Source organism: Maribacter sp. (assembly GCF_016744255.1).
Lineage (GTDB): Bacteria > Bacteroidota > Bacteroidia > Flavobacteriales > Flavobacteriaceae > Maribacter_B.
In genome coordinates, this window is the sequence record NZ_JADGES010000011.1 from 1 (window position 1) to 49,026 (window position 49,026).

Here is a 49,026-nt window from a genome sequence, read left to right on the forward strand (position 1 = left end):
AAATAGTAGTATGTCCATCACTATATTTTTTAACTTAAAGCTTTGGTAACTAATGCTAAAGAGGAATCTGAAAAAGGGAGTTTTAAAGCACTTTCGTGTCCTTTTTTAGACATTTTTCGCCATGTTTTTTGCAATATATCTATTAATTTTTCTTCGGGATATTTTTGAGCAAATACTTCAAAATAATACTCTAAAAAAACCAAGCAAATCACATCTTCTAGAATCTGGGTTTCTTTATTCTTTTTAAGTTGTTTTTTTTCTAACAGAAAAGCAACTTGTTCAATAACTTTAGGCTCGTAGTCGATAGAATTTAAAATAGAACTCGCTTTCTTGGCGTGGTGTTTTTTTAAATCTTGTCGCCATTTTAAATAACCAGTTCGGTTCATGTCATACGAGTCCCTAGCAATTTCCCATCTGCATATATGTTGGCAACGAGCAGTAAGTTGTAACGCTTCTGAAGCATTAGGTATAAATGTATTTAATTTATTGGTCATCCTAGTGGCATAAAGAACTTCTTTAGCGTAGGTTTTTCCTTGATATAATTCTTTATTCGGGTCTTTTTCGTTTGCTGTATCAAAAAGAGAAAAAGCCTTTTGTAATTTATCTAAAGTTGCCATATGGGTATGGAATTAGTGTCAAAACTATTCAGAAAAACCAATATACACAAAAGCATCTTCTATTTTTACAAGATATGTCACAATATGATTTTCTGTATCGTTTATATTTTCATCAGTTTTTAATTTCTATAGCAAAACTTACGCTTTATCTATAGAGTCTAATGTTGTAAGAAAGTACAAATAAAAAAAGTATTCCAATGCGAAGGTTTTGGATTGCTTCTTTAGTCTTTCCCTGTGTTTCTTTGCGGTTGCAGTTTCTGGAGACTATTTTATAATTGATGATTTGTTATATTGTTAGGAATTCTAGCCCTAGAAATAAAATTTGTAACCAAAGAGAGAGTAGAATTGAATATGATGCCTGTCATAAAAGTAAGGAGGTAAATAAAATATTTTTGCGCTTAAATTTATATCAAACAATCGATTATGAAAAAGCAATTTGTACTATTAGGATTAGCCTTATTTAGTATTCACTTGGGATACTCTCAATTTACCTTAGATGGTGAATTTCGGCCAAGAACGGAGTATAGAAACGGATATGGTTCTATAATACCAGATGCAGCCGACGCAAGTTTTGCAGTATCTACAAGAATACGCTTAAATGCAGGTTATAAAACGGAAGGGTACACTTTTTATTTAAGCTTACAAGATGTGCTTGTTTGGGGAGAAAATAGACAATTAAAACCAGAAGATAGTAATAACTCTTTTTCTTTATTTGAAGCTTGGGCAGATCTTAAGTTAGGAGAAGGTTTCTCTACAAAATTAGATAGACAAGCTATTGTTTATGATAATCAGCGTATTATGGGAGCTGTAGGTTGGGCGCAACAAGCACGTAGTCATGATGCTGCTCTTTTAAAATATGGTAAAGGAAAATTTAAAGCAGATATAGGGTTGGCTTATAATCAAGATTTTTCTACAACAACTGGTAACCCTGCTGGTTTTCAGTCGGTTGGTACAGCATATAACACTACGGGCTTTTTTAGCTATAAAACAATGCAGTATGCTTACTTAAAACAAAGTGGAGATACTTTTTCAGGGAGTTTTTTGATACTGAATAATGGTTTTCAAAATTTTGAAACGGATGGTACTACGCCAGATGGTTTAAGCAACCTACTTACCGTTGGTACGCATTTAGGATATGAGCAAGGTGAATTTGGTGTAGATTTTAATGCATACTTACAATCATGAGAAAGACAAGGTTCTGTGGATGTCAGTAGTGCTTATTTATTAGGATTAGATTTAAGCTTAAAAGCTTCACAGAAAATAGGATTAGGAGCTGGTGTCGAGGTAATAAGTGGAAATGATGCTAGTACAACAAATAAAACGGAAGCCTTTTTTCCATTGTATGGAACTAATCATAAATTCAATGGATTTATGGATTATTTTTATGTAGGTAACCATGCTAATTCTGTTGGTTTAGTAGATATTCATGTAAGCGTAAAGTTTAAATTAGGAAAAAAATCTAGCTTATTAGTTAAGGCATTAAACTTTAGCGGAGAACAAGAATTACCAAGTGGAGAAAAATTTTTAGGAACAGAAATAGATTTAGTTTTTTCGCAGCAATTTAATGGGTATGGTTTAAGTATTGGGTATTCTCAATTATTTGCTAGCGATGGTATGTATGAGCTTAAAGGAGTTACAGAGGCTAATGCCGCTGATAGTCAGAATTGGGTTTGGGTTATGTTAACGATTAAACCTAAGTTTTTAAATACAACTAAATAAAAGTGTTTACACGTTATTCCTTGGGTGTAGGACCGCCACAACTTATTTTATTCTGTTGTATCGGCTTTTTTATTTTTAAATATAACTTAGTCGTAATAGGGGAGCCTCCAATGGGAAAGAGGCTATTGCTATGGTTAAATATTTAGTGCCAAATTTACGTATGCCAGTAATGAATGGAATGGCCATTATACTTTCTATGCACGATTGTGAAGAGTGTGTTTTTAAAATCAGGAAGTACTTTAGCGGAGAAATTACTTACTTGTAAATCCTTCTAAAAACTCTTTAGAAGAGCTAGTAAAAAGGATGAAAAGGATTTTTTTTAATCTTATCAGTAAAGAATTTTAGGGTTGGTTTTGTCTGGATTAACGAATAAAAAAATTAGAGGATAGCAAGCGTAGGGTAGGAACACATCGTTTTAATTTGATGTGTAAAAAGGAAATTAAAAAGGTGCTGTAGCTTTCTAAAAACAAAGGAGCATAATTTAGTTTTTTTAATCAAAATCATCATCGCCCATACGATCAATAAGAGCATCTATTTCTTGAATAGCCTCTTTTCTGCGAAGTTTAGCTTTGGTTATTATTTCTGGAGGGTTATTTGGGTAGGAAATCTGAATATTATAATAATCGATTAATGTTTTTAAAGCATTTAATCGGGCAGCTATTTTCATTTGCTGTACTTGTTCTTCTAAAGCTTTTTCGGAATTTTTCTGAGCGATAGCAGATTTTTTTAATTCTGTTCTATTCAGAGCTATTTCATTCCTCTGCATTTTTAAATCTTCTTTTTGTAAAACAATAGTGTAGATTAATCCAGCAAAAGCAAATCCAGAAAATAACGCATTTACGGCTCCAAAAGAATCGCCAAACGTTCCTCTGTCTGACCAGTTATCAAGCCCAAATAGAATAAAAATAACGGATAATACCCATATGACTAAAACCAAAATAATCATTTTTGGTAGGAGGCTTTTTTTAGAATTTTCTTTTTCCATCACGTAAAAATATTTTAATTCTCTTTTAGTTTGCTAATAATTTTGCCCACATTTTTTTCCTCAAAAAAGCGAATAAATTTTAACCCTGTTCGTATAAGAAAAGATTTTGGGGCTTTTATAATAGTACTAAGTGCCAAAACTACATCATCGATACCTTTTATAGCCTCTTTCTTTTCTGTTACTGGTATAACATGCAAGAAGGTAGCACTATTCCATGATTGTTCTCTAGCCTTACGCATACTAAAATCTATTATTTTTTCATCGGATTTTAAACCAACAACATCTAATAGAAAAAGTAAAGGAGAGACTCTTCCTAAACGTTTTTGCATTTCATTGGTAATTTGAAAGAGAACGGTGTTTACAGCGTTAAAATCGTTCTCAATATCTTTTATTGCTTTGCCTTCCATGGTTTCGCTAGTAGCAATACCTAAATCTAGATTTATATGTGCATTAATACCTAGCATTATGTGTTGAAGAATAGTAAGTGGTTCTTCTTTACAACGAAAAGAAAATTCCCAACATTGACTTACTGGCTTACCTTTTCTAAAATCATGGTAGGCTTCTAAATATAAATTAGCAAAAGCTACATCCATTTGCTCTAATTGGGCATTGTTTTGAACATTACCTAGTTGTACTTCTTTTAAAATTTCGGCTGTGGTTCTTCTATAAATATAAGCGAATAAACCCAAGCGGTCATTGGTTGCTATGGCATCTTCTATTATAAGATCTAGTTCCGCTAGTACCTCAGAAATAGTGGTAGGTTTTGGTGTCATACTTTTTAAACTATATATGTTGGCTATAATAAGATAGGGTTTTCGTCGGGGTTGGTTATCATAAAACTTGCAGAGCCAGTACTTGTAGTGTTTGTTTTCTTATGAATAATAATTCCTTTTTCTTTTGATTATCTCTTATATCGTTAAATGCTCCTAGTTTCATAACCATAGGTTTTGGTAATACGTTGCATTTTTCTTTATAGGGGAACTTTAATATACTGTAAGTTAAACAATTTATTCTGTTATTATAATGCCATTTTGCATTTCGGTATCGGTAGGTTTTTCGAACCAGGTCTCCATAAAATTAAAATTTTCTTTGCTGACTTTAAATTCAAAAGAGGTTCCTTTTCTATACATATTCAGGGTATGTGTCTTTTCTTGATTAAAGTTAGTCAATTTTTTAACAAACCTGCTTAATGGAATAGATTACAGGTTATTAATGAATGTAGTACAGGGCAAATATTTTCTTTAATCTGGAAGATGGGTTGTGTTTCTGTACGGGATTTATTCTAATAAAGGCTATACAGTTGCACATCTGTTCTTATGTGGAAGTATTAAAGATTAACAATGTTGGTAATTACATTTTTAGATGTGTAACTAATAGTAAAATTTAGGTTCTTTAAGTTTGCTTTTAGATGAGCTGTATCGCTTTTCTATCCATCCATTTTGTAGAGCTTTCAGCAGAGTATATCTGCTCTGGTTTGTGAAGCATCTAAAACATTTTTTAAAAAGATAGATATGGTTCTAGGAACTAAGTAATAGTCTTTTATTAAGAGGGGTAATTTCTTTGGTGATAAAATCTATTTCGGCAAGTGCTTTCTCAGCAAAATTAAATAGACTCAAGGCACGGTCTAAATTCTGGTTTTCATAAGTAACTTGGTAATAGATATTTCCATTTAGATAATCTGTCAATGCTCTTAATCCATGAATAAAAGGCATAAAAACGACTCCTAGTGGTAAGGTTTTTAATTCGGCTGCGGATAAAAAGCCAGAGTTAGACTCTAGGCCATGTATAAAAGCAGTGAATAAATCTTTGTTGAAGGTTATTTTTGTATGGTCTTTTTCGTCTTCGGGAGCTGTGTTTACAATAGTACGAACGGCATCCCCAAAATCATAAAAGAAATATCCTTTCATAACGGTGTCTAAATCTATTAGGCAAAGCGCTTTGTTGCTAGATGTAGAAAATAAGATATTATTTAATTTGGTGTCGTTATGGCAAACCCGAGCGGGTAGTTTCGGATTTTGCAAAGGGGCTAAAACTTGGAAAAAAGTAGGCGTATAATTCAATGCTTTTTTGGCTATCTCTTTTCTTTTTTCGGTCGTAGACTCTAGTGCTTGTACAAACTGTTTTCTCCGTATATCTAAATTATGAAAATCGGGAATAGTATCTGTATAATCTTTGGCGTATTCTTTTTGTAGCTGGTAATGAAAAATACTTATGATTTTACCTGCTTCTAATGCAATTTGTGGGTTGGTAGTAGTATTGTAAACAACGTTATCTTTTATATAGGTCATTATCCGCCAAGCTCCTTGTTTTGTAGTAACGTATGCTTGTTTGTCCTTTGTTTTAAGAAATTCAATTTTAGCATATTCCTTATGTTCTAAAAGATGTAAAACATTTGTTATGTTTTGCATTAACCCATCTACATTCGGAAAAACATCAGTATTTATACGTTGCAATATGTATTTGGGCGCAGTATTGGTAACCACTAAAAAGGAAGTGTTAATTAATCCATTAATTAAAGGTGAAAAACTATAGTTTTTGCTTCCTTCTATAAAATGAGATATTATCGCTTGTAAAGTGGTGTCCGTATACTTTTGCATAGTCTAGTCTTGCCAGAGTGGGGCAGGGTATTCCTTCTTCTCAGTTCTTTCTTTTAAAGCTTGTACCACTTCTTCTCGATCTTCGGCATAAGTAACACCAAACCACTGTCCTTTAGAATGTAACGCTTTAATAGGGCTTTCTCCAGATTCCATTATTTTCTTTAGGATTAATGGTAGGTAAAGTTCACTATTTTTAATTAAGCGCTCATCTTCTAGAAAAGTAATAAAATTTTCTTCTATAGCTTCAAATATTTCGGGTTGGCAAATCCAAAAATTCATACTGCATAACTCATCTCCAGAGAAAACATTCCCGGTTACAGTATCGGTTATAGTACTGCCGTTCTTTTGAATCTTTATATGTTCATCAATGGCTATTAAATTTGCGTCTTCGTCTATTTTACAGATTCCTCTAGAGACAGAGCCATTGTTAGATAAGGTATCTTTTAAGGTGTAGCCTACAAGCCCGTAGCTATTTTCATTTTCCGGGTTATTTAAAAAATTAGCGGCATTTATAAACGCATCTTTACCATAATAGTCATCCGCATTTAATACTACAAAAGGATTTTCTATAACATGGCGAGCAGACCATACTGCATGTGCGGTTCCCCAAGGCTTTTCTCTTTCACCCGAAAAACCAACGCCATAAGGTAAGTCTAAGGTTTCTTGAGAAATTACATCTAAATCTATATTCTCAGGAATACGTTCATCCAAGTGGTTATGTGTAAAATCCACTTTGTCTTTTTGGGTAATAACAACGATTTGGGTAAACCCAGCTTCTATAGCATCAAAAATGCTGTATTCCATTAAAAGCTCTCCATTAGGACCCAAGTCATCAAACTGTTTTAACTTCCCATATCGGCTTCCGCGTCCGGCTGCCATCAATAATAATGTCATAATTTAAAAATGTTAAAAAGTAATTTTTTACTAGTATAAAGATATTTTAAAATTCGGTTAGCATGGAAATTTAACGTTAAATTTTATATTTTGTTTTGTAATTTTAGAAGAATTTTAGAACAAATAGATTATTGTATAATAAAACACCGCTTTAATGGGTACAAGAAGGAAATTTATAAAGAATACAGCTGCTTTAGGAACAGGGCTATTATTGGCTCCAAATCTATCTTTTAGTAGGGTTAGTGCTGCGGATAAGTTAAATGTAGCATTAATTGGGGTTGGGTTAAGAGGAACCAATCATCTTACCAATTTACTAGCCCGTAAAGATGTAAATGTTACCGCAATTTGCGATGTAGATGCCGCTAGAATAACCCTGGCCAAAGACCTTATAAAAAAGGCAGGAGGTAAGGCTCCAAAAGTATTTGGAAATTCAGATTACGACTATAGAAATTTATTAGAATTAAAAGAGGTAGATGCTGTAGTTATTGCCACACCTTGGTTATGGCATACCAGAATGACGGTAGATGCTATGAAGGCAGGAAAATATGCAGGTGTTGAGGTTTCCGCATCGAACACTATAGAAGAATGTTGGGATTTGGTAAATACGCATGAAGCCACAGGTACCAATATGATGATTTTAGAGAATGTAAATTATCGTAGAGATGTTCTTGCCGTTTTAAATATGGTAAAGCAGAATGTTTTTGGGGAGCTGGTTCATTTTAGATGTGGCTATCAGCACGATTTAAGACATGTGAAATTTAATAACGGAAAGCAACCTTATGGTGGAGGTGTAGAATTTGGAGACAAAGCAATTTCTGAGGCTAAATGGAGAACCCAACATTCGGTAAAACGCAATGCAGATGTGTACCCTACCCATGGCTTAGGGCCCATTGCCGCTATGGCCAATATAAATAGAGGAAACCGATTTGTATCTATGACTTCTAGTGCGACTAAATCTATTGGTCTACATAATTATATTGTTAAGAATGGAGGAGAAGATCACCCCAATGCTACCGTAAAATTTAAGCAAGGAGATGTTATAACGTCTACCATAGAAACGGCAAATGGGGAGACGATTATAATAACCCACGATTGCAATTTACCAAGACCTTATTCCTTAGGGTTTAGAGTGCAAGGTGCTAATGGACTTTGGGAAGTAGATGGTAATAGAATGTATATAGAAGGAGAATCTAAACCCCATAAATGGGATATTGCAGATTCTTGGTTAGAAAAATATGACCACCCGTTGTGGAAAAAGTATGGAGAATATGCTTTGAATGCAGGTCATGGAGGAATGGACTTTTTTGTGCTTAATGCCTTTGTAGAATCTGCCAAAGAAAAAATAGCACCACCTTTAGACGCATATGATGCTGCAGCATGGAGCGCTGTAACACCACTTTCCGAACTATCTATAGAGAATAATGGAGCGCCACAAGATTTTCCAGATTTTACTCGCGGTATGTGGATAAAACGACAACCGTACAATTGGGTGAAAGACACTTTTTAGGATAAACACACTAGTAATGCAATGATGTAGTTTTAGACGTACAACATTCATTTATGATATTTATCATGTTTTTTACTTTGATATGCGCCTAGTTTTGCAGTGTAAATAACAGGTATGTGCAGTTTAGTTCAAAAATATAATATTCCAGGGCCTAGGTATACTAGCTATCCGACAGTTCCATATTGGAACATGGATACGTTTTCTGGTAAAAAATGGGAGACTACCCTTGCGCAGAGTTTTACTGAAAGTAATGCAGAAGAAGGTATAAGTTTATATATACATTTGCCTTTTTGTGAGAGTCTCTGTACGTTTTGTGGCTGTCATAAACGTATAACAAAACGTCATGAAGTAGAATCTCCGTACATAAAAACACTCCTAAAAGAATGGGAGTTGTATACCAATTTGTTTTCGGAAAGGCCAAGAATAAAAGAATTACACCTTGGTGGAGGTACGCCAACTTTTTTTTCTCCAGAAAATTTAAAAACGCTTATAAATGGCATTTTTAAGCTAGCAGAGAAAGCAGAAGGATACGAATTTAGTTTTGAAGGCCACCCAAACAATACTACAAGAGAACATTTACAAGCATTGTATGATGTTGGTTTTAGAAGAGTTAGTTATGGTGTTCAAGATTATAACGAAACAGTACAAAAAGCAATACATAGAATACAGCCCTTTGAAAATGTAAAGAGAGCCACAGAAGTAGCCAGAGAAATAGGATATACTTCCGTTGGGCACGATATAATTTTTGGATTACCTTTTCAATCTTTAGAACATGTTAAAGAGACAATCTTAAAGACAAAAGAGCTTAGGCCCGATCGCTTAGCTTTTTATAGTTATGCCCATGTGCCTTGGTTAAAAGGCAATGGTCAGAGAGGATATAAAGATGTCGATTTGCCATCTGCAGAGGAGAAGAGAGAGCAGTATGAAAAAGGGAAGAAGTTATTAATAGAAGTAGGTTATAATGAAATAGGTATGGATCATTTTGCCTTGCCTTCAGATAGTCTTCATAAATCTATGGATATAGGTGAATTACACCGTAATTTTATGGGATATACGGCATCTAAAACCCAACTTATGGTAGGTTTAGGAGCTTCTAGTATTAGCGATAGCTGGTATAGCTTTGCGCAAAATGTAAAAAGCTTAGAAGAATATAACCACTTAGTAGAAAATAAAATAATACCAATATATAGAGGACATATATTAACTAGGGAAGATGAAATAATTAGGAAGCACATTTTAAACCTTATGTGTACATACCAGACCTCATGGTCTAGTGAAAGCTCGTATTTTAAAGATATAGAGACTGTACTGGGGAAATTGCAAGAAATGCAGTTGGATCAATTGGTGATTATATCGAAAAATACACTGCAAGTAACACAAGAAGGGAAGCCATTTATACGCAATATATGTATGGCTTTTGACGTTCTTTTACACAGAAAAGCACCAGAAACGCGCTTATTTTCAATGACAATTTAAATTTTAGTATGATGAAAAAAATAATAGTACCTATAGATTTTTCCGAACAATCCGAAAATGCTTTAAAAGTAGCTGTTTCATTAGCTAAAAAACACGATTCAGAAGTATTAGCATTACATATGCTAGAATTGAACCAAGCTATGATTTCTTCAGAAGGAGGAATGCATCCGGAACAAACTGTATTTTTTCTAAAACTTGCAGAAAAAAGATTTAACGCCTTTTTGAGTAAAGACTATTTAAAAGACGTTAAGCTAACTCCAATTATAAAGCATTTTAAAGTTTTTAGTGAAGTAAATGAAGTGGCTAGCGAGAATAAAGCCGATTTAATTATAATGGGTTCTCATGGTACCGACGGATTAAAAGAGATATTTGTTGGCTCTAATGCAGAAAAAGTAGTTAGGAATGCAGATATACCAGTATTGGTAATTAAAAAAGAACATGTAGATTTTAAAATAGACAATTTTGTTTTTGCATGCGATTTTAAGGAGGAAAGTCTAGTAGCATATAAAAAAGCAAAAGATTTTGCAGATATGTTAAAAGCAAAATTAGAATTAGTTTTTATAAATACTCCAGGAGACGATTTTTTAAGTACTTCGGATGCCTATAAACGCATAAATACATTCTTAAGAAAAGGAGGTATAGGAGCAGAAGTAAAGATTTATAATGATTATAGTGTAGAGAAAGGAATATTAAATTATAGTGATAATAGCGGTGCTGATATTATCGGAATTCCTACACATGGACGTAAAGGGCTATCACACTTTTTTATGGGTAGTATAGGAGAGGATATTGCAAACCACTCTAATGTGCCCGTAGTTACCTTTAGGATTTAGTGATTTATTTATATAATTTTAGTTGATGTAAAGGGGAGGTTGTAGTTGGCTTCCCTTTTTTTTTGTAAAAAAATGAAAGCGTAGAACAATACTTAATAACAAGAAAAAGAGTATAAATTTATACTGGTAAGAAAGATTTCTGTTGTTCTAAATCTATTGCTAAGTCATTGATAGTAGTCTTTTCTAAGTTTTTTATAAAATTTGATTTTGCATTTCCAACCAACCCATGTAAAGGACAAGGGTGATCTTCATTACACTCTTTTAAACTTAGCATACAAGATCTTAATCGATGATCTCCATCAATTACATCTACAATTTTTATTAAGGTGGCAGCTCTATTCTCTACATTTAAAAAGAACCCTCCTTTAGGACCACGAGTAGAAGATACTAGGTTGTGACGAGATAGTTCTTGTAATAATTTAGCAATATAAGCTCTAGGAACATTAATGGGTTCGCTAATGTTTTTTGCTAATATTTTACGGCTCTCATCCGAGTTTAATGCAAGGTATAAAACGGCTTTAAGAGCATATTTTGAAGAGTTCGAAAGCATAATATAATTAATGGAATGTGAAAATACTAAACATCTAATAAAAAGGAATAAATATAAAAAGACGTTTTAGTCTTAAATATGACATTTGTCATAGTTTAAGCTTGCTGACACAATTATTTTTGAGGTATAATTTAATAACAACCGTAACAAATGAAAATTGTATTTAAGAGTATAGTACTTGTATTTTCACTACTAATTATTAGTTGTGGAGGAAAGGAAGAAAAGAAAAAAGAAGGTTTTAGTGTAGACAGGCAAAAAACCACAACGGTAAAGAAAGAAACTAAAGCCGCAACTACTGTAAAGGCGTCTGAAAAAATTGATCTTACAACGAAAGGAGTTGGGCCTGTAAAATCGGTAACCTTAGGTGCGGAAGTAGATAAGGCTTTAGCAGCCAAAGGGGAAGATATTTACAATAAAATGTGCTTGGCTTGCCATAGAATTGGCAAAAAATTTATTGGCCCACCGCCAAATGGAATTTTAGAAAGAAGATCTCCGGAATGGGTAATGAATATGATTCTTAATCCAGAAGGAATGGTAAAAGAGGATGCATTAGCAAAAGAATTGTTAATGGAATTTAATGGAGCTCCAATGGCAAATCAAGGTCTTACCGAGGAGCAAGCTAGAGAAGTTTTAGAATACTTTAGAACATTATAACAACCAAATATTATGAAAATAACAACCAATTTAAAATTATTTGTAGGCTCTCTTTTTTTGTTAACTAGTATGGTTAGCTGTAAAAATGAAGCTAAAACAGGAGCAAGTGGAGAAGCACAAAGCACAACGGTAAAAACAGAGACTAAAAAAACAGGGCAAGCCTTTATTACAGATGATGAATCTACGCCTAACGTGCTTAATATAGCTATTGGTTCCAAAGACCACACAACTTTAGTTGCGGCAGTACAAGCTGCGGGTTTAGAAAATGCATTAGTGAATGCAGGGCCATTAATGGTTTTTGCTCCAGTAAATGCTGCTTTTGATGCCCTTCCAGAGGGTACCGTAGCTACTTTGTTAAAGCCAGAGAATAAAAATGATTTAGCAAATATTTTAAAATACCATGTAACTCCAGGAAATTATAGCAAAGAGTTTTTAAAGAAATTTAAAAAGTTGGGACAAGCAAATAACCAAAGCGTAGTTGTAGAAGTTAAAGATGGCGACGTTTATGTTGGTGGAGCTAAAATTATTGCAAGTATACCTGCAGGTAATGGAATTGTACATGTAGTAGACAAGGTTATGTTACCCCCAACAGAGTAAAAACTAAAACAACAAATACAAAATAAAAATAAAAATGAAAAAATTAAGCTATTCTATTATTGCCTTATTGGGCTTTGCAATGGTATTAACAAGTTGCAATCCCAAGGGAGATAATTCTGCCAATGGGGCTTTGTCTTCTAGTGCGGCAGAAAAGGTTTATGTGGCTCCTGGGGAACACGACTCCCATTACGCATTTATATCTGGAGGATATAGTGGTAACCTTACGGTTTATGGCCTACCCTCAGGAAGAATGTTTAAAGAAATTCCTGTTTTCTCTCAATTCCCAACAAATGGTTATGGGTATTCGGAAGAAACCAAGCCTATGTTAGAAACATCTTATGGCTTCATTCCTTGGGATGATTCGCATCATCCAGACATTTCTCAAACTAAAGGAGAATTAGATGGTCGTTGGATATTTATTAATGGAAACAACACACCACGTATAGCGAGAGTTAGTTTAACAACTTTTGAAACGGAAGAAATTATTGAAGTTCCAAATAGTGCGGGTAACCATAGTTCTTCTTTTATTACAGAAAATACGGAGTATGTTGTTGCAGGAACACGTTTTTCTGTGCCAATTCCACAAAAAGATATGTCTATTAAAGATTATAAAGGAAACTTTAAAGGGGCTTTATCTTTTATCTCTGTAGATCCAGAACATGGACATATGGATATTAAATTCCAAGTTCTAATGCCAGGTTTTAATTATGATTTATCACACCCTGGACGAGGAAAATCTCATGGTTGGTTCTTCTTTACAACATATAATACAGAAGAAGCTAACTCACTTTTAGAGGTTAATGCGTCTCAAAACGATAAAGATTTTATTGCAGCTATTAACTGGAAAAAAATTGAAGAATACGTAAATAATGGTGGTGGTACAATGATGCCAGCAGATTATGCACATAACGTATATGATGAAGGAACGCATACTGCAACTTCTACCATGAAAAAAGAAGTACGTGTAGTTAACCCTTCAGAGGTTCCTGGAGCTGTATACTTATTACCAACACCAAAATCACCTCATGGTTGTGATGTAGATCCTTCTGGAGAGTATATTGTGGGTAATGGTAAATTATCAGCGAACTTAACGGTACATTCATTTACAAAAATGATAGATGCAATTGAGAATAAAAAGTTTGATGGCGATGCTTATGGTATTCCTATCTTAAACTTTGAAGATGTTTTAGCAGGTTCTGTAGAGCAACCAGGTTTAGGGCCTTTACATACAGAGTTTGATGGTAAAGGAAATGCATATACTACTTTCTTTATTTCTTCTGAAGTTGTAAAATGGAAATTAGGTACATGGGAAGTTATTGATAGAAAACCAACGTATTACTCTGTTGGTCACTTAACAATTCCTGGAGGAAACTCGGCAAAACCTTTTGGTAAATACATGTTCGCAATGAACAAAATAACAAAAGATAGATATTTGCCAACTGGCCCAGAAATGGAACACTCTGCGCAATTATATGATATTTCTGGAGATAAAATGGAATTACTTTTAGATTTCCCTACTCATGGGGAGCCTCACTATGCAGCAGCAATCCCAGCAGAAATTATTAAAAAGAACTCTAAAAAAATCTACAAGTTAGCAGAAAATGAGCACCCTAAAAAGGCGTTAAGCGATGCAGACACTAAAGTAGTTAGAGACGGTAAAAATGTTCATATTTATATGTCCATGATACGAAGTCACTTCTCACCAGATAATATTGAAGGTGTTAAAGTTGGAGACAAAGTATTTTTCCATATCACGAACTTAGAACAAGATTTTGATGTGCCTCACGGATTTGCTATGATTGGTGCTAATAATGCAGAGTTATTAATTACACCTGGACAAACTAGAACGTTAACTTGGGAACCAAAAAAGGTAGGTGTATGGCCATTCTATTGTACAGATTTCTGTTCAGCACTACACCAAGAAATGCAAGGGTATATTAGAGTTTCTCCTGCAAGTTCTAATCTAGAATTATCCTGGTCTCTAGGAGAATAAAAATATTAAAAAAGCAGTATATATGTTTTCTATAATAAAGGCAGGTTTGGTTTAATTAACCATCCTGCTTTTATTTAATCAATTAAATAATAATACAATGAAGAAAGCTGGAGTGTTAATGATGCTTGGGTCCCTTTTATTACTAGGGCTGTACTCTTTTCCTTTATGGAACATTATGTTGGGGGCGCCTCAATACCCTGAACCATTAGGTATGAACATCCATATAACAGGGATACAAGGAGTTTCAGAATTCGATATTCAGAATATTGATGGATTAAATCATTATATTGGTATGAAAACAATTCCTAAACCAGAAGAAATGTGGGAATTTCAGACTTTTCCTAAAGTAATAGGAGGAATGGTAGCCCTAGGATTTATAATTGGTTTTTTAGGATTTATAGGTAGAATAAGTTACAAGTGGTTTCTGTTTTGGTTTATTTTTATGTCTGTTTTAGGACTTTTGGGAATGTATGATTTTAATGAATGGCTTTTAGATTATGGTAGTAATCTTGATCCTCATGCCATTATTAAGGTAACCAATCCTGATGGCACGCCAATGTCTTACAAACCACCATTAATTGGTTTTAAAAAACTATTAAATTTTGATGTTACTTCATTGCCACATACAGGAGGGTATATGATGTTTGTTGGTATGTCTATGACCATTATAGCCTTTTTTGTAGGCAAAAAAGAATGGAAAGCTATCCATTAGTTATTTGCAATTATCGAAAGATAAAATCCTATTAGGAGTTAGCACAGATGTTACTTTGTATATTGCATTGGATAAAAAATAAGTAAAAAATAACAGATGAAAGCAAAATTTAGTTTTGTTATTCTTATTACTGTATGGTTGAGTGCATGTAATAGTAGTCCTGAACCGATTGAGTATGGTACCGATGGTTGTCATTTTTGTAAAATGACAATTGTAGATAGGCAGCATGCTTCAGAGATAGTAACTAAAAAAGGAAAAGCGTTTAAGTTCGATGCTATAGAGTGTATGATGAACCATGTAAACACTATAGATCGTAATAAAGTAAAACTTTTTTTAGCGAATGACTATAATAGACCCGGAGAATTAATGGATGCAGCTACGGCAGTTTATTTAATTAGTAAAGAAGTCCCTAGCCCTATGGGCGAATATTTAACTGCTTTTAAAACAAAGGAAGAAGCAGAAAAAGTAAGGGAAGAGCATGGAGGAAAGCTATATTCTTGGGAAGAATTACAAAATAAGTTTAAAAAGTAAGACATGTATCAAATCAATAATACCATTAAATTACAAAATTATAACGGCTTACAAGTTAGTAAAGTGGTTAAAACAGAAGTTTTAGAAATTATTTCTATTTCCTTAGAAAAAGAGGCTATATTTCCTGAGCACACATCACCAACAGATGCTCAATTAGTTGTTTTAGAAGGGGATATTTCTTTTCATATAAATAATGAAACACACCAGTTAGTAGCCCAACAACATTTTAATTTTCCTAAAGAGATGAAGCATTCTGTTGTGGCTAATGCTAATTCTAAATTCTTGATAATAAGGTAATGAGGCTAGTAAAACAACTAGTCTTAACGTACGTACTTTTTTTTGCAGTTGCTATTAGAGCTAATACCATAACGGTTTGCCCTACATGTCCTATTTCCTCTGTACAAGAAGGGGTTAAGGCTGCTGCGGATTTTGATACTTTACGTATTAAAAAAGGCACCTATAAAGAGTTTAATATTGTTGTAGACAAGCCCTTGGTAATTATAGGAGAAAATTACCCTGTGATTGATGGGGAAGATCAAGGAGAAATAATAACCATTGTTTCGGATAATGTTACAATAGATGGGCTTTTTATTATAAACGTAGGTACAAGTTATACCGCCGATTATGCAGCAATAAGAGTAGTGAAAAGTCAACATTTTTTAATACAAAATGTAGTATTAGAAAAACTATTTTTTGGTATTTATCTGGAGAAATCTAAAAATGGAAAAGTATACCATAACAAGATAATAGGAGATGCTGTAGAAGAGTTTAACTCTGGTAATGGGATTCAATTGTGGTACTGCCAGAACATTGAGGTAACTCAGAATATTGTGCAACATGTAAGAGATGGTATTTATTTAGAATTTTCGGATAATATTACTATAGAAAACAATACTAGTACCAACAATGTAAGGTATGGTCTGCATTTTATGTTTTCTAATGATGATGTGTACACTAATAATGTTTTTGAAAATAATGGTGCTGGAGTGGCAGTTATGTTTTCAAAAAAGATAAAAATGCATAACAATATTTTTAAAAAAAACTGGGGAACTGCTTCTTTTGGTCTCTTGTTAAAAGAGATAAATGATGCCGAAATATTTGGAAATACTTTTGAGGAAAATACCATTGGTATAAATATAGAGGGCTCTAATAGAGTTGAGTATAAAGGGAACGACTTTTTAAATAATGGTTGGGCTGTTAAAGTACGTGGAGCATGTTATACCAATGTGTTTAAGAATAATAACTTCATGTATAACTCTTTTGATCTCTCGTATAACAGCAAGTTAAATGACAATGTTTTTGAGTATAACTACTGGAGTAGTTATACCGGTTATGATTTAGATAAAAACGGTATCGGCGATGTTCCTTATCGTCCTGTAAAGTTATTCTCTTATATTGTAAATAGAACTCCCGAAACTATAGTTTTACTTCGAAGTTTATTTATGGATATCATAGATTTTTCCGAGAAAGTATCCCCTGTATTTACACCTGATAATCTAATGGATGTACGTCCGCTAATGAAAAAATGGAATGATTAAGATAGAAAATCTACATAAGAAGTTTGGAAAGAATGTGGTTCTTTCCGGGGTGGATTTATCCATTGACAAAGGAGGAATATTTGCCGTTTTAGGACCTAATGGTTCTGGTAAAACTACCCTAATAAAAAGTATATTAGGAATGGTATTGCCAAACAAAGGGACTATTACTGTTATGGATAAGAATATTCATAACAGTTGGCAATACAGACAAGAAATAGATTACTTACCACAGATTGCCAATTTTCCAGGTAATTTAAAGGTAAAAGAACTAATAAAAATGATTAAGGATTTACGCCAGAAACCAAGCGATGAAGAAAAGCTAATTGCTCTTTTTGGTTTGGAACCTTTTTTAGATAAAAAATTAAGCAACCTTTCTGGAGGAACAAAACAAAAAGTAAATCTTGTTTTAACTTTTATGTTCGATAGTCCATTAATAATTTTAGATGAACCCACAACAGGATTAGACCCAGCATCTTTAATTCATTTAAAAGAATGGATTGGTAAAGAAAAAGAAAAAGGAAAAACAATATTAATTACATCTCATATTATGCAATTCGTAGAAGAGATTTCCGATGAAATTGTATACTTATTAGAAGGGAAAATTTATTTTAAAGGCAGTATCAAAGAATTGATGGTTAAAACTAATCAGACAGATTTTGAACATGCCATAGTAGCAATAGCAACACATACCGATCATGCTTAAGATTCTTAAATATAGTTTTTACGATTTAATGCGTAGCCGTTGGAGTTATGTGTATTTTATATTCTACTTAATTCTGGGTTTTGTGCTATTATTTTTAAACCATGATTTATCTAAAGCAGTAATTACTTTAATGAATATAATTATAGTACTAGTGCCACTTATAGGAACCATTTTTGGGGTCATGTATTTTTATAATTCTAAAGAATTTACAGAGCTATTATTAGCACAACCCATTAAGCGATCAACGATTTTTCTAGGGCAATATTTTGGAGTAGCCTCTTCCTTAACCTTAAGTTTAGTATTAGGTTTAGGAATACCCTTTGTACTTTATGGGCTATTTATGAGCGATGCTATTTGGGATTTTTCCCTGCTGTTAATTACAGGTGCCTTTTTAACTTTCATATTTACTGGATTAGCGTTTAATATAGCGTTATCTAATGAAAATAAAATAAAAGGGTTTGGTTATGCTGTATTACTATGGCTATTTATGGCAGTTATTTATGACGGTCTTTTTTTATTGAGCTTAATTGTTTTTGAAGAATACCCTTTAGATTCTTTTTCTCTAGCGGCTACCATGCTTAATCCTATAGATTTATCTAGGACTTTAATTTTATTGAAGTTAGATATATCTGCCCTTTTAGGATATACAGGAGCAGTTTTCAAAAAATTCTTTGGAACCAATTTTGGATTAATAGTTTCCATTATAGTACTTGTAGTTTGGACGTGGATTCCTATATGGAGATTATCATATAAATCTAAAAGAAAAGATTTTTAATTTTTTTACTACCATTAAAACTTACGATTAAAAAGGATGTAATAGTATGATATTAATCATATTATCAGCAAGGTTGTAGAAGTATTTTTGTTATTAAAGATATAAAGGTCTTTTTATATTAATACAAATACCAACCAATATGTTATCAAAAAAGCAAGCACGAGCATTCTTTCTAGGAGGAACGTTGGTAACCTTTTTAATTTTTATAGGGTTAACCATCTATTCCTTTAGTAAAGATCAAGATCAAACTAATTATGGGGCAATTACCGAACAAGTAGTTCGTGGAAAAGACCTTTGGGAAGCTAATAACTGTATGGGGTGCCATACGATATTAGGGGAAGGGGCATACTATGCGCCAGAATTAACTAAAGTATTAGACCGTAGAGGTCCTGGTTATGTAAAGGCAGTATTAATGTCTCCAATACCATGGGAACCTAATGGTAGAAAGATGGTCGCCTATAATTTTTCAGAAGATGAAGCAGCAGATTTAATCGCCTTCTTTGATTGGATAGATGATATAGACTTAAATGGCTTTGAGACCGTAGTATCGCCACTTGCTAAAGACAAAAAAAAATAAACCGACCAAAATAGTATCACAATGAAATATAAATCACAAAAAGTAGCCTATTGGTTTTTTGCCTTATCTATGCTACTATTAGTATTACAAATTGTCTATGGCTTTATCATGGGATTTGCCCGTATTGGTATGGACGGATTACATGAATTTATTCCTTTTAATACCGCAAGAGCTGTACATACCAATCTATTGGTAGTTTGGCTATTATCTGGTTTTATGGGAGCAGCCTATTATATTATACCAGAAGAAGCACAAAAAGAATTAGTAAGTGTAAAACTCGCTTATGTACAATTAATATCCTTGGCATTAGTAGGTGTTACTGCTATAATAGGGTATCATTTTAATTGGTGGGAAGGACGTAAGTTCTTAGAAATACCAAGACAATTAGATTATTTAGTTGTAGTAAATGTTCTTCTTTTTTTAGGACTAATAATAGCTACCTTATACAAAGGAAAACGAAAAACTACCACTGCGTTAGTCTTAACAATGGGGCTTTTGTTTGCGGCTTTGTTATACATTCCAGGAATGATACCTTTTGATAGTCAAGTATCCGATTCTTTTTTTAGATGGTGGGTGGTACATTTATGGGTAGAAGGTGTTTGGGAGCTTATTATGGGAGGTATTCTTTCTTTCTTATTAATAAAACTTACTGGGGTAGATAGAGAGGTTATAGAAAAATGGTTATACGTAATTGTAGGTTTAACTTTTTTATCTGGAATATTAGGTACAGGGCACCATTACTATTACATAGGAGTAAATAAAATTTGGTTAATTGTAGGTGGTATTTTCTCTGCCCTAGAGCCGCTAGCATTTTTAGCAATGGCATTGTTTGCTGTAAATATGTACAGAAAAGGAGAAAAGAAACACCCTAATAAAATTGCTTTATTCTGGACATTAGGATCTGCAATTGTATCTTTTATTGGTGCAGGATTATTAGGATTTGCACATACATTACCACAAACAAATTTGTATACGCACGGTACTTTGGTTACAGCAATGCACGGACATTTAGCATTTTGGGGAGCCTATGCAATGATTGTACTTGCGATAATTAGTTATGCCTTACCTAATCTTACAGGAAGAAAACTGTATGATGGAGCAAGAGGAAGAGCAGCTTTCTGGACATCTAATATTGGGATGATTGGGATGACAGTTGCCTTTGGAGTAGCAGGAGTAGTACAAGTATATTTAGAGCGTAAACTTAAAATGGATTTTATGGAAGTACAAAACGAAATAAGTATCCATTTTGTAGTTCTTATTATCTGTGCGTCTCTATTTACAGCAGGAATTGTGCTATATATAGTTGATTTTATAAAATACGGACGCCCTACAGATGAGGCATTAGAGATTAAAGAATAACACTAACCATAAACCTAAATTATGAAATTTTTTAAACGAATAATTCAAGTATTTGGTTTTACAGCAATGGCTATACTAGCAATTACAAGTTGTAAAAGAGAAAATAAGAATAACCAAGCAACGGTAATAGATGATGCTTCTAAAATTCATATTTCAGGAGAAATGGAAGCAGAATTGACTGCTCCTCCATTTGTGCCAGCTCCTGTTGGTAACCGCTCAGCAAAAAAGCTTAAAATTCATATGGAAATTCTTGAAAAAGAAGGAACTATGACCGATGGGGTTAAATATGTTTATTGGACCTTTGGAGGATCGGTACCAGGCAGTTTTATTAGAACACGTGTTGGGGATGAAGTAGAATTTACATTGGCTAACCATCCAGAGAATAAACTACCTCATAATATAGATTTGCATGCTGTAACAGGACCAGGAGGAGGGGCAACATCATCGTTTGTTGCTCCAGGTCATGAAAAAATGTTCTCATTTAAGACTCTGAATCCAGGATTATATGTTTATCACTGTGCAACTGCACCGGTAGGAATGCATATTGCTAATGGAATGTATGGTCTAATTTTGGTTGAACCAGAAGGAGGATTACCTAAGGTAGACAAAGAGTATTATATAATGCAAGGAGATTTTTATACTAAAGGAGAATACGGCGAACCCGGCGTGCAATCTTTTGATATGCAAAAGGCTATAGATGAAGATGCAGATTATGTCGTGTTTAATGGTAAAGTAGGTGCATTAACAGGGGATAACGCTATAACTGCAAATGTAGGAGAAACGGTACGTTTATTTGTTGGTAATGGAGGTCCTAACCTAACATCATCATTCCATGTAATTGGAGAAATTTTTGATAATGTGCATATAGAAGGAGGGTCTGTATTAAATAAAAATGTACAGACAACCTCAATACCTGCAGGAGGAGCTGCAATTGTTGATTTTAAAGTGGATGTGCCTGGAACATTTATTTTAGTGGATCACGCTATTTTTAGAGCGTTTAATAAGGGTGCTTTAGCGATGTTAAAAGTAAACGGAGAAGAAAACAAAGCACTTTATTCTGGAGTAGTGCAAGAAGGGATTTATAATCCAGAAGGAGGTACCATCCAAACCATGCCAACGGATACCAAAGAAACAGTTGAAAACAAGAGTAAAAAGACCTTGCAGGAAAAAATTTCATCTGGGAAACAAATTTATACAAACACCTGCTTTGCATGCCACCAGGCAAACGGAGAAGGTATTTCAAATGCTTTTCCTCCATTGGCAAAGTCAGATTATTTAAATGCGGATGTTAAACGTTCTATTGATATTGTACTTAATGGTAAATCTGGGGAAATTATGGTAAATGGTGCCAAATATAATAGTGTAATGACGAAACAAACCTTAACAAATTCAGAAGTAGCAGATGTTTTAACCTATGTGTATAATTCTTGGGGAAATAATAAAACTAATGTTACAGAAATGATGGTTTTAGAAGTAAAGAATGCCCATTAATAAAGAACATATTAGTTCTGTAAATAAGGCTATTGTAAGATGGGGAATCTGTTTTGTCTTGTTTTGGACTACCCATGCGGATTGTCAATCCAAGATGGCCTTCATTACAGGAGGAACTTATGTGCCATTATACGGCAGAGATTCTTTACAAGTAACTATTTCTAATTTTTTTATGGACGTGTATCCAATAACTAATGAAGAATTTGTAGCATTTGTTAGAAAGAATCCCAAATGGAAAAAATCAAAAGCGAAAAAATTATTTGTTGATGGTAATTATCTAGTGCAGTGGAAATCGGATATAGAATTGGATTCTTCTCAAAATCTAAAAGCACCCGTAACTAGTATTTCATGGTTTGCTGCTATAGCATATTGCGACTGTCAAGGGAAACGATTACCAACGGTAGATGAATGGGAGTATGTAGCAATGGCTAATGAAAACCTGGCTGATGCGAGACCTTTAAAAACATACAATCAATTTATTTTAAGTTGGTATGAAAAGCCTAAAACGTATAATAATAGTATTGGTTCTACTTTTAAAAATTATTGGGGTGTATACGATTTGCACGGATTGGTTTGGGAATGGACCTCCGATTTTAATTCGGTATTAGTATCTGGGGAATCGAGAAAAGATGTAGACAAAGATAGTAATCTATTTTGCGGAAGTGCAGCTATAGGAGCTACCGATTTAATGAACTATGCCGCCTTTATGCGATATGCTATTCGTGGTAGTAGTAAGGCAAAATATACCATGCGAAATCTTGGTTTTAGGTGTGTAAAAGATAAAAATTAAAAAATGAGAAACATACAATATATTTTAATTTTTATAGGGATTTTACTACTGCAATTTTCTTGCAGAGATGGAGCCGCCAAAAATAATGGGGTTGCCATTTTTGAATGCCCTATGCATTGCGAAGGGGATATTACATATAACGAACCTGGCAATTGTAAGATTTGTAAAATGGATTTGATGGAAGTCGCTAAATCTGTAAGGAAAGTGGAAGCGGATTATATTTCTGAGGAGTCCATTTTTAACTTAACCACTAAATGGGTCACCGAAGAAAATAGAACTATAGAGTTAAAAGACTTAAAAGGAAAAACGTTGGTAATGGTTATGATTTATACTACTTGCAAAGCGGCATGTCCAAGACTGGTAGCAGATATGCGAAATATAGAAAAACAATTACCACAGGAAAATAGGAAGAATATGCATTTTGTTTTGGTAAGTATAGACCCTGAAACGGACACGCCAGAACATTTAAAAGCATTTGCATTGGAAAATCAAATGGATGAAGAACATTGGACTTTTTTACAAGGTACAAAAGATGGTGTTAGGGAATTTGCTAACGTTTTAGCAATGAAGTATAAACAAATTTCGCCAATAGATTTCTCCCATTCTAATATTATTAGTGTGCTCAATGCTAAAGGTGAGCTAATACACCAACAAGAAGGATTAGGAGTAGATAATAAAGAAACAATCTTAAAAATTAAAGAATTAATTAGATAAAGAATATAATAATGGTTATTACAAAGGATAAAACAGTAGGAGAAACAGTAACAGAAAATATTAAGACAGCCCATATATTTAAGAAATACGGTATTGATTTCTGTTGTGGTGGGGGAATAAGTATAGCTAAAGCTTGCGAAAATAAGAATGTAGATTTTTCACAATTAGAAGAAGAGCTGTCTATAGTAGATAGGCCGCAAAAAGCATATGATTATAACTCTTGGAAGCTTGGTTTTTTAATAGATCATATTATAAATGTACACCATACTTATGTACAAGATTCCATTCCATTAATTCTACAGTATTCTAATAGAGTAGCGAAGGTTCACGGGCATCATTACACAGAGGTTTTGGAGATAAACGAGCTGTTTGTAGCCGTTGCTAATGAGCTTACCACGCACTTACAAAAAGAAGAGATGATATTGTTTCCATATATAAAGAAAATGGTTTCTTTAAAAGGGGAAATAGAAACTCCTCCTTTTGGAACCGTAAATAATCCTGTTGCAATGATGGAACAAGAGCATGAAATTGCTGGTGATATTTTTAAAAAAATAGCGCAATTAACCAATAATTACACGCCACCAGAAAATGCTTGTAATACGTTTAGAGCCCTTTATGCAAAACTAGAGGAGTTTGAGCAAGATTTACACCAACATATTCATTTAGAAAATAATATTTTATTCACAAAAGCTATTCAGTTAGAAAAAGAGCTTAGTAATTAATAGAGAACCTATACCGACAGACATGACTGAAATAGCCCCATATTACCATCAAATAGGAAAAGAAGTAGAGGTTTTTAATCACAGTTACGAGAACAAAATACCTGTACTTCTAAAAGGCCCTACGGGAACTGGTAAAACACGTTTTGTGGACTATATGGCGCATCATTTAAATAAAAAAATGATTACCATTTCTTGCCATGAGGAAACTTCTTCTACAGATTTAATAGGACGTTTTATAATAAAAGGAGCCGAAACCATTTGGATAGATGGCCCCTTAACTACTGCTGTTAAAGAAGGAGCAATATTATATATGGATGAAATAGCAGAAGCAAGACCAGATGTTATTGTTGCTATACACTCGTTAACAGATCATAGAAAAGAACTCTATATAGATAAACTCGGAAAAACCGTAAAAGCGCATGAAGATTTTATGCTTGTAGCTTCTTTTAATCCAGGGTATCAAAAAGGATTTAAAGAACTAAAACCATCTACACGACAGCGTTTTATAGCCCTTCCTTTTTCGTACCCTAAAGCTAAAAACGAAACCGAGATTATAGAGAACGAAACGGAGATAGAAGGCTCCATAGCGAAGAAGCTTGTTAATATTGCAAATAAAATAAGAAATCTAACAGAATTAGGTTTAACAGAAACAGTATCTACCAGATTATTAGTAGATGCAGCGAAATTAATTAAGACTGGTTTGCCTAAGCGTTTGGCAGTTAAGGTAGCAATAGTAGAGCCTCTTACAGACGATAGAGAAATAGCAGAGGCATTGGTAGATTTATGCGATTTAATGATTTAAGACCCTATGTTCGAGCCCGATGAATATCTATTTACCAAGTTTGCATTTTTCTTAAAGAGAAGAAAAAAAAATGCGAAAGAGGCAATAGAACATACCGTTAAATTATCCAAAATAAAAGCAAGGTTAACTATTTTAGCACGGGCTATTACAGGTAAGCCAATAGAAATTTATGCTGCCAAAAGAGAAGGCGGTTATAAGAATGATAGTTTTTTTGTGCCCGAGCGGTATTCCGAATTTTTAGAGTCAGATAAGAATATAAACTTTTACTTATTTAGAATTATCTATTTGTCGGTACAGAAAAATTTAGATTTCAATTATGCTACTAACATAGAGTTTACACTAGAAGAAGCCCAAGAAAAAGCAAAAACAACATCTGATATTGTTTTAAAAGAAGTATATCAGCAGTTTCCCTTAACCTTGAAAATAGTAAAAGAGCTTCAAAATTTATATGCTTCTAAAGTAAAGGATAAGGAAGACGTAGATACTACTTTTTTATATGGTAAATGGATGCGTAATTCCGTTGAGGTTCCAAAAAAAAATGTATTAAAAAACATTTCGGAACAAGTTAAAAATGCGGTGGAAAATGAAATTAATACTATTTTAAAAGCTAATGCAGTAGAAGAAATAGTTACCCAAGAAATAGATAAGAAGGCACAGGAAGATTTTGTGCTAAATCATAGTTTTGAAAAAGTAGAAACTGCCGAAGAGTGGGAAGGTGGGTGGCGAGATTTTGATGGTGATGACGATTTAGATGATCATTCTAATGCTTTGGAAGATTTAAATATGAAACATACGGTACGGGTGGATGACCCTGTGCATTCTGTATACCAAGCAGATTTTATTGAAAATACCACCATTTCTGAAAGTGCCGAATTAGAGTCTAATGATTACCATGTATTGTATGATGAGTGGGATTATACAAAAAGAAAGTATAAAACCGATTTTTGTAAAGTATACCCTAAAAAGCAATTAAAAACGAATAGCGGGTATTATAAACGAACGTTACGAGAAAATGCTTCTACTTTATCGGGATTGCGAAAAATGCTTACTTCGGTAAATAATAAGTATCAACAGCAACGACGGCAAACCCAAGGGGATGAATTCGATTTAGATGCTATAACCGATTTGTATGTAGATATGCACTCGGGACACACACCATCAGACAAAATATATTTATCCAAAAGAAAAAAAGAAAAAGATATATCTATTCTCATTTTGTTAGATAGCAGTTTGTCTAGTGATGGGTATGCTGCAGGCAATAAAGTTATAGATGTTGAAAAGAAAGTATCTATCATTTTCGGAGAGATTTTAGAGGAGTTTAATGTAGATTTTTCTATAGACTGTTTTTACTCTAAAACAAGAAATTATGCCACCTATTTAACTCTAAAAGGTTTTGATGATCCTTGGGATAAAGCAAAACATAAGATAGGAGCAATAGAACCTTCGGGTTATACACGAATAGGCGCTGCTTTAAGACATTCTGGGGCGTTATTAGACACTCGAGATACAAAGAATAAATGGGTGATACTTATTTCGGACGGAAAGCCTAATGATTATGATAAGTATGAAGGTAAGTATGGTGTAAATGATGTAAAACAAGCTTTGCGAGAATTAAATCAGCGTAATATTAACTCCTATGCCTTAGCTATAGAGGCAGAAGCTAAATATTATTTACCGCAAATGTTTGGGCAAAATCACTATCAAATCTTAACTACTCCGGTAGAGCTATTACAATCTTTAGTAAAGCTTTATGATAAAATTAAACACCAAAGTTAAATGACCAGTACTAACACTAATTCTCCAAATTTTTATTATCCTCCAGGGGGAATTTTAATGGGCATTATTATTTTTTTAGAGCTTTTTACCTATGGAGTTTCTTTAATTGTTATGGTGTATTATGGGCAAGAAGAAGCCAAAGTATTTCATGAGTCTAGGTTGCGCTTAAATATTACAATAGGGACTATAAATACGATGTTGTTAATTACCAGTGGCTTTTTTATGGCTACGGGAGTTGCATATTTTAAAAATAAGAATTTTAGTAAAGCGGCTTTTTTTATAAAGCTAACTATTTTAGGAGGGTTCCTTTTTTTAGGCTTTAAGAGTTTTGAATTCTACGAAAAAATAGAAGCAGGTTTAACTCTAGGAACCAACACTTTTTTTACCTTTTATTGGTTGCTAACAGTATTTCATTATATACATGTAGTAGTAGGTATAATAATTTTATTTTCTATTCTTAGAGGTGTAGCAAAGGGAGAATCGAACATAGAGGACATAGAAGCTAGTGCAGCTTTTTGGCATATGTGCGATTTAATATGGCTTTTATTATTTCCTATACTCTATTTATTATTTTAGTATGAAGAAAGATAATGTAATGACTTGGTTGTTTTTAATGGTGTTAACCATAATTTCGGTTTTATTCTCCACCAATAGGGCGCATAGTATTGGGTATGTAATATTAGGTTTGGCAGCTATAAAGTTCATAGGTGTGGCTTTTCAGTTTATGGAATTTAAGAAAGCACACACTATTTGGAAAACAAGTATTTATATTTTCCTATTTCTATTTGTGTTCGTAATAGTTATTTTATTGAAGTGATTTGTTTTTTTAAAAACCATTTAAAAAAACAAATTACTTCAATAAAAAGAAAAAAGCACTAAACGATGATACCTTTTAATGGTTTTGGTAGTTGCATTTTTTCAATTTCAACAGCCATATTATCCAGTACATTCTTGCCAAGTTCTAACTCTTTTAAGAAAGATGTTTTTGTAACAAATAGATTTTGGTAGTATGCTATACCTTCATTTAAGTTGTTCTTAAAAGTAGTAAGGTATTTAATCTGTTTGGCCGTAATTGTATTTTTGGTTTCCTCGATTTTTTCTTCTAAATAATCTAGATACATGCTAAGTTCTTTAATAAACATATGCGGGCGATCCGTTCTTGTAATAATATTAGTACGTCCGTAAATATGGTTTGTAATCTCTTCTAATTTCATAATTTTAGAGAAATATGCCATATTAGGTCCAGGGCAAATAGATACGCCTGTTCCTTCTGTTTTTGTGTCTAATCCATATGCTAGTAGGGCAGATGTTCCTAGACCAACACAGATACAAGATTTTTCAACAATTTTTTCGTATTTACTATTGTATTCTTCTTTAGTTATAACTTCTTTTTCTAACTCTTGTAATTTTAAGTGTTGGTATTGCCTAGAGGCTATGCATAAATCTGTACCGTTAAATTCTTTGTTTAAAGAAACAAACTTTTTAGGACAAGAGCTTCCTGGTCTGTTTTTAGCAATATTAACTGCTTTCTCACCATCTTTAGTATTACCCCTTAAACTCTGGAAACGAACTCCTAAAGGAGAAATATTACTTAGGTAAAGGTCTTTTTCTTTAGCTTTTACTAGCTTTTCAACGGTAGCATTATCTACAGTTGTAGCTTCAGGAACTAATAAGAAAGGAGTTCCCCAACCTACAGAATCTACCTGATAGTGATTAAGCATAAAATCGTGCTCTTCCGATGTTCCTACACCACCTTGAGCCGTTAATTTTATAGGCAATACTTTTACAGGAGCAGCTTTACCTTTTCTTTCTAAAGCAGGAGCAAAAATAGCATGAATAGAAGCGGCTAAAGAATCTTTTTTTTCTTTAAATTGTTCTAGTATAGGCCCCATTAAATAACCATCTGTAGCAAAAGCGTGTCCGCCACAATTTAAGCCAGATTCTATACGGTACTCGGATACCCAAAGCCCTTTTTTGGCTAAGAATTTCCCTTGAATTAGAGCGGATCTAAAGTCGCTAACTTTAAGCACTATTTTCTTTTTTATGTATCCATTTTCATCCGGGAAAAAATCCTCGAATTGTTCTAGATAGCTATACAACCTAGGATTCATTCCTGCAGATAAAATAAGAGAAGAGCTAAGGTCACTAGTAGCGTATCCTCTAAGCGCAGCATGAGCATCGTTATACTCTGTTGGAAGTTGCTCTTTCTTTACATAATTATCCTTATCTACTTTAGTCATGATGTTAACATCAATACTACCCATAGATAAATTGTCTTTAAGCCAATGCTTAATTTCATCTACATTAAAATGCTCTTTGGTAAGTTTATTAAACTCTTGTTTTAATGACGAAGAATCTGGTAAAATAGAAAAATATTTTTTTATTTCATTACTAGATTCTTGCGTAGCATTTTTAAATGCCTCGAACTTCTCTTCTGCTAAATCTTGAATAAGATTAAGGTAAGAGGTTATTCTTTTGGCTCTAAAATCCTCTGCTTTTTCCGTTATTTCCGAATAAGGTAATTCTGAAATTTCGCAATACATTTTGCGAAGTTTCTCTAATAGAATATCATCTACTAAAGAAATAACAGAGTCTATTCCAAAATGGGAAACTTTTAAAGGAGAATCTATGGTAAAGCCTATTCCCATAACAGGAATGTGAAACGAATGTGTTTTTGCCATGATTTTTTTGTTACGTATTGAAAGGTAAATTCATTAGTTAATATACCAACAGCAAATTTTCGATTATTCTAGCTCAAAAAACATGATATTTGTCAGGGATTAAGTGCAGTATTGTAATTAGATTAACATAATGAAACCAACCATCTTAAAACTAAGGCAGCATATTTTAATAGCACTTGGGTTCTTTTTTATAGCGGCTTTCTTGGGAGTTATATTGCGTTCTTTCCATTTACTAGATATTCCTGTGAATTATAAATTTATAGTTCATACACATTCTCATATAGCTCTTTTGGGGTGGGTTTATTTGGCTTTAACTACTTTGTTGTATAAATTATATTTAAGTGATGAAAATTTGGATAAGCGCTATAGTCGAATTTTTTGGTTTACCCAAGTCACCTTAGTAGGAATGTTATTAAGTTTTCCTTTTCAAGGGTATGCTGTAGTGTCTATTATCTTTTCAACCTTGTTTCTATTTGCTTCTTACTGGTTTACTTGGTTTTTTATTAAGAATACGCCTAAAAAATATAAAAAAACGTATGCTTATACCTGTTTTTTAATTGCCTTAAGTTATTTGTTACTCTCTAGTATTGGACCATGGGTATTGGGTATTATTATGAACACTTTAGGGCCAACCTCTATCTGGTACCGAATAGCGATATACTTTTATTTACATTTTCAGTACAATGGCTGGATGATTATGGGATTGATTGGGATTTTCTTTTTTGTAATGGAAAGTTATAAAATAGAAATAGAAAAGATTAGGTTTTTACGCTTTGTCTGGAGTTTTAATATAGGAATAATACTAACCTTTTTACTTTCCGTTTTATGGATTAGTCCTCCTTTATATGTTAATTATATTGCTGGTATTGGTGCATTATTACAAATATTTGCTTTTGGGTGCTTAATATTCATGTATTTAAAACAAGTAACTAATTCCAGCGAATTGTTCTCTAGTATACAAGCAAGAATGCTTAGTTTATTAGTTGTTTTAATGGTTCTTAAAATGTCTTTACAATTACTATCTTCTTTTCCTTATTTTGCAAAACTTGCGGCTACGGTCTTAAGTTTTACTATAGGCTATTTGCATTGGACGTTTTTAGGAGTAGTCACCATAGGACTTTTTTTATTTTTAGATTTTTTTAGGTTAATTAGAATATCTAAAATAAGTTTCTATGTGTATGTTTTTGGTTTTTTACTGACAGAAATTTTAATCTTTTCGAGGGGGTTTAGTATTTGGCAGAATATTGTAATGTTCGAAAATTATGAAGTAGTATTGGTTATTGTAAGTGTTTTTATTCCTTTAGCGTTACTGCTTATTTTTAAAAATAATATAAAAAGGGCTTATTCTTAGGAGCCTCTACTTATTATGATTCTCTCTATGTTCAAACATTTTTAAAAATAACATAGTAGACATTTTTTGTGCTCTATTTTTAGCTATCCAAGCAATTTCTCCATCAAATAACTCGTCAATAGTTTCATGCCAATCATTTAACCATAAGCCAAAATGTTCGGATGTTATTGTACCTTTTGTTTTGGTTTCTACCTCTTGGTGAGCCGTAACGGGATTACCATAATATTTACGCTTTAAAAAGAGTTGGGTTTCCCAGAAATCGGTTAATAGAATTAGATGGGCATCCCAATCTGTAATGATAGAGTTAAAGATGGGGCCTAGAGTTTCATGCGCTCTTATTTTTTCATAAAAAGTATCAACAAGTAGTTTTACATCAGTTCTATTTGCGATGTCTTTTTTTTTGGTCATGCTATTGGTCTTAAAAGGTTAAGGTAGTTAATTGTGGCAGTCTATTTCAGAAGATATTACTTCTGTTACAGGTTGAGGTGAAATATATGGAATACCTAGCCCTAGCCCTCTTAAAATAAAAAGCACCCCAATGAGAACAACAAAGACAGGAATTATTTTTTGAACTTTTTGTCTTGCAACTCCTTTTAAAAGACTACTAAAGTAGATGGCGGTGGTCATTAAAGGAATAGTACCTAGCCCAAAGAGAATCATATAAAGAGCTCCTTGCCATGCATTGGCCATTGCTATAGCACCAAATAAGGCCATATAGACTAATCCACAAGGAAGAAAACCGTTAAGAAAACCTATAGTTAAAAAAGTATCCGGTGTTTTTTTCTTTAGTTCTTTGCCTAGTTGGTTTTTAACTTTGCTGATAATTTTATAAACAGGTTTAGAGAAATTGTATTTATTAAATGTTTTATAGGGAATAAGAACTACCAGAATCATTAATATTCCAATGGCAATTGATAATTTTTGTTGAAGGCCAAATACTTGTAAGCTTTTACCTAAAAAACCAAATACTAAGCCCATAATACTATAAGCTAATAATCTGCCAAAATGGTAAATGAATATTTGGGTGAATTTTTTAAGGTTATTATTTCTGTCAACAGGCAGCATAAAAGCAATTGGACCGCACATGCCTACACAGTGTAAGCTGCCCATTAATCCTAATGCTAGTGCAGATAGTAACATTTACATTTTACTTTTGTTGAATATACGTAATGCTTTGTTTATGTAGATATTCTTTGCCATTATAGTTCCAGAATACTTTAATGTCCCAGCGACCATCTAACAAACGTTTGTCAGGTATGAGCAAATGTGAATTGGACAGACTTAAAGGTAAGTCAAAATCCAAGTGTTTATTAGATGGTCTGTATAGGGACACTGTTCCTTTGAAAGCCTCAGTGTTTATATTTTTAGGAAACTGAATAGAAAGACCTTCTTTGGTTTTCTCTATTTTTATATCAATATTTCTTGCGTTATTACCTGCGTCTATCTCATTTTGGAAAGCTAGCTCTGCTTTGTAATATTCCTCAGTAACCAAATCATGATTAGCTCTGTTGTCGGTACTCATTTTAACTACAAAAAATAGTATAAAACTTATGAAAGCAATAAAGGCAATTATGATACCTGTTCCCCAGTTAATTTTCATAGTTCTATTTATTTGTAACTTCTAGGAGCTAAAAACCTTGCGGTCGTAGTTTCTACAAGTTTATCTCCACTATATACGCCAATTTTTAGCTTGTCTTTATCGCCATTTAAAGCGGAGTTATTTATTTCTATAAACAATGTTCCTTCTGCTAATTCCTGCGCAGATACAACAAAATCTTCATGACGAACCAGTTTAATAGTTCCTTTGTGAGAAAGAAGTTTAAAGCTTACGTCTTCAATATCTCTAGAGGTCTTATTAACTAATTTAAAGGTATAAACATTACTAATAATATTTCCTTCTTTGTGTTCATATAATTGCCCTGGTAGGCGTAAGATATTTGCTTCTAATTCATTTCTTAAAAATAGCATACCAATTAGAACTCCAACAAGAATAAAAAGAACTGCAGAATACCCTTTTAACCTTGGCGTAAACTTGAATTTATCTTTCTTCTCTATGTTGTCTTCACTAGCATAACGAATTAAACCTTTTGGTAAATTTACTTTATCCATTATGGTATCGCACTCATCAATACATGCTGTACAATTAACACATTCCAGTTGTGTTCCGTTTCGAATATCTATGCCTGTAGGACAAACATTTACACATTGCATGCAATCTATACAGTCACCATGACCTAGCTCTTCTCTATCTTCATTTTTACGCCATTTTTTACGTCCGTTTTCAGCTTCTCCTCGTTTATGGTCGTACGCAACAACAATAGTTTTATTATCTAATAAAACTCCTTGCATTCTTCCATAAGGACAAGCTATAATACAAACTTGTTCTCTGAACCATGCGAAAATAAAATAGAAAATTCCAGTAAAAATTAATAATGAAATAAGAGTGCTTACATGGTTTGCAGGTCCGTCTGTTATGTATTGTATTAAGCGATCACTACCGATTAAATAAGCTAAAAATACATTAGCGATTAGGAAGGAAATTATAAAGAAAATGATCCATTTAAGTACCCTTTTTCTAATTTTTTCTGCATCCCAAGCTTGTCGAGCTAATTTAGTTTGTGCACCACGATCGCCATCAATCCAGAATTCTATTCTTCTAAAAACCATTTCTAAGAAAATGGTTTGTGGACACATCCAACCACAAAAAATACGGCCAAATGCTACTGTAAAAAGGGCAATAAATATAACTCCAATAATCATGGAGATTACGAACAAGTGAAAATCCTGTGGCCAAAAAGGAAAACCGAATATATTAAAACGTCTTTCTAAGACATTAAACATTAAAAACTGATTCCCATTTATTTTAATAAACGGAGAAGCAACAAGAAACAAGAGTAGAGCATAGCTTACCCATTTACGATATTCATAGAATTTACCGCTTGGTTTTTTAGGAAAAATCCATGCGCGCTTCCCTTCATCATTAATGGTGCCTATCGTATCTCTAAAATTTTCGTCTTGTGCCATCTCAAACTTCTTGTTTATACTAAGAAATTACTATTCGTTGACAACCACTGAAGTGGAGTCGGTTACTTGTTCTGGAATTTCTTCTGCTGGAGCATTTGGATCTACCCAGATATCCCCTTCGGCAGCTTTTGGATTAGCAGGTGTTTTGCCTCCAATTTCTTGAATTACATAACTAGCAACTTGTGCAATTTCTGCAGGTTTTAAGTTTTGTTTCCAAGCAACCATTCCTTTTCCGTCACGACCACCTTCAGAGATAGTATGAAAAATATTTTTAATACCTCCGCCTAGAATCCAGTTCTTATCGGTTAGGTTTGGTCCAATTCCACCACCACCATCGGCCATGTGGCATGCTACGCAATTAGCTGTAAAAATAGCCTCACCAGCTTTTATGTCAGAAACTTCTGTTAATAGTTCAACAGTGTTAGCATCTACTAAACCTTTTGCAGTTTTTTTGTATTCGTCAATTGCTATTTGGGCTGCTGCAACTTCTTGGTCATATTCTAAATCTTGATTGTAACCATCAAAAACTTCAAAACGTAGTAAGTATACTATAGCAAAAACAATAGTAGCATAGAACATATAAACCCACCAAGGTGGTAAGGTGTTATCTAACTCTTTAATACCGTCGTAATCATGGTCTAGTACAATCTCGCCTTCTATTTCAATAGGTTTATTTCCAGAAAGTTTTTGGAATAATTTTCCTGTGGATGAGTTTTCCCATTTATTATCTTTAGCTGTATTGTACTTCACTCTTGCCTCTTCCGAAAGTGTTTGGTATAAAACACTTTCAATAGATTTTAAAATGACTTCAATACCTATTAGTATTAGAAGAACCATTAGCATAAAAAATTGCGTAATGGGGTACTCTATAATAGCGGGTTTATCCCCTGAGTCTATAAAAAACTCCATCATTCCGAAGATGAGGAAGAAGATTACAGGAATTCTAATCCACCAAGGTGACATATTTTTCATGATATTTATTCTTTAGGTTGGTTATTGTTTTCAAATGGTATGTTACTTACTTCTTCAATGTGTTCTTTGGATGCTGTAAAAACCCAAATAAATAGAACTACAAAAAATAAAAAGAAGATTAGTAAGGATATCATAGGGTAGGTAGCTACCCCATCAATCGTTTCCATATAGCCTTTTACGAATTTGAACATAGCTTATTTGTTTTCAGAGATTAATTCGCCTGTTTCTTTTATTTTAATATCTGTGCCTAAACGTTGTAAGTAAGCAATTAGAGATACAATTTCTCTGTCTCTCATCTCTACAAACTCATCGCCATTATCAGCAGCATATTTTTTGTCTTCTTCATATCCTTTTGCAAAATCAGGATCAGCGTATAGATTTTTTTCTATTTGCTCTGCCTGTTTAGCCATATTTGCATCAGCGTTAGCAATATCTTCTTCGGTGTAAGGAACGCCTAAAGTTACCATTGCTTCCAATTTGGTTTTAATGTTACTACGGTCGTGCTTGTCTCTTACCATCCATTGGTATGCTGGCATTATAGAGCCAGAAGAAGTACTTTGTGGATCGTACATGTGATTTAGGTGCCAGTTGTCAGAGTATTTTCCTCCAACTCTAAGTAAATCTGGACCTGTACGTTTACTACCCCATAAGAATGGATGATCGTAAACAAATTCTCCAGCTTTAGCATATTCGCCATAACGCTCTACTTCACTTCGGAAAGGACGTACCATTTGAGAGTGACAACCCACACAACCTTCTCTAATATAAAGGTCTCTTCCTTCTAATTCTAAAGGAGTGTAAGGTTTGACACTTGTTATTGTTGGGATATTAGATTTTACCATTATGACTGGCATTATCTCGATTATACCACCAATTAATATAGCAACTGTTGCTAATATGGTTAATTGTATTGGCTTACGTTCTAACCAAGTGTGGTAAGTTTCTCCAGATGTTCTCTTTTTAGATACTCTTATTAATGGAGCAGCTTCTGCCAATTCGTCTTCTACTTTTGCTCCAGATCTAATTGTAATGATAACATTGTAAATCATCACTAATGCACCAAGAATAAATAAACTACCACCGATAGCACGCATCCAATACATTGGGATTATTTCATGAACTGTTTCTAAGAAGTTACCATAAACTAAAGTTCCGTCGGGATTAAATTCTTTCCACATTAATGCTTGTATAAACCCAGCAACGTACATTGGTAAAGTGTACAGGATGATTCCTAAAGTACCAATCCAAAAATGGAAATTAGCCAATCCATTAGAGTAAAGTTTGGTTTTAAACATTTTAGGAACCAGCCAGTATATCATACCGAAAGTTAAGAATCCGTTCCATGCTAAGGCGCCAACGTGCACGTGAGCAATAATCCAGTCACTAAAGTGAGCAATAGCATTTACATTTTTAAGTGAAAGCATTGGGCCTTCAAAGGTTGCCATACCATAACCAGTAATAGCAACTACCATGAATTTTAAAGTTGGGTCCGTTCTAACTTTATCCCAAGCACCTCTCAATGTTAATAAACCGTTTATCATACCACCCCAAGATGGAGCAATTAGCATAACAGAAAAAGCAACACCTAAATTTTGTGCCCAGTCTGGTAAAGCAGAGTATAATAAGTGGTGTGGTCCTGCCCAGATATATATAAATATTAAAGACCAAAAGTGAACAATAGAAAGTTTATAAGAATAAACTGGTCTGTTTGCTGCTTTAGGAACAAAGTAATACATTAACCCTAAGAAAGGAGTAGTAAGGAAGAATGCAACTGCATTGTGTCCGTACCACCATTGTACTAACGCATCTTGTACCCCTGCATAAACAGAGTAACTTTTAAATGCACTTACAGGAAGTTCTAAACTGTTAAAAATATGTAGTACCGCAACAGTAACAAATGTTGCAACATAAAACCAAATTGCGACATATAGATGACGTTGTCTTCTTTTGATCATGGTACCAATAAGGTTAATACCAAATGCTACCCAAATAACTGCAATAGCAAGATCAATAGGCCATTCTAATTCTGCATACTCTTTAGAAGTAGAGTATCCTAGAGGAAGTGTAATAGCTGCCGCAACAATAATCAATTGCCATCCCCAGAAATTAACTTTACTAAGAACATCACTAAACATTCTTGCTTTTAGTAAACGTTGCGTAGAGTAGTATACTCCGGCAAAAATTGCGTTTCCTACAAATGCAAAAATAACGGCATTGGTGTGTAACGGCCTTAAACGACCAAAACTTAACCAAGATATACCATCTGTTACATTTGGAAACAAAAACATAAAGGCTAATAAAAGCCCTACGGACATTCCCACTACACCCCAAAACATAGTTGCATAGAGGAAATTCTTTACGATTTTGTTGTCGTAATAAAATTGCTGTACTTCCATAATTAATTACTCTTTATTTAGTTGGATTGATTTATTCTCGTTTGTTTTTACTACTTTAGGAGTATCTGTAACTAGCTCATCTTCAAAGAGCATACGTACGGAAGGAGTATAGGAATCGTCATACTGTCCATTCTTTACAGAATAAATAAATGCTGTAAAAAAAATAATAGCAACAATTATACTTATTGTTAATAACACATAAATAACACTCATACCTACCTGAATTCGGGCGTAAAAATACACCTGTGATTATCCAAAAAAAATGACATTTGTCAGTTTTTTAATATTTTTTATTCTTTTTTTTGTTTAATTTTCTTCCTAAAAGATTCGTTGCGATCGTCGTAAAAGCAACAACACTGATAGAGCTTAAGGGCATTAATATTGCCGCTATTACAGGTTGTAATTGTCCAGTAATTGCAAAGTATAAACCTACAACGTTATATAACAAAGATAGAAGAAAACTCCATTTAATTATCTGCATTGCTTTTTTTGAAGCTAAAATAAAAGAATGTAAATCTTTAAATTTTGTAGCATCTAGAATACCATCACAAGCAGGTGAAAATACATTCACATTTTCGGATATTGCAATACCAACATTACTTTGAGCTAAAGCTCCCGCATCATTTAAGCCATCTCCTATCATCATAACCATTTTGCCTTGGTTTTGTAAAGATTTTATAAACTCTAGCTTATCTTCTGGCTTTTGGTTAAAATATAAAGGAGTTAGTTTTGGTAATAATTTTTCTAGCCTAGATTTTTCTCCAGAATTATCTCCAGATAAAATTGCTAGGTTTAAGGTTTGGGACATTGCAGTAAATAAGTCTGCTAATCCATCTCTATATTCATTATGAAATACAAAACGTCCCTTGTAATTGTCATTACTACTTATATAGACAGATGTGTTTTCAATATCTTTTGTTTCTGTATTACCAATAAATTCTGCAGACCCAATTTTCATGGTGTCCTTTTCTTTGGTTCCAGAAATACCTTTGCCTAAGTGTTCTTCATATTCATCAAGGGTAATAATATTTTGCTCGGAAAGCATATCATACAAAGTTCTGCTTAATGGATGATTAGAAGAGCGTAAGGTGTTTTTTAATAAAGATTCTTCTTCTTTATTAAGGGTGTATCCTTCATAGGTGGCTGTACTTTTTTTAGCTGCAGTAATGGTTCCTGTTTTGTCGAAAATTGCAGTGTCTATTCTGGCAAGTTGCTCAATAGTATAGGTGTCTTTTAGGTAGAATTTTTTGTTTCCGAAAATACGAAGCATGTTTCCTAAAGTAAAAGGAGAGGCTAAAGCGATGGCACATGGACATGCAATTATTAATACAGCGGTAAATACGTTTAGAGCCATACTGCTATCGTAATAAAGCCAAAAGGCAGTCGCTGTAAATGCAATGCTTAAAACCGCAATTGTAAAACGTTTGCCAATACTATCTGTAATCGATTGAAATTTACTTGTCTTATTATTTTGAAAAACAGCATTGCTCCATAACTGGGTAAGGTAACTTTGCGATACCGATTTTAGAGCTTCCATTTCCATGGCACTATTTAGTTGTTTTCCGCCTGCATAGACCTTATTCCCGGACTCTTTTGTAACAGGCTCAGATTCTCCAGTAACAAAGCTATAGTCAATTTGTGTTTTCTTGCTAATTAAGATTCCATCTACAGGAATAAGCTCTTCGTTTCTAATAAGAATTCTGTCGCCTCTTTTTATATCATATACTTGAGCAGTCTCTTCTTTTCCGTTGCTAAGAATACGTGTTACTGCAATTGGGAAGTAAGATTTATAGTCTCTTTCAAAAGATAAAAAGGAATATGTCTTTTGTTGAAAAAATTTGCCTAACAATAAAAAGAAAACAAGGCCTGTTAGGCTGTCAAAAAAACCAGGGCCCGAATTAAAAATTATATCTGCAGTACTTCTTAAAAATAACACTAAGATTCCAAGGGATATTGGAACATCAATATTTAAAAGTTTAGAACGAAGGCCTTTGTAGGCAGATATAAAATAATCTTGAGCAGCATAGAAAACTACAGGCAAAGAGAAAGTAAACATTAGCCAACGGAAAATATCTTGGTATTTATTCAGCCAATATTCGCCGCCATCTATAGCGCTAGAAGCTAAATCAAAATATTCAGGAAAAGATAAAAACATGACATTCCCAAAAGCAAATCCAGCGACACCTAACTTATAAATTAGAGCTTTATTTGACGCTTCTTCTTTTTTATCTAAATCGTCTAAAGAAATATAGGGTTCATAGCCAATACGTGCTAGCAATATGACCAACTGTTTTAACGTAATTGTTTCTGGGGCGTATGTTATACGAACTGTTTTTTTAGGAAAATCTACCTGAGAATGATTAACGTTGGAATTTAATTTGTTTAAATTTTCTAAAACCCAAATACAAGAACTACAATGTATGTGTGGAATATAGAGATTTATTATCTGTATATTTTCGTCATTAAACTCGGTAAGTTTGTCAATGATTTCAGGATTTTCTAAGAAATCATATTTTCCATCGATTTCATTAGGAGTAGTGCCTGCAGAAGATTCTATGTCGTAATAATATGATAAATCATTGCTCTGAAATATCTCATAGACTGTTTTGCATCCATTACAACAGAATTTTTTATCATCAAATTCTATAGGGGAATTTCCACAATCGTCACCACAATGGAAACATTCTGCCATTTCTTTACTTACATTTGCTATACCTATTACAAAGGTGGTCAAATAGGTTGTTATAAAACATGACAATTGTCAGTTTTTTTATATATTGGTAAGAGTATTTTTGTTTAGTCAGGTGTAAAAATAAAGGGTATGGAAAGTAGATGTGAAAATTGTATTGTTCGTCAATTTAATTCTTTACGCGCGATGAGTAAGGAAGAACTTAAGGAAGTTTCTGATTCTAAGGTGACTAAGAAGTATAAGAAGGGAGAGACTCTTTTTGAGGAAGGTGAAAAATTGAATGGTGTTTTTTGTGTTAGAGAAGGGGTTTCTAAAATGTCTAAACTTAGTGCGAATGGTAAAGATCAAATTGTAAAACTAGCAACTACTGGAGAGGTTATAGGGCAACGGGCAGTAATTGTAGAAGAGCCTACTAATTTAAGTGCTATTGCAGTGAATGATATGGAAGTGTGTTTTGTTCCTAAAGAGATTATTGTTAATAGTATGCATAAAAATCCAGACTTCACTTTAGAAGTTTTACGCCATATGGCACACGATTTAAAAGAGGCAGATGACGTTATTGTTAATATGTCTCAAAAAACAGTGAAGCAGCGTATTGCCGAGGCTTTTTTGTATTTAAAAAATAATTATGGAGTAGATGAAGAGGGGTATTTAAGCCTTACTCTTTCTAGAGAAGACATTGCAAATGTGGTTGGTACTGCAACCGAATCTTGTATTAGAATTATATCTGAGTTTAAGAAAAAAGGATATTTAAAAACATCAGGAAAGCGAATAGGGATAGCCAATGAAAAAGAGCTGCAAGATTTAATAGATGGCTTTTAAATTTTTATATTGTTTATCGGGCTTAAACCCTTCTTTAAAAAGACTTTAGTTTTTTTAAAGAACGTTCTTATGTATTAAAGACCTCTATATTACTAGGGATTTCAATTGTTTATTTTTTGCTCTATTTAAAACTGATATTTGTCATAGTTTTAGAGATGTTGCCGTGCTAATTTTACAGTCTAGTTAAAAGAATAGCATGAAAAACATATTATTACCTACAGACTTTTCAGATAACGCATGGAATGCCACTAAATATGCCTTAGAATTGTTTAAAAATGAGACTTGTGTTTTTCATTTAGTCAATACATATACCCCTGCTATAGCAAATAGCCGTTTCATGGCAGCGACTCTCAGCGGAGGGCAAATGGAAGATGGGGTGCATATCGCATCCAAGAAGGGTCTTCAAACTCTTATTCAAAAAATAAAAAAAAGTTATAATAATTCTAATCATAGTTTCAATACTATTTCATCGTTTAGTTTATTGGTTGATGAAATAAAAGAGATTGTAGATGAAAAAAAAATAGACCTAATTGTTACAGGGACTAAAGGAGCTTCTGGTTTAGAAGAAGTTTTTATGGGTAGTAATACGGTTCGTATTATTAAATCTGTAAAGAATTGCCCTGTTTTGGCAATACCGCAATATTTTGATTTTGCCAGACCGTCTGAAATTGCTTTTGCTACAGATTTTAATCGCTTTTACACTGCATCAGAATTAAAGCCTTTAATAGATTTAGCAAAAACGTTTAAGGCAGTAATTAGGATTGTACATGTGCAATATGAGATAAAAGCATTGACAGAACTGCAACATTTTAATTTGGGAATGTTACGTAAGTATTTTGATGGTGTAGAACATTATGTACATACAGTGTCCGAGTTGAATTCTGTTTCTAAGACTTTAGAGGTTTTTAGTGCAGAGTTAGATATTCATTTATTAGCTATGTTAAATTTTCAACATAGTTATATGGAAAAAATGACAAGAGAGCCTATTGTAAAACGTTTGACTTTTCATACGCAAATACCCTTACTGGTAATCCCTGAGTTAGGAATGGTTTCTCCTTCTAGTGTTTCTAAAAGTAAGAAAGAGACTGTTGCTAGATAGTATATTCTAATTTTATTATTTACTACTCCAGAATTTATCTGCTTCTGGAATATTTTTAGTGCTACCCAACGTTAAAGGGTTAAAATTTAGTTGAGAAAAAAGATACCAAGTAGAGGAAGAAACTGCAGGTGTAAGGTCTGCAGAATCCCAAAGAAGGCTAGCTCCATATGTAGAGCCGTAATTTGTTGTATAGGGAATTCCTTGAGCATTTGCGAAAGAAGGACTTGTAATAAAAGTTTTTTCAAGATTTTTAATAATGCTATTTGCTTCTGCACTTTTGTTAGCTTGTTGGAATGCTACTAAAATTTGTGCCGTTCCCTCTAACCAAATAACATCTTTATCTTCATCAAAAGAGTATCCTGTTATCAATTTCCCATTTGTGGTATTGGTTTGAGTTGTTTTGTAGCGGTCTGTTTTTAATAATGTTTCTATCGGAAAATCTGGAAAAATACCAACACTTAAACCGTGGAGGTCTAATGCAAATTTATATTCTATATTTTCTGGCCATGCAGTTAATAATTTTTCTTTGGCATCCCAACGGTTTGTTTTTAAGAAAGAAAGAATATTGGCATGAAAATCGTCATACCCAGGAACAGCGTTAAAAGCTGTGACTATACCCTCTGTTACTTTAGGTATCTCAGTACCATCTTCGTTAAAACCACCAATTAAACCGCCATCTTCTTTTTGTAATGATCGTAGCCATTGCTCAAGACCTCTGGCCATAAGACTATATTTTTGTGTTCCTGTGGCTTCATGGTAATGATTAATAGCAATTAACAACCAAGCATTATCTCCCATCCAAGTTCGGCTTCCTTGTTCTCCTTTACTGTTTCTAAATTGGTAAAAACCCCCAGAACTACTCCGTAATTCTGTTTGAATTTTTTTATTAAAAAAATTGAATATTTTTTCAGCTTTGACATTTTCTCCTTGTTTAATATATAGCAAAGCTGCCAATGCATTGTCGTACAGAGAGACAAAATCGGAATTCTCGGAACTTTGTAATAATCCATTAGGTTGTTGCATATTAAAAATCCATGTATTCGTTTTTGTTGCGGCAGCAGATAAGTTTATAGGACTAGGCTCTTCTATAGGAGTTACTTCCGGGACTAATTCTTCGGGTGATAGAATTTCGGCAGTTATTTCTTCTTTAGAACAGGAGTTTAGTCCAAAAGAAATGCAAATAAAAAAAAGGGATGCTATACGCATAAAGAATAAATTATTTAGTCCTTTACAAAGGTAAATAACAAAAGAGAGAAGAAAAGAAATACTAGTCTAAATGTAAGATTTTTCGCTATACAGGAGGCTCTGTACTTTTAGTCTTAGGTTTTACGAATTTAATCGGATAGCGTTCTTTTTATGAATTGAGATAATTAACCGATGAATGGTGAAAACACATGAATGTAAGGCTCTATTATTATTTTTAAATTAGTTAGAAATAGTAGAGTCTACTCTTTCCATAAAGTTCCTACAAACATCTGGTTTTATATTAAAACCTTTAGTATCTTTGAACTGTTGTGTTGTGCTTCAATTTTAATTGAAGCCAGGTGTAGATATCGATGGTGATCGATACTATCCAATGAAAGGCTTTCCATATCGGGAAGCTTTTTTTGTTTGCTCGATAATCGAGATTTTAATGCCCCGAGGTAGTTTACTATTTTTTGGAGTTGATGATTTATAGCTGGTTATGATTGCTTAGAGTAAAATGGATTAAAGAAGACGCTAATTTCGCTGTTTGGTTATCTCTGTCATATTTGGGGTTGAATTCTGCCAAATCTAAAGAGATTAATTTTTTTGAAGCTATAATTTTTTGAAGGCATTTTAAAACAATACTTGGAGCAAAACCCATAGGTGAGGCTGCACTTACTCCAGGTGCGTAGGCAGATGAGAATCCATCCAAATCAATAGTTACATATACTACATTGACCTTAGAAATAAAAGAATCTATTTTTTTTGCTATTCTTTTATAATTTGGGAGATTAAAATTTTCATTTTTAATATGTTTTACACCTAACTTTTTAGCAGTTTTAAATAAAATTTTTGGGTTCGCATCTTTGCGAATTCCTAAGCATAAATAGTGAAAAGGCATTTTGTCGGACTCGCAATCTTTCGCAATTTGATAAAAAGGCGTTCCAGAGTTAGAGCCGTTTTCATCGGAACGTAAATCAAAATGCGCATCAAAATTAATAATACCAATACGTTTATTATTTCCTATGCTTTTTTTAATGCCATTGTAATGCCCGTATGCAATATCATGACCTCCACCGATGACTATCGGAAAGCATTTTTTTTCTAAAATTTGGGAAACGGTATTGGATAAATTTTCTTGTGTAGTTTCTAAATTCTCCTGTAGGCATTCTATATTTCCAAAATCGTAGAAATGTCTTTTTTTAGAAAGAGGATTGGGCATTGGTGCCAAGGTTTTTTTAATGATGTTTGGTCCATCAACAGCTCCAGTTCTACCTTTATTCCGTTTTACACCTTCATCGCAAGCATAGCCTAAAAGAGCAAAGCTTTTGGATTGTACTATCTCTAAGTTGTCTTCTAAAGAGGTGCATTCTATTTTTTCATGAATATATTGTTGGTCTTCAGAAATTCTTCCAGTCCAGTTTTTAGATGATGGAGCTTTGTAGTTAGTCATATAAGCCTTCTAAGATTTTGTCTTCTACTAAGTTAGGTAAAGTGACCTTTAATTCGGGCGTTCTTTGCATTTCTCTTTCAATAGCGAAAATGGCTTCTTTATTACGTGCCCAACTTCTACGAGAAATACCGTTGTTTACATCATAAAATAGCATGTTTTTTAATCTTTTAGAGGCCTCTTTAGAGCCATCCAGCACCATTCCGAAGCCTCCGTTGATAACTTCTCCCCAACCAACACCACCACCATTATGTATAGAAACCCAGGTAGCGCCACGGAAACTATCGCCAATTACATTATGTATGGCCATATCGGCGGTAAATTTACTACCGTCATAAATATTACTTGTTTCTCTATAAGGAGAATCGGTGCCACTAACATCGTGGTGGTCTCTACCCAAAACAATAGGAGCAGAAAGTTCTCCTGAATTTACAGCAGTATTAAAAGCTTCTGCAATTTTGGCTCTTCCTTCTGCATCTGCATATAAAATACGTGCTTGGGAGCCTACTACTAGATTATTCTTTTCCGCTTCTTTAATCCAAGTAATATTGTCTTGCATTTGCTGCTGTATTTCTTTTGGGGCATCCTTTTTTATGTCCTCTAAAATTTGGCAAGCAAGTGCATCTGTCTTTTGTAAATCTACTGGATTTCCAGAAGTACAGACCCATCTAAATGGGCCAAAACCATAATCAAAACACATAGGTCCTAAAATGTCTTGTACATAGGAAGGGTATTTAAAATCTATGTTGTTCTTAGCCATAACATCTGCTCCAGCTCTAGATGCTTCTAATAAGAAGGCATTGCCATAATCAAAGAAATAGGCACCTTTTGCAGTATGTTTATTTATTGCCGTAGCATGTCTTCGTAATGTCTTTTGTACTTCTATTTTAAATTGTTCGGGTTGCGTAGCCATCATTTGGTTGGCTTCTTCAAAAGTAATATCCACAGGGTAATAACCGCCAGCCCATGGATTGTGTAAGGAAGTTTGATCAGAGCCTAAATGAATAAATATTTCTTCGGTATAAAAACGCTCCCAAACCGTAACTATGTTCCCTATAAATGCAATAGAAACTATTTCTTTCTGAGTTTTGGCTTGTTTAGTTCTGGTAACCAATAGGTCTATATCTTCTATAAGCTCATCTACCCAACCTTGTTCGTGTCTTTTACGAGCAGCTGTTTCATTCACTTCTGCACAAATAGTAATACAGCCTACAATATTTCCTGCTTTTGGTTGTGCGCCACTCATACCTCCTAAACCAGCAGTTAGAAAAATTTTCCCGCTTGGGTTTTCTTCTTTTAGGAGTACTTTTCTAAAAGCATTCATAACCGTAATCGTGGTGCCATGGACTATGCCTTGGGGGCCAATATACATGTAAGAACCAGCGGTCATTTGCCCGTATTGGGTAACTCCTAGGGCATTGTATTTTTCCCAATCGTCTGGTTTAGAGTAATTAGGAATCATCATGCCATTGGTTACTACTACTCTTGGTGCCTCTTTGGTGGAAGGAAACAACCCCATTGGGTGGCCAGAATAAATATGCAAAGTCTGCTCCATAGTCATGGTAGCCAGATACTGCATAGTTAAGAGGTACTGCGCCCAATTTTGGAAAACCGCACCATTTCCTCCATATGTAATTAGTTCTTCTGGGTGTTGTGCAACGGCAGGGTCTAAGTTGTTTTGTATCATGAGCATAATGCTAGCTGCCTGTGCAGTTTTTGCAGGATACTCTGAAATAGGTCTGGCATGCATTTTATATGCTGGCATAAAACGATGCATATATATACGACCAAATTGTTCTAATTCTAAGGAGAATTCAGTAGCTAATTCTATATGCCATGCTTTTGGAAAGTAACGCAAGGCATTACGCAATGCAAGAATTTTTTCTTCTTTAGAAAGAATATCTTTTCGTTTTGGTGCGTGATTAGCATCCTTGATATAGGCTTTTTTAATAGGCAATTGCGATGGAATTCCCTGTAGAATAGTTGTTTTAAAATCCATGGTATTTAACTATTGTGCTTGTTGTATACAAGTGTTCCATTTTTCCATACCATACAGGGTTTTAAATTGCCCTGATTGTATAGAATTTCGTTATAATTATCGGTATGAAAAATACTTAAATCGGCTAGCATTCCTGGTTTTAATGTGCCGCGATCTTGTAAGTTTAATGCTGCTGCTGCTCGGAAGGTAATTCCGGCTAAGACTTCAGCATTGGTAAGTTTCTGGAAAGTTCCTAAAATAGATGCTTGGGTTAACAAATCTCCCATAGGAGCAGAACCTGGGTTATGGTCGCTTGCTATGGCTAAAGCACCACCAGCATCTAGTATTTTTCTGGCAGGAGTAAAGGCGCAACCTAAGCCAATAGAAGCTCCGGGTAAGGCCATTGCAATAACATCACTTTTTGCTAAAAGCATTATCTCTTTTTCTGTACTAGCTTCTAAATGGTCTGCGCTTATGGCTTTATGCTCTATTGCTGTTTGGCTTCCGCTAGTTGAAAACTGGTCGGCATGTACGGTAATATCAAATCCAAACTCTTTAGCCTTTTCAAAATAGGCTTTAATCTGCTCTTCAGAAAAAGCACTTTCTTCAATAAAGGCATCAATCCTATTGGTTAGGCCTTCTTCTTTTAATTTTGGAAATAACGTAGTACTAATTTCTCTAAGATATTCTTCTTCGGAGCCTGTATAATCTTTGGGTAGCATATGAGCTGCCAAGCAAGTAGAAATTAAATCAGATGCGGTGGATTTGTTAGCTTCTTTTATGGCATAAAGCATTTTTAATTCTTCCTCCACAGAAAGACCATAACCACTTTTTACTTCTAGCGTAGTAACACCATTTTTTAAATGGCGATTCGCTCTTTTTATAGTATTTTTTGTAAGCTCTTCTTTGGTAGATTTTCTAGTTTGTGTAACGGTATCCCATATTCCACCGCCTGCTTTAGCTATTTCTAGATAGGTTTTTCCAGCATTACGCATGGCGTAATCGGTAGCCCTTGTACCTCCAAAACAAATATGGGTATGCGCATCAATTAAACCAGGGAGACAAACATGTTTCCCTTTTAATGTTACAATATCCGTAGTATTGGTGTTAGCATACATTTCAGAAAATTTTCCGATAGCGGCAATAACATTGTCTTTAATTAGAATTCCTGCCTCCGAAATAATTTGAAGTTTATCATCTGTTAGGGCCCCTTTTAAGGGTAAGTTGTCCATGGTTATTACCTGAGAAAATGGACCTATGAGTGTTTGTTTTTGCATAGCCTTAATATACTTCAAATTCGTTAGAGTATTGGGTTTTTAGTGATATATCCTCTCTTTTACAAGTTTCATTAATCACCTTAATAATGGTTTCGTTTTGAACGATTTTTATACCCATTTCAATATCATCAGCAAACACGCGGTCTTTGTCTGCAAAGGTAACCTTGGTACGTATTTCTTTATGAATTTCATCTAATAAGATGCCAGATTTTAGAGGTTTTCTAAACTCAAAAGCCTGTGCTGCAGTTAACAATTCTATTGCTAAAATTTTCTCTACATTCTCAATAACCTGTAATGCTTTTCTACCACCAATAGATCCCATACTCACATGATCTTCTTGTCCTAAAGAAGTAGGGATGCTATCCGCACTAGAAGGAAAACAAAGACCTTTGTTTTCGCTAGCTAAAGCTGCTGTTGTGTATTGCAAAATCATATATCCAGAATTAATTCCGGTATCTTCCATTAATAATTTGGGTACACCTGGGCTGTTACCTTCTAAAGCCAAATAGATTCTACGGTCCGAAATATTTCCGATTTCTGAAGCTGCCAAACAAGCATAGTCTAATGCCATTGCAAGAGGTTGTCCATGAAAATTTCCACCGCTAATGGTTAGTTCCTCATCAATTATAATAGGATTGTCGGTAACAGAATTTAATTCCACTTCTACCAATTCTTTTAAATGTAACCATGCGTTTCTAGAGGCGCCATGTACTTGTGGAATACAACGCAAAGAGTAGGGGTCTTGTACCCGTTCGCAATCGATATGGTCTTCCATAATTTCAGAACCTTGTAAAAGAGATTTTACTCTGGAAGCTACATGCTTATTTCCTTTAAAAGGGCGTAACTCATGGAGCTCCTTATAGAAAGGCTTAATAGAACCTTGCAATCCTTCTATCATCATAGCACCAATAATATCTGCTTGCGATAGGCAGCTTTGTAATTTAGCAACCACTTTTACGGCATGTGCTGCTATAAATTGAGTGCCATTAATTAGAGCCAAGCCTTCTTTAGGTCCAAGTGCTATGGATTCTATTTTTTTTAGCTTAAATAGGGTGTTGGTCGGAATAGTTTCTCCTTCAAACTTTACCTTCCCTAAGCCTATTAGAGGAAGAAACAAATGAGATAATGGAGCTAAATCTCCCGAAGCTCCAACGGAACCTTGGGAAGGGACAATTGGTATTGCGTTATTT

Annotated in this window: 50 protein-coding genes; 28 read left to right on the forward strand and 22 right to left on the reverse strand. The window is 33.8% G+C overall.

Features of this window, described 5'->3' with window-relative positions; all coding sequences use genetic code 11:
• Positions 1 to 29 precede the first annotated feature (29 nt).
• Positions 30 to 617 carry a DUF4202 domain-containing protein gene (locus tag QZZ51_RS03275; protein ID WP_291865846.1) on the reverse strand — a complete coding sequence of 196 codons (588 nt, stop codon included), beginning with the start codon at positions 615 to 617 and terminating at the stop codon, positions 30 to 32.
• A 423-nt stretch (positions 618 to 1,040) separates the two neighbouring features.
• Between QZZ51_RS03275 and QZZ51_RS03280 the strand changes: the two genes are divergently transcribed.
• The 3 genes from QZZ51_RS03280 to QZZ51_RS03290 all read left to right on the forward strand — a co-directional run bounded on the left by QZZ51_RS03280 (position 1,041) and on the right by QZZ51_RS03290 (position 2,601).
• Positions 1,041 to 1,802, forward strand: a complete 762-nt coding sequence (locus tag QZZ51_RS03280; protein ID WP_291865848.1) for a hypothetical protein — start codon at positions 1,041 to 1,043, stop codon at positions 1,800 to 1,802.
• A 15-nt stretch (positions 1,803 to 1,817) separates the two neighbouring features.
• Positions 1,818 to 2,336 carry a hypothetical protein gene (locus QZZ51_RS03285; protein ID WP_291865850.1) on the forward strand — a complete coding sequence of 173 codons (519 nt, stop codon included), beginning with the start codon at positions 1,818 to 1,820 and terminating at the stop codon, positions 2,334 to 2,336.
• Between the two features lie 130 nt (positions 2,337 to 2,466).
• Positions 2,467 to 2,601: a hypothetical protein gene (locus QZZ51_RS03290; protein WP_291865853.1), complete on the forward strand. Its 135-nt coding sequence runs from the start codon at positions 2,467 to 2,469 to the stop codon at positions 2,599 to 2,601.
• Between the two features lie 225 nt (positions 2,602 to 2,826).
• On the opposite strand, the gene QZZ51_RS03295 is transcribed toward QZZ51_RS03290, so the two are convergent.
• The 5 genes from QZZ51_RS03295 to QZZ51_RS03315 all read right to left on the reverse strand — a co-directional run bounded on the left by QZZ51_RS03295 (position 2,827) and on the right by QZZ51_RS03315 (position 6,812).
• Positions 2,827 to 3,321 carry a hypothetical protein gene (locus QZZ51_RS03295; protein ID WP_291865855.1) on the reverse strand — a complete coding sequence of 165 codons (495 nt, stop codon included), beginning with the start codon at positions 3,319 to 3,321 and terminating at the stop codon, positions 2,827 to 2,829.
• 14 nt (positions 3,322 to 3,335) lie between these two features.
• Complete coding sequence (locus tag QZZ51_RS03300) at positions 3,336 to 4,094, reverse strand: DUF5995 family protein (RefSeq protein WP_291865858.1); 759 nt, start codon at positions 4,092 to 4,094, stop codon at positions 3,336 to 3,338.
• A gap of 234 nt (positions 4,095 to 4,328) precedes the next feature.
• The gene (locus tag QZZ51_RS03305; RefSeq protein WP_291865861.1) at positions 4,329 to 4,490 is read right to left on the reverse strand and encodes a hypothetical protein; all 162 of its coding nucleotides are present in this window, start codon (positions 4,488 to 4,490) and stop codon (positions 4,329 to 4,331) included.
• A 348-nt stretch (positions 4,491 to 4,838) separates the two neighbouring features.
• Entirely contained in the window at positions 4,839 to 5,918 is a 1,080-nt protein-coding gene (locus tag QZZ51_RS03310) for an aminoglycoside phosphotransferase family protein (protein WP_291865864.1), read from the reverse strand.
• Positions 5,919 to 5,921: 3 nt separating this feature from the next.
• On the reverse strand, positions 5,922 to 6,812 hold the full coding sequence (locus tag QZZ51_RS03315) for a sugar phosphate nucleotidyltransferase (protein WP_291865867.1): 891 nt from the start codon (positions 6,810 to 6,812) through the stop codon (positions 5,922 to 5,924).
• A 154-nt stretch (positions 6,813 to 6,966) separates the two neighbouring features.
• Here QZZ51_RS03315 and QZZ51_RS03320 point away from each other — a divergent pair, with 154 nt between their 5' ends.
• The 3 genes from QZZ51_RS03320 (at position 6,967) to QZZ51_RS03330 (ending at position 10,628) form a co-directional block, all read left to right on the forward strand.
• Entirely contained in the window at positions 6,967 to 8,319 is a 1,353-nt protein-coding gene (locus QZZ51_RS03320) for a Gfo/Idh/MocA family oxidoreductase (RefSeq protein ID WP_291865870.1), read from the forward strand.
• Between the two features lie 114 nt (positions 8,320 to 8,433).
• Complete coding sequence (gene hemN / locus QZZ51_RS03325; protein ID WP_291865874.1) at positions 8,434 to 9,795, forward strand: oxygen-independent coproporphyrinogen III oxidase; 1,362 nt, start codon at positions 8,434 to 8,436, stop codon at positions 9,793 to 9,795.
• Between the two features lie 11 nt (positions 9,796 to 9,806).
• A complete protein-coding gene (locus tag QZZ51_RS03330; RefSeq protein WP_291865948.1) occupies positions 9,807 to 10,628 on the forward strand; it encodes a universal stress protein in 822 nt (273 codons plus the stop codon).
• Positions 10,629 to 10,746: 118 nt separating this feature from the next.
• Here the strand turns inward: QZZ51_RS03330 and QZZ51_RS03335 are convergent, their stop codons facing one another.
• Positions 10,747 to 11,178 carry an Rrf2 family transcriptional regulator gene (locus tag QZZ51_RS03335; protein WP_291865876.1) on the reverse strand — a complete coding sequence of 144 codons (432 nt, stop codon included), beginning with the start codon at positions 11,176 to 11,178 and terminating at the stop codon, positions 10,747 to 10,749.
• 150 nt (positions 11,179 to 11,328) lie between these two features.
• Between QZZ51_RS03335 and QZZ51_RS03340 the strand changes: the two genes are divergently transcribed.
• The 19 genes from QZZ51_RS03340 to QZZ51_RS03430 all read left to right on the forward strand — a co-directional run bounded on the left by QZZ51_RS03340 (position 11,329) and on the right by QZZ51_RS03430 (position 27,729).
• Positions 11,329 to 11,832, forward strand: a complete 504-nt coding sequence (locus tag QZZ51_RS03340; protein WP_291865879.1) for a cytochrome c — start codon at positions 11,329 to 11,331, stop codon at positions 11,830 to 11,832.
• 12 nt (positions 11,833 to 11,844) lie between these two features.
• The gene (locus tag QZZ51_RS03345) at positions 11,845 to 12,429 is read left to right on the forward strand and encodes a fasciclin domain-containing protein (protein ID WP_291865882.1); all 585 of its coding nucleotides are present in this window, start codon (positions 11,845 to 11,847) and stop codon (positions 12,427 to 12,429) included.
• 34 nt (positions 12,430 to 12,463) lie between these two features.
• A complete protein-coding gene (gene nosZ / locus QZZ51_RS03350; protein ID WP_291865885.1) occupies positions 12,464 to 14,422 on the forward strand; it encodes a Sec-dependent nitrous-oxide reductase in 1,959 nt (652 codons plus the stop codon).
• A 97-nt stretch (positions 14,423 to 14,519) separates the two neighbouring features.
• Positions 14,520 to 15,134 carry a hypothetical protein gene (locus QZZ51_RS03355; protein WP_291865889.1) on the forward strand — a complete coding sequence of 205 codons (615 nt, stop codon included), beginning with the start codon at positions 14,520 to 14,522 and terminating at the stop codon, positions 15,132 to 15,134.
• A 96-nt stretch (positions 15,135 to 15,230) separates the two neighbouring features.
• Positions 15,231 to 15,665 (forward strand): nitrous oxide reductase accessory protein NosL, encoded by a 435-nt coding sequence (locus QZZ51_RS03360; RefSeq protein WP_291865892.1) that lies wholly within the window; start codon positions 15,231 to 15,233, stop codon positions 15,663 to 15,665.
• Positions 15,666 to 15,668: 3 nt separating this feature from the next.
• A complete protein-coding gene (locus QZZ51_RS03365; protein WP_291865894.1) occupies positions 15,669 to 15,962 on the forward strand; it encodes a hypothetical protein in 294 nt (97 codons plus the stop codon).
• Complete coding sequence (locus QZZ51_RS03370; protein WP_291865896.1) at positions 15,962 to 17,203, forward strand: nitrous oxide reductase family maturation protein NosD; 1,242 nt, start codon at positions 15,962 to 15,964, stop codon at positions 17,201 to 17,203. The genes QZZ51_RS03365 and QZZ51_RS03370 overlap by 1 nt, the downstream gene beginning before the upstream one ends.
• The gene (locus QZZ51_RS03375) at positions 17,196 to 17,906 is read left to right on the forward strand and encodes an ABC transporter ATP-binding protein (RefSeq protein ID WP_291865898.1); all 711 of its coding nucleotides are present in this window, start codon (positions 17,196 to 17,198) and stop codon (positions 17,904 to 17,906) included. The genes QZZ51_RS03370 and QZZ51_RS03375 overlap by 8 nt, the downstream gene beginning before the upstream one ends.
• On the forward strand, positions 17,899 to 18,681 hold the full coding sequence (locus QZZ51_RS03380) for an ABC transporter permease (protein ID WP_291865900.1): 783 nt from the start codon (positions 17,899 to 17,901) through the stop codon (positions 18,679 to 18,681). Before QZZ51_RS03375 ends, QZZ51_RS03380 begins: the two co-directional genes overlap by 8 nt.
• Before the next feature lie 139 nt (positions 18,682 to 18,820).
• Positions 18,821 to 19,258 (forward strand): cytochrome c, encoded by a 438-nt coding sequence (locus tag QZZ51_RS03385; protein ID WP_291865902.1) that lies wholly within the window; start codon positions 18,821 to 18,823, stop codon positions 19,256 to 19,258.
• A gap of 21 nt (positions 19,259 to 19,279) precedes the next feature.
• Positions 19,280 to 20,617, forward strand: a complete 1,338-nt coding sequence (locus QZZ51_RS03390; protein ID WP_291865905.1) for a cbb3-type cytochrome c oxidase subunit I — start codon at positions 19,280 to 19,282, stop codon at positions 20,615 to 20,617.
• Between the two features lie 21 nt (positions 20,618 to 20,638).
• The gene (gene nirK / locus QZZ51_RS03395) at positions 20,639 to 22,108 is read left to right on the forward strand and encodes a copper-containing nitrite reductase (protein ID WP_291865907.1); all 1,470 of its coding nucleotides are present in this window, start codon (positions 20,639 to 20,641) and stop codon (positions 22,106 to 22,108) included.
• A gap of 94 nt (positions 22,109 to 22,202) precedes the next feature.
• The gene (locus tag QZZ51_RS03400) at positions 22,203 to 22,898 is read left to right on the forward strand and encodes a formylglycine-generating enzyme family protein (RefSeq protein ID WP_291865950.1); all 696 of its coding nucleotides are present in this window, start codon (positions 22,203 to 22,205) and stop codon (positions 22,896 to 22,898) included.
• Between the two features lie 3 nt (positions 22,899 to 22,901).
• Positions 22,902 to 23,612 (forward strand): SCO family protein, encoded by a 711-nt coding sequence (locus QZZ51_RS03405; RefSeq protein WP_291865909.1) that lies wholly within the window; start codon positions 22,902 to 22,904, stop codon positions 23,610 to 23,612.
• Positions 23,613 to 23,623: 11 nt separating this feature from the next.
• Positions 23,624 to 24,334: an iron-sulfur cluster repair di-iron protein gene (ric, locus tag QZZ51_RS03410; RefSeq protein ID WP_291865912.1), complete on the forward strand. Its 711-nt coding sequence runs from the start codon at positions 23,624 to 23,626 to the stop codon at positions 24,332 to 24,334.
• A gap of 22 nt (positions 24,335 to 24,356) precedes the next feature.
• The gene (locus QZZ51_RS03415; RefSeq protein ID WP_291865915.1) at positions 24,357 to 25,136 is read left to right on the forward strand and encodes a CbbQ/NirQ/NorQ/GpvN family protein; all 780 of its coding nucleotides are present in this window, start codon (positions 24,357 to 24,359) and stop codon (positions 25,134 to 25,136) included.
• A gap of 6 nt (positions 25,137 to 25,142) precedes the next feature.
• Positions 25,143 to 26,912, forward strand: a complete 1,770-nt coding sequence (locus QZZ51_RS03420; protein WP_291865918.1) for a VWA domain-containing protein — start codon at positions 25,143 to 25,145, stop codon at positions 26,910 to 26,912.
• On the forward strand, positions 26,913 to 27,488 hold the full coding sequence (locus QZZ51_RS03425; RefSeq protein ID WP_291865921.1) for a cytochrome c oxidase subunit 3: 576 nt from the start codon (positions 26,913 to 26,915) through the stop codon (positions 27,486 to 27,488).
• A 1-nt stretch (position 27,489) separates the two neighbouring features.
• Positions 27,490 to 27,729, forward strand: a complete 240-nt coding sequence (locus tag QZZ51_RS03430; RefSeq protein ID WP_291865924.1) for a cytochrome C oxidase subunit IV family protein — start codon at positions 27,490 to 27,492, stop codon at positions 27,727 to 27,729.
• 58 nt (positions 27,730 to 27,787) lie between these two features.
• Here the strand turns inward: QZZ51_RS03430 and QZZ51_RS03435 are convergent, their stop codons facing one another.
• The gene (locus tag QZZ51_RS03435; RefSeq protein WP_291865927.1) at positions 27,788 to 29,593 is read right to left on the reverse strand and encodes a hypothetical protein; all 1,806 of its coding nucleotides are present in this window, start codon (positions 29,591 to 29,593) and stop codon (positions 27,788 to 27,790) included.
• A 130-nt stretch (positions 29,594 to 29,723) separates the two neighbouring features.
• Between QZZ51_RS03435 and QZZ51_RS03440 the strand changes: the two genes are divergently transcribed.
• The gene (locus QZZ51_RS03440; protein WP_291865928.1) at positions 29,724 to 30,944 is read left to right on the forward strand and encodes a hypothetical protein; all 1,221 of its coding nucleotides are present in this window, start codon (positions 29,724 to 29,726) and stop codon (positions 30,942 to 30,944) included.
• Positions 30,945 to 30,950: 6 nt separating this feature from the next.
• Here QZZ51_RS03440 and QZZ51_RS03445 read toward each other — a convergent pair whose 3' ends face one another.
• From QZZ51_RS03445 to QZZ51_RS03485, 9 genes are all read right to left on the reverse strand, one after another.
• Complete coding sequence (locus QZZ51_RS03445; RefSeq protein WP_291865929.1) at positions 30,951 to 31,352, reverse strand: group III truncated hemoglobin; 402 nt, start codon at positions 31,350 to 31,352, stop codon at positions 30,951 to 30,953.
• 27 nt (positions 31,353 to 31,379) lie between these two features.
• Positions 31,380 to 32,084, reverse strand: a complete 705-nt coding sequence (locus QZZ51_RS03450; RefSeq protein WP_291865930.1) for a sulfite exporter TauE/SafE family protein — start codon at positions 32,082 to 32,084, stop codon at positions 31,380 to 31,382.
• 7 nt (positions 32,085 to 32,091) lie between these two features.
• Entirely contained in the window at positions 32,092 to 32,544 is a 453-nt protein-coding gene (locus QZZ51_RS03455; RefSeq protein WP_291865931.1) for a FixH family protein, read from the reverse strand.
• 8 nt (positions 32,545 to 32,552) lie between these two features.
• A complete protein-coding gene (gene ccoG, locus QZZ51_RS03460) occupies positions 32,553 to 33,968 on the reverse strand; it encodes a cytochrome c oxidase accessory protein CcoG (RefSeq protein WP_291865932.1) in 1,416 nt (471 codons plus the stop codon).
• Positions 33,969 to 33,998: 30 nt separating this feature from the next.
• Entirely contained in the window at positions 33,999 to 34,940 is a 942-nt protein-coding gene (locus QZZ51_RS03465; RefSeq protein WP_291865933.1) for a cbb3-type cytochrome c oxidase N-terminal domain-containing protein, read from the reverse strand.
• 5 nt (positions 34,941 to 34,945) lie between these two features.
• Complete coding sequence (locus QZZ51_RS03470) at positions 34,946 to 35,131, reverse strand: CcoQ/FixQ family Cbb3-type cytochrome c oxidase assembly chaperone (protein ID WP_291865934.1); 186 nt, start codon at positions 35,129 to 35,131, stop codon at positions 34,946 to 34,948.
• Positions 35,132 to 35,134: 3 nt separating this feature from the next.
• On the reverse strand, positions 35,135 to 37,336 hold the full coding sequence (gene ccoN, locus QZZ51_RS03475; RefSeq protein WP_291865935.1) for a cytochrome-c oxidase, cbb3-type subunit I: 2,202 nt from the start codon (positions 37,334 to 37,336) through the stop codon (positions 35,135 to 35,137).
• Positions 37,337 to 37,342: 6 nt separating this feature from the next.
• Entirely contained in the window at positions 37,343 to 37,549 is a 207-nt protein-coding gene (ccoS, locus tag QZZ51_RS03480) for a cbb3-type cytochrome oxidase assembly protein CcoS (protein ID WP_291865936.1), read from the reverse strand.
• Between the two features lie 67 nt (positions 37,550 to 37,616).
• Positions 37,617 to 40,028 carry a heavy metal translocating P-type ATPase metal-binding domain-containing protein gene (locus tag QZZ51_RS03485; protein WP_291865951.1) on the reverse strand — a complete coding sequence of 804 codons (2,412 nt, stop codon included), beginning with the start codon at positions 40,026 to 40,028 and terminating at the stop codon, positions 37,617 to 37,619.
• Between the two features lie 129 nt (positions 40,029 to 40,157).
• On the opposite strand from QZZ51_RS03485, the gene QZZ51_RS03490 reads away from it, so the two are divergent.
• Positions 40,158 to 40,847 (forward strand): Crp/Fnr family transcriptional regulator, encoded by a 690-nt coding sequence (locus QZZ51_RS03490; RefSeq protein ID WP_291865937.1) that lies wholly within the window; start codon positions 40,158 to 40,160, stop codon positions 40,845 to 40,847.
• A 196-nt stretch (positions 40,848 to 41,043) separates the two neighbouring features.
• Positions 41,044 to 41,946, forward strand: coding sequence for a universal stress protein (locus QZZ51_RS03495; protein WP_291865939.1), 903 nt, complete (start codon positions 41,044 to 41,046; stop codon positions 41,944 to 41,946).
• A gap of 15 nt (positions 41,947 to 41,961) precedes the next feature.
• Here QZZ51_RS03495 and QZZ51_RS03500 read toward each other — a convergent pair whose 3' ends face one another.
• The 5 genes from QZZ51_RS03500 to QZZ51_RS03520 form a co-directional block, all read right to left on the reverse strand.
• Positions 41,962 to 43,152 (reverse strand): hypothetical protein, encoded by a 1,191-nt coding sequence (locus tag QZZ51_RS03500; protein WP_291865941.1) that lies wholly within the window; start codon positions 43,150 to 43,152, stop codon positions 41,962 to 41,964.
• A gap of 466 nt (positions 43,153 to 43,618) precedes the next feature.
• Positions 43,619 to 44,584: a formimidoylglutamase gene (hutG, locus tag QZZ51_RS03505; RefSeq protein WP_291865943.1), complete on the reverse strand. Its 966-nt coding sequence runs from the start codon at positions 44,582 to 44,584 to the stop codon at positions 43,619 to 43,621.
• Positions 44,577 to 46,580, reverse strand: a complete 2,004-nt coding sequence (locus tag QZZ51_RS03510; RefSeq protein ID WP_291865945.1) for a urocanate hydratase — start codon at positions 46,578 to 46,580, stop codon at positions 44,577 to 44,579. The genes hutG and QZZ51_RS03510 overlap by 8 nt, the downstream gene beginning before the upstream one ends.
• A 5-nt stretch (positions 46,581 to 46,585) precedes the next feature.
• Positions 46,586 to 47,836 carry an imidazolonepropionase gene (hutI, locus tag QZZ51_RS03515; RefSeq protein ID WP_291865953.1) on the reverse strand — a complete coding sequence of 417 codons (1,251 nt, stop codon included), beginning with the start codon at positions 47,834 to 47,836 and terminating at the stop codon, positions 46,586 to 46,588.
• Between the two features lie 4 nt (positions 47,837 to 47,840).
• Positions 47,841 to 49,026, reverse strand: a 1,186-nt coding sequence (locus QZZ51_RS03520; protein ID WP_291865946.1) for an aromatic amino acid lyase, incomplete at its 5' end; no start/stop codon positions are given.

Bases quoted from the DNA above. Each gene is read 5' to 3' on its own strand.
- QZZ51_RS03275 (WP_291865846.1), bottom strand. From the start codon at position 617: ATGGCAACTTTAGATAAATTACAAAAGGCTTTTTCTCTTTTTGATACA.
- QZZ51_RS03280 (WP_291865848.1), top strand. From the start codon at position 1,041: ATGAAAAAGCAATTTGTACTATTAGGATTAGCCTTATTTAGTATTCAC.
- QZZ51_RS03290 (WP_291865853.1), top strand. From the start codon at position 2,467: ATGGTTAAATATTTAGTGCCAAATTTACGTATGCCAGTAATGAATGGA.
- QZZ51_RS03295 (WP_291865855.1), bottom strand. From the start codon at position 3,321: ATGGAAAAAGAAAATTCTAAAAAAAGCCTCCTACCAAAAATGATTATT.
- QZZ51_RS03300 (WP_291865858.1), bottom strand. From the start codon at position 4,094: ATGACACCAAAACCTACCACTATTTCTGAGGTACTAGCGGAACTAGAT.
- QZZ51_RS03310 (WP_291865864.1), bottom strand. From the start codon at position 5,918: ATGCAAAAGTATACGGACACCACTTTACAAGCGATAATATCTCATTTT.
- QZZ51_RS03315 (WP_291865867.1), bottom strand. From the start codon at position 6,812: ATGACATTATTATTGATGGCAGCCGGACGCGGAAGCCGATATGGGAAG.
- QZZ51_RS03320 (WP_291865870.1), top strand. From the start codon at position 6,967: ATGGGTACAAGAAGGAAATTTATAAAGAATACAGCTGCTTTAGGAACA.
- hemN (WP_291865874.1), top strand. From the start codon at position 8,434: ATGTGCAGTTTAGTTCAAAAATATAATATTCCAGGGCCTAGGTATACT.
- QZZ51_RS03330 (WP_291865948.1), top strand. From the start codon at position 9,807: ATGAAAAAAATAATAGTACCTATAGATTTTTCCGAACAATCCGAAAAT.
- QZZ51_RS03335 (WP_291865876.1), bottom strand. From the start codon at position 11,178: ATGCTTTCGAACTCTTCAAAATATGCTCTTAAAGCCGTTTTATACCTT.
- QZZ51_RS03340 (WP_291865879.1), top strand. From the start codon at position 11,329: ATGAAAATTGTATTTAAGAGTATAGTACTTGTATTTTCACTACTAATT.
- QZZ51_RS03345 (WP_291865882.1), top strand. From the start codon at position 11,845: ATGAAAATAACAACCAATTTAAAATTATTTGTAGGCTCTCTTTTTTTG.
- nosZ (WP_291865885.1), top strand. From the start codon at position 12,464: ATGAAAAAATTAAGCTATTCTATTATTGCCTTATTGGGCTTTGCAATG.
- QZZ51_RS03355 (WP_291865889.1), top strand. From the start codon at position 14,520: ATGAAGAAAGCTGGAGTGTTAATGATGCTTGGGTCCCTTTTATTACTA.
- QZZ51_RS03360 (WP_291865892.1), top strand. From the start codon at position 15,231: ATGAAAGCAAAATTTAGTTTTGTTATTCTTATTACTGTATGGTTGAGT.
- QZZ51_RS03365 (WP_291865894.1), top strand. From the start codon at position 15,669: ATGTATCAAATCAATAATACCATTAAATTACAAAATTATAACGGCTTA.
- QZZ51_RS03370 (WP_291865896.1), top strand. From the start codon at position 15,962: ATGAGGCTAGTAAAACAACTAGTCTTAACGTACGTACTTTTTTTTGCA.
- QZZ51_RS03375 (WP_291865898.1), top strand. From the start codon at position 17,196: ATGATTAAGATAGAAAATCTACATAAGAAGTTTGGAAAGAATGTGGTT.
- QZZ51_RS03380 (WP_291865900.1), top strand. From the start codon at position 17,899: ATGCTTAAGATTCTTAAATATAGTTTTTACGATTTAATGCGTAGCCGT.
- QZZ51_RS03385 (WP_291865902.1), top strand. From the start codon at position 18,821: ATGTTATCAAAAAAGCAAGCACGAGCATTCTTTCTAGGAGGAACGTTG.
- QZZ51_RS03390 (WP_291865905.1), top strand. From the start codon at position 19,280: ATGAAATATAAATCACAAAAAGTAGCCTATTGGTTTTTTGCCTTATCT.
- nirK (WP_291865907.1), top strand. From the start codon at position 20,639: ATGAAATTTTTTAAACGAATAATTCAAGTATTTGGTTTTACAGCAATG.
- QZZ51_RS03400 (WP_291865950.1), top strand. From the start codon at position 22,203: ATGGCCTTCATTACAGGAGGAACTTATGTGCCATTATACGGCAGAGAT.
- QZZ51_RS03405 (WP_291865909.1), top strand. From the start codon at position 22,902: ATGAGAAACATACAATATATTTTAATTTTTATAGGGATTTTACTACTG.
- ric (WP_291865912.1), top strand. From the start codon at position 23,624: ATGGTTATTACAAAGGATAAAACAGTAGGAGAAACAGTAACAGAAAAT.
- QZZ51_RS03415 (WP_291865915.1), top strand. From the start codon at position 24,357: ATGACTGAAATAGCCCCATATTACCATCAAATAGGAAAAGAAGTAGAG.
- QZZ51_RS03420 (WP_291865918.1), top strand. From the start codon at position 25,143: ATGTTCGAGCCCGATGAATATCTATTTACCAAGTTTGCATTTTTCTTA.
- QZZ51_RS03425 (WP_291865921.1), top strand. From the start codon at position 26,913: ATGACCAGTACTAACACTAATTCTCCAAATTTTTATTATCCTCCAGGG.
- QZZ51_RS03430 (WP_291865924.1), top strand. From the start codon at position 27,490: ATGAAGAAAGATAATGTAATGACTTGGTTGTTTTTAATGGTGTTAACC.
- QZZ51_RS03435 (WP_291865927.1), bottom strand. From the start codon at position 29,593: ATGGCAAAAACACATTCGTTTCACATTCCTGTTATGGGAATAGGCTTT.
- QZZ51_RS03440 (WP_291865928.1), top strand. From the start codon at position 29,724: ATGAAACCAACCATCTTAAAACTAAGGCAGCATATTTTAATAGCACTT.
- QZZ51_RS03445 (WP_291865929.1), bottom strand. From the start codon at position 31,352: ATGACCAAAAAAAAAGACATCGCAAATAGAACTGATGTAAAACTACTT.
- QZZ51_RS03450 (WP_291865930.1), bottom strand. From the start codon at position 32,084: ATGTTACTATCTGCACTAGCATTAGGATTAATGGGCAGCTTACACTGT.
- QZZ51_RS03455 (WP_291865931.1), bottom strand. From the start codon at position 32,544: ATGAAAATTAACTGGGGAACAGGTATCATAATTGCCTTTATTGCTTTC.
- ccoG (WP_291865932.1), bottom strand. From the start codon at position 33,968: ATGGCACAAGACGAAAATTTTAGAGATACGATAGGCACCATTAATGAT.
- QZZ51_RS03465 (WP_291865933.1), bottom strand. From the start codon at position 34,940: ATGAAAAATATGTCACCTTGGTGGATTAGAATTCCTGTAATCTTCTTC.
- QZZ51_RS03470 (WP_291865934.1), bottom strand. From the start codon at position 35,131: ATGTTCAAATTCGTAAAAGGCTATATGGAAACGATTGATGGGGTAGCT.
- ccoN (WP_291865935.1), bottom strand. From the start codon at position 37,336: ATGGAAGTACAGCAATTTTATTACGACAACAAAATCGTAAAGAATTTC.
- ccoS (WP_291865936.1), bottom strand. From the start codon at position 37,549: ATGAGTGTTATTTATGTGTTATTAACAATAAGTATAATTGTTGCTATT.
- QZZ51_RS03485 (WP_291865951.1), bottom strand. From the start codon at position 40,028: ATGGCAGAATGTTTCCATTGTGGTGACGATTGTGGAAATTCCCCTATA.
- QZZ51_RS03490 (WP_291865937.1), top strand. From the start codon at position 40,158: ATGGAAAGTAGATGTGAAAATTGTATTGTTCGTCAATTTAATTCTTTA.
- QZZ51_RS03495 (WP_291865939.1), top strand. From the start codon at position 41,044: ATGAAAAACATATTATTACCTACAGACTTTTCAGATAACGCATGGAAT.
- QZZ51_RS03500 (WP_291865941.1), bottom strand. From the start codon at position 43,152: ATGCGTATAGCATCCCTTTTTTTTATTTGCATTTCTTTTGGACTAAAC.
- hutG (WP_291865943.1), bottom strand. From the start codon at position 44,584: ATGACTAACTACAAAGCTCCATCATCTAAAAACTGGACTGGAAGAATT.
- QZZ51_RS03510 (WP_291865945.1), bottom strand. From the start codon at position 46,580: ATGGATTTTAAAACAACTATTCTACAGGGAATTCCATCGCAATTGCCT.
- hutI (WP_291865953.1), bottom strand. From the start codon at position 47,836: ATGCAAAAACAAACACTCATAGGTCCATTTTCTCAGGTAATAACCATG.